Source organism: Pedobacter ginsengiterrae, assembly GCF_039537385.1.
In the GTDB taxonomy this organism is placed as follows: Bacteria; Bacteroidota; Bacteroidia; order Sphingobacteriales; family Sphingobacteriaceae; genus Pedobacter; species Pedobacter ginsengiterrae.
The window spans coordinates 230,687-288,357 of sequence record NZ_BAABAK010000011.1; the positions used below are offsets into that span (position 1 = coordinate 230,687).

General features: G+C 38.8%; 42 protein-coding genes (2 of these 42 running past the window's edge). 14 read left to right on the top strand and 28 right to left on the bottom strand.

Annotated features, from left to right (window positions below; genetic code table 11):
* From ABD692_RS12325 to ABD692_RS12365, 9 genes are all read right to left on the bottom strand, one after another.
* Positions 1–999, bottom strand: partial view of an NAD(P)/FAD-dependent oxidoreductase gene (locus ABD692_RS12325; protein WP_344767370.1) — the 5' portion only. 246 nt of this gene lie to the left of the window's left edge; only the first 999 of its 1,245 coding nucleotides appear in the window; it begins with the start codon at positions 997–999; its stop codon lies beyond the left edge, outside the window.
* A 49-nt stretch (positions 1,000–1,048) separates the two neighbouring features.
* Positions 1,049–2,080 carry an SAM-dependent methyltransferase gene (locus ABD692_RS12330; protein WP_316756571.1) on the bottom strand — a complete coding sequence of 344 codons (1,032 nt, stop codon included), beginning with the start codon at positions 2,078–2,080 and terminating at the stop codon, positions 1,049–1,051.
* 67 nt (positions 2,081–2,147) lie between these two features.
* Positions 2,148–2,948 carry a DUF1295 domain-containing protein gene (locus ABD692_RS12335; RefSeq protein ID WP_344767372.1) on the bottom strand — a complete coding sequence of 267 codons (801 nt, stop codon included), beginning with the start codon at positions 2,946–2,948 and terminating at the stop codon, positions 2,148–2,150.
* 88 nt (positions 2,949–3,036) lie between these two features.
* Positions 3,037–3,366 carry a DUF1475 family protein gene (locus tag ABD692_RS12340; protein WP_316756567.1) on the bottom strand — a complete coding sequence of 110 codons (330 nt, stop codon included), beginning with the start codon at positions 3,364–3,366 and terminating at the stop codon, positions 3,037–3,039.
* Between the two features lie 229 nt (positions 3,367–3,595).
* Complete coding sequence (locus ABD692_RS12345) at positions 3,596–4,324, bottom strand: acyl-CoA desaturase (protein ID WP_344767375.1); 729 nt, start codon at positions 4,322–4,324, stop codon at positions 3,596–3,598.
* A gap of 133 nt (positions 4,325–4,457) precedes the next feature.
* Entirely contained in the window at positions 4,458–4,955 is a 498-nt protein-coding gene (locus tag ABD692_RS12350) for a cupin domain-containing protein (protein WP_316756563.1), read from the bottom strand.
* A gap of 73 nt (positions 4,956–5,028) precedes the next feature.
* Positions 5,029–5,583, bottom strand: a complete 555-nt coding sequence (locus ABD692_RS12355) for a hypothetical protein (RefSeq protein WP_344767378.1) — start codon at positions 5,581–5,583, stop codon at positions 5,029–5,031.
* A gap of 108 nt (positions 5,584–5,691) precedes the next feature.
* A complete protein-coding gene (locus tag ABD692_RS12360) occupies positions 5,692–5,925 on the bottom strand; it encodes a hypothetical protein (protein ID WP_316756560.1) in 234 nt (77 codons plus the stop codon).
* A gap of 134 nt (positions 5,926–6,059) precedes the next feature.
* Positions 6,060–7,043 carry a c-type cytochrome gene (locus ABD692_RS12365; protein ID WP_344767380.1) on the bottom strand — a complete coding sequence of 328 codons (984 nt, stop codon included), beginning with the start codon at positions 7,041–7,043 and terminating at the stop codon, positions 6,060–6,062.
* A gap of 681 nt (positions 7,044–7,724) precedes the next feature.
* Here ABD692_RS12365 and ABD692_RS12370 point away from each other — a divergent pair.
* Positions 7,725–7,958 (top strand): hypothetical protein, encoded by a 234-nt coding sequence (locus ABD692_RS12370; RefSeq protein ID WP_316756556.1) that lies wholly within the window; start codon positions 7,725–7,727, stop codon positions 7,956–7,958.
* A gap of 251 nt (positions 7,959–8,209) precedes the next feature.
* On the opposite strand, the gene ABD692_RS12375 is transcribed toward ABD692_RS12370, so the two are convergent.
* The 6 genes from ABD692_RS12375 to treZ all read right to left on the bottom strand — a co-directional run bounded on the left by ABD692_RS12375 (position 8,210) and on the right by treZ (position 18,716).
* Complete coding sequence (locus ABD692_RS12375) at positions 8,210–10,426, bottom strand: peptidase domain-containing ABC transporter (protein WP_344767383.1); 2,217 nt, start codon at positions 10,424–10,426, stop codon at positions 8,210–8,212.
* Positions 10,423–11,628 carry an HlyD family secretion protein gene (locus tag ABD692_RS12380; RefSeq protein WP_344767385.1) on the bottom strand — a complete coding sequence of 402 codons (1,206 nt, stop codon included), beginning with the start codon at positions 11,626–11,628 and terminating at the stop codon, positions 10,423–10,425. The genes ABD692_RS12375 and ABD692_RS12380 overlap by 4 nt, the downstream gene beginning before the upstream one ends.
* 95 nt (positions 11,629–11,723) lie before the next feature.
* Positions 11,724–11,933, bottom strand: coding sequence for a hypothetical protein (locus ABD692_RS12385; protein ID WP_316756550.1), 210 nt, complete (start codon positions 11,931–11,933; stop codon positions 11,724–11,726).
* A 267-nt stretch (positions 11,934–12,200) separates the two neighbouring features.
* Positions 12,201–12,434, bottom strand: coding sequence for a hypothetical protein (locus tag ABD692_RS12390; RefSeq protein ID WP_316756548.1), 234 nt, complete (start codon positions 12,432–12,434; stop codon positions 12,201–12,203).
* A 404-nt stretch (positions 12,435–12,838) separates the two neighbouring features.
* Complete coding sequence (gene treY / locus ABD692_RS12395) at positions 12,839–16,867, bottom strand: malto-oligosyltrehalose synthase (RefSeq protein WP_344767388.1); 4,029 nt, start codon at positions 16,865–16,867, stop codon at positions 12,839–12,841.
* Positions 16,860–18,716: a malto-oligosyltrehalose trehalohydrolase gene (treZ, locus tag ABD692_RS12400; protein WP_344767390.1), complete on the bottom strand. Its 1,857-nt coding sequence runs from the start codon at positions 18,714–18,716 to the stop codon at positions 16,860–16,862. Before treZ ends, treY begins: the two co-directional genes overlap by 8 nt.
* Before the next feature lie 382 nt (positions 18,717–19,098).
* Here treZ and ABD692_RS12405 point away from each other — a divergent pair, with 382 nt between their 5' ends.
* From ABD692_RS12405 to ABD692_RS12445, 9 genes are all read left to right on the top strand, one after another.
* Complete coding sequence (locus ABD692_RS12405) at positions 19,099–19,341, top strand: hypothetical protein (protein WP_344767392.1); 243 nt, start codon at positions 19,099–19,101, stop codon at positions 19,339–19,341.
* A gap of 45 nt (positions 19,342–19,386) precedes the next feature.
* Positions 19,387–19,554: a hypothetical protein gene (locus ABD692_RS12410; protein WP_344767394.1), complete on the top strand. Its 168-nt coding sequence runs from the start codon at positions 19,387–19,389 to the stop codon at positions 19,552–19,554.
* Between the two features lie 82 nt (positions 19,555–19,636).
* Complete coding sequence (locus ABD692_RS12415) at positions 19,637–20,281, top strand: DUF4142 domain-containing protein (protein WP_344767398.1); 645 nt, start codon at positions 19,637–19,639, stop codon at positions 20,279–20,281.
* Between the two features lie 113 nt (positions 20,282–20,394).
* Positions 20,395–20,619, top strand: a complete 225-nt coding sequence (locus ABD692_RS12420) for a hypothetical protein (protein ID WP_316756536.1) — start codon at positions 20,395–20,397, stop codon at positions 20,617–20,619.
* 130 nt (positions 20,620–20,749) lie between these two features.
* Complete coding sequence (locus tag ABD692_RS12425; protein ID WP_344767405.1) at positions 20,750–20,911, top strand: hypothetical protein; 162 nt, start codon at positions 20,750–20,752, stop codon at positions 20,909–20,911.
* A gap of 104 nt (positions 20,912–21,015) precedes the next feature.
* The gene (locus tag ABD692_RS12430; protein ID WP_316756532.1) at positions 21,016–21,372 is read left to right on the top strand and encodes a response regulator transcription factor; all 357 of its coding nucleotides are present in this window, start codon (positions 21,016–21,018) and stop codon (positions 21,370–21,372) included.
* A 236-nt stretch (positions 21,373–21,608) separates the two neighbouring features.
* Positions 21,609–22,082, top strand: coding sequence for a sterol desaturase family protein (locus tag ABD692_RS12435; RefSeq protein WP_344767408.1), 474 nt, complete (start codon positions 21,609–21,611; stop codon positions 22,080–22,082).
* 1,052 nt (positions 22,083–23,134) lie between these two features.
* Complete coding sequence (locus ABD692_RS12440; protein WP_344767410.1) at positions 23,135–23,791, top strand: hypothetical protein; 657 nt, start codon at positions 23,135–23,137, stop codon at positions 23,789–23,791.
* Positions 23,788–24,390: an OmpA family protein gene (locus ABD692_RS12445; RefSeq protein WP_344767412.1), complete on the top strand. Its 603-nt coding sequence runs from the start codon at positions 23,788–23,790 to the stop codon at positions 24,388–24,390. The genes ABD692_RS12440 and ABD692_RS12445 overlap by 4 nt, the downstream gene beginning before the upstream one ends.
* 436 nt (positions 24,391–24,826) lie before the next feature.
* Here ABD692_RS12445 and ABD692_RS12450 read toward each other — a convergent pair whose 3' ends face one another.
* The 4 genes from ABD692_RS12450 to ABD692_RS12465 form a co-directional block, all read right to left on the bottom strand.
* Entirely contained in the window at positions 24,827–25,633 is an 807-nt protein-coding gene (locus ABD692_RS12450) for a peptidoglycan recognition protein family protein (protein WP_344767414.1), read from the bottom strand.
* Positions 25,630–26,763, bottom strand: coding sequence for a hypothetical protein (locus tag ABD692_RS12455; RefSeq protein WP_344767417.1), 1,134 nt, complete (start codon positions 26,761–26,763; stop codon positions 25,630–25,632). The genes ABD692_RS12450 and ABD692_RS12455 overlap by 4 nt, the downstream gene beginning before the upstream one ends.
* 131 nt (positions 26,764–26,894) lie before the next feature.
* Positions 26,895–30,104, bottom strand: coding sequence for a patatin-like phospholipase family protein (locus ABD692_RS12460; RefSeq protein ID WP_344767419.1), 3,210 nt, complete (start codon positions 30,102–30,104; stop codon positions 26,895–26,897).
* A gap of 22 nt (positions 30,105–30,126) precedes the next feature.
* Positions 30,127–30,507, bottom strand: coding sequence for a hypothetical protein (locus tag ABD692_RS12465; RefSeq protein WP_344767422.1), 381 nt, complete (start codon positions 30,505–30,507; stop codon positions 30,127–30,129).
* 278 nt (positions 30,508–30,785) lie between these two features.
* Between ABD692_RS12465 and ABD692_RS12470 the strand changes: the two genes are divergently transcribed.
* From ABD692_RS12470 to ABD692_RS12485, 4 genes are read left to right on the top strand one after another with little or no spacing between them, the layout of a single operon-like run.
* Entirely contained in the window at positions 30,786–31,733 is a 948-nt protein-coding gene (locus ABD692_RS12470; protein ID WP_344767424.1) for a hypothetical protein, read from the top strand.
* Positions 31,723–32,472: a hypothetical protein gene (locus ABD692_RS12475; protein ID WP_344767426.1), complete on the top strand. Its 750-nt coding sequence runs from the start codon at positions 31,723–31,725 to the stop codon at positions 32,470–32,472. The genes ABD692_RS12470 and ABD692_RS12475 overlap by 11 nt, the downstream gene beginning before the upstream one ends.
* A gap of 10 nt (positions 32,473–32,482) precedes the next feature.
* The gene (locus ABD692_RS12480) at positions 32,483–32,692 is read left to right on the top strand and encodes a hypothetical protein (RefSeq protein WP_344767428.1); all 210 of its coding nucleotides are present in this window, start codon (positions 32,483–32,485) and stop codon (positions 32,690–32,692) included.
* A gap of 51 nt (positions 32,693–32,743) precedes the next feature.
* On the top strand, positions 32,744–34,342 hold the full coding sequence (locus ABD692_RS12485; protein ID WP_344767430.1) for a membrane dipeptidase: 1,599 nt from the start codon (positions 32,744–32,746) through the stop codon (positions 34,340–34,342).
* A 332-nt stretch (positions 34,343–34,674) separates the two neighbouring features.
* Here the strand turns inward: ABD692_RS12485 and ABD692_RS12490 are convergent, their stop codons facing one another.
* From ABD692_RS12490 to ABD692_RS12530, 9 genes are all read right to left on the bottom strand, one after another.
* A complete protein-coding gene (locus ABD692_RS12490; protein ID WP_344767432.1) occupies positions 34,675–35,499 on the bottom strand; it encodes an N-acetylmuramoyl-L-alanine amidase in 825 nt (274 codons plus the stop codon).
* Between the two features lie 237 nt (positions 35,500–35,736).
* Positions 35,737–38,205, bottom strand: coding sequence for a patatin-like phospholipase family protein (locus ABD692_RS12495; RefSeq protein WP_344767434.1), 2,469 nt, complete (start codon positions 38,203–38,205; stop codon positions 35,737–35,739).
* A gap of 95 nt (positions 38,206–38,300) precedes the next feature.
* Positions 38,301–40,775 (bottom strand): hypothetical protein, encoded by a 2,475-nt coding sequence (locus ABD692_RS12500; protein WP_344767436.1) that lies wholly within the window; start codon positions 40,773–40,775, stop codon positions 38,301–38,303.
* 49 nt (positions 40,776–40,824) lie between these two features.
* Positions 40,825–42,279 carry a hypothetical protein gene (locus tag ABD692_RS12505; protein WP_344767438.1) on the bottom strand — a complete coding sequence of 485 codons (1,455 nt, stop codon included), beginning with the start codon at positions 42,277–42,279 and terminating at the stop codon, positions 40,825–40,827.
* Between the two features lie 45 nt (positions 42,280–42,324).
* Positions 42,325–42,498, bottom strand: coding sequence for a hypothetical protein (locus ABD692_RS12510; RefSeq protein ID WP_344767440.1), 174 nt, complete (start codon positions 42,496–42,498; stop codon positions 42,325–42,327).
* 22 nt (positions 42,499–42,520) lie between these two features.
* On the bottom strand, positions 42,521–43,831 hold the full coding sequence (locus ABD692_RS12515) for a hypothetical protein (protein WP_344767442.1): 1,311 nt from the start codon (positions 43,829–43,831) through the stop codon (positions 42,521–42,523).
* Positions 43,831–46,755 (bottom strand): tail fiber domain-containing protein, encoded by a 2,925-nt coding sequence (locus ABD692_RS12520; RefSeq protein ID WP_344767444.1) that lies wholly within the window; start codon positions 46,753–46,755, stop codon positions 43,831–43,833. The genes ABD692_RS12515 and ABD692_RS12520 overlap by 1 nt, the downstream gene beginning before the upstream one ends.
* 23 nt (positions 46,756–46,778) lie before the next feature.
* Positions 46,779–51,743 carry a hypothetical protein gene (locus ABD692_RS12525; protein WP_344767446.1) on the bottom strand — a complete coding sequence of 1,655 codons (4,965 nt, stop codon included), beginning with the start codon at positions 51,741–51,743 and terminating at the stop codon, positions 46,779–46,781.
* 55 nt (positions 51,744–51,798) lie between these two features.
* Positions 51,799–57,671 carry the 3' portion of a hypothetical protein gene (locus ABD692_RS12530; RefSeq protein WP_344767448.1) on the bottom strand. It continues 454 nt past the right edge of the window, so only the last 5,873 of its 6,327 coding nucleotides appear in the window; its start codon lies beyond the right edge, outside the window; the stop codon is at positions 51,799–51,801.

Sequence of the window (57,671 nt, forward strand, 5' to 3'; positions counted from 1 at the left end):
CAGGCTGTTCATCCAATAAATGGTGCTCGGCAAAAACTTATCACCTTGTTTTTCTACACGGTAATTCCAACTGCTCCAGGCCAATTTAGCTTTAGGCATTTGATCTTCATCAGTATGTACAACCGCTCTATTTAACTGATATTTAAACTTCGAAAGCAACTCGGTTTCTAAAGCGGTTTTATCTTTTACAATATCAAAACTCTGGTCGGCATGGCTCGCCATAATTACTTTATCAAACTCAAACTTCTCTCCTTTTAAATTTTCGACTTCAACCTTTCCGTTTTCTAATCTTTTCACGGAAACGATTTTATTATTTATTTTAATCCGCTCTCTGAAAGGTGCAATCAGCTTTTCCCGATAAGCCTGGCTCCCATTTTGCAAGGTGTACCATTGGTGTTGTGTATCTAAACCCAAAAAACCATGATTCTTGAAAAACCTGATTAAAGTTATCGCTGGGAAATCTAAAATCTGTTCCATTGGCGCACTCCAAACCGCAGCACTCATCGGAATAAGGTATTGCCAAAGCATATCATCACTGTAACCAAATTCCTTAAAAAATCTTCCAATCGAATAATCCTGATACTCAGGTTTATCTAAAATTTCTATACTTTGTTTATTAAAACGGTTAATTTGCATCAGCATTTTTAAATAAGAAATATTAAAAATATTCTTTCGCTGTGCGAATAAATGATTTAAACTCGAACCACTATACTCTAATTTTTTTGGCAAAAACTGAACGCTAAAAGACATATCCGTTTTAATAACAGGAGCATCAATCTCGGCAAACATTTCTGTCAAATTTGGATAGGTTTGGTAATTAAAAACCATAAAACCACTATCCAGATAAATCGGTTTTCCGTCTTCTTCAAGCGTAATGGTATTAGTATGTCCGCCAATGTAATCGGCCTCTTCAAAAACAGTAATATCGTATTTATGTTGCAGTTTATGGGCACAACCCATTCCTGCTATTCCAGAGCCAATAATGGCGAGCTTTTGCATGATGTAATTTTGAGATGTATGATTTTGCTTGGTCTTTCAACTTTTTGCTTTAAGCTCTTTTTTCGAATAAATAATGACAAACCATCCATTCGTTACCTTTATTATAATTAAATAATTCGGCACAACTCATGTAAAACAAACGCCAGTATACCCACCATTTTACAGCCTGATCTTTACCGTAGGTGTTTGCTAAAATTGGCATGATTTCGGTTTTATGTTTATCCATATTGCTTAACCAGGCCTCAGAAGTTTTACCGTAGTTTGTACCGTTTACCACCCAATGTTTGTCGATTTTTAAATCATCATTAAAATAGAAAAATAGATGATTTGATGGCATAATTCCGCCAGTAAAAAAATATTTACTCATCCAATCGGTTTCATCAATTACCTCAAACTTGTAAGCTAAAGTTTTGTGTGTAAAAATATGAACAAACAACTTTCCATCGGGCTTTAAAAAACCTGCAACCTTATTCAGCAAAAATTTATAGTTGCGCATGTGCTCAAACATCTCTACAGAAACAATTCTATCAAAAGTATCGGCAATGGTAAACGTATTCATATCGGCCGTTAAAACCGTTAAGTTTTCAATACCGCGTTGTTTAGCTGTTTCATCAATAAAAATTTTCTGCGTTGCAGAGTTAGAAACCACCGTAAATCTACTTTCAGGAAATTTAGCCGACATATAAAGCGATAAAGAACCCCAGCCACAACCCAATTCCAAAACATTCTGACCACTTTGTAAATCAGCTCTTTTACAGGTTAAAGCCAACATATCATCTTCAGAGGTATCAATATCCTTAACTCCAGGTTTCCAGTAACCACTGCTGTATTTAAGATTTTTACCTAAGCAATATTGAAAAAACTGAGTCGGTAATTCGTAATGCTGTTCATTAGCCTCGGCGGTGTTTACAGCAATTGGCGATTGCTTAAGCTCCTCCACCAAATCCATAAATTTTTCCTGCTGCAGTTCTTCATTATCTAAAGTTTCATCATCTAAACGCTGCTTACAAAGTTTTCTAATACCCAATCGCAAGGCAGTATCAGGAAGTTTATCGTTTTCTAAAAGTTTATCGTACCACATAATTTATAAGTTAATAGCTATAGGTTATAAGTTTGGGCAACTGTACACGCACCTCAACGCACAACCTCTAACCTAATTTTTTCCAAGGAAAAAAAGCACTCGTTGTTTCCTGATATTTTTTATAGGCTACTGGCTTGCTTCTCAAATTTTGCTCTTCATTATTCGGAACGCCCGTAACTTTGGTTAATAAGTATAAAATTATAGCGGGACTAATAATGGCTAAAATTCCCCAAGGAGATGCCAAAGCAAAAACAAAATAAGCCATCCATGTTAACCATTCGAAAAAGTAATTTGGGTGACGGCTGTAATGCCACAAACCTGTATCACAAACTTTTCCTTTGTTTTTCGGGTCTTTTTTAAAGTCTGCAAGCTGTTTATCGGCAATCATTTCACCAAAAAAGGCAATAATCCAGATCCCAATTCCCACAAATTCCCAAATGCTTATCTGTTTAGATAAATTCGCGGTAATAATAAAGAAAGGAATCGCCAGTAATACATTAGAAATGGCCTGAAATTGAAAGAAAAAAAAGAAATTTCTATCCGCTTTTTCGCCCCATTCTTTTCGTAGTTGTTGGTATCGCCCTTCTTCTTCGCTTAAATGACCAATAACACGCTGCCAAAGATGTAAGCCTAAGCGCAGTTCTGCCAATAAAAACATACCACAAATTATAAGCTTTCTGGTTTCAAAACCCTCAGATAAAAAGAAAGTAATTAGGGTAATTACTGGAAAATTTAATGCCCAGAAAACATCTACAACACCAGCATTTTTAATTTTTTTTGCCCACAACCAAACCATAAACATAATGGCGCAGCAAGCAATTAACGATACAAGGGCAATGAAAAACAGGTGTCCCGTTTGAAAAGGCATAAAATTTAAGGTAAAAGGTTTAAGGCCAAAAGCCACAGTTTTAACATAACTGAAACCTTAGCAAGACACCCTACACCTTTAAACTCGCCTATCGCTTACTAAGTAATTCTTTAACACCTTCACCCGGTTTTAGTTTAAATAAATAAACCAAAACATAAGCTAAAGTTGCTATGCTACCTAAACATACGAACAAAATTGTAATAGAGATTTTAAGAATAATACTTTTTTCTTTATAAAACATCCACAAAGTAATAATGAAGATGTTAGCATAGAAATCCCACAGCGTAGCACGCATCCAGGGAATGCTCCCTAAAAAATCCCATTGTTCAAACAGATTACTTTCTAAAGAAGTTGTAATAACCTTATAGCACATAAAAACCAACAGTGCAGAGAAAACGATTTTTAGGAAGTTGATCATAAAATGAGATTTGATATTTATTTGAAAAGCAAGGTTCTGTTTATATCGGTTACAAAAGCCCCGCCATTCGCTTTACTTCGTTACACTCCGTGTTCGCTCCTGTCGGGTTTAAATAACAAAAATCATTACAAAGAAAATGAATAGCAAATGGTACATTTTTCTGCATAAAATTAATTGCCATTGGCTTCAACCAACGGATAAAAATTTTAACAAGCAAATAAAATCTCCCTTAAACCTTCCTAATTTTAATAATCCTCATCCAATGTAGCATCTTCATAACTGGGTATGTTGGATCAAACTCCCACCACTTCGATGCAAAATTCGGACTATTAGGTTTTTTATGGTGATTATTTTGGAACAATTCGCCCATCAAAAGAAAATCCCATGGAAGAGAGTTTTTGCTATGATCATCATTATCGTGGTTTGAATAGCCATATTTATGACCGCACCAGTTAACAATTGCACCATGCAATGGACCCATTAAAAAATGAATTGGTAATAAAACAAATAACCACCAATGGTTAGCAAACATGATGTAAAAACCAATATAAAACAAACCACATCCAATTCTCCAAAACCATGAATCTCCAATTCGATCAACCAAAGGCCACTCAGGGTAATTACCTTGAAAAGCAGGTTCAGGCTGTATTTTAAAATGAAGATAATTCATATACATATTCTTTGTCGCAATCATCATCCCAAAAACATCCTTAAAAAAATGCGGCGAATGCGGATCTTTCTCTGTATCACTATAAGCATGGTGCATACGGTGCAAAATAGCGTAAGCCCTCGGATTTAAAAATGATGAACCTTGCGATATCAATAAAACCAAATAGAAAAATCTTTCCCAAAACAATTCCATTTTAAACATTTTGTGTGATGAATAGCGATGCAGGAAAAATGTTTGGCTAAATAAAGATAAAAACCAATGGCAAAGAAAAAATATTAGAATAATCATGTATTGTGTGTGTACTTTATAAACGAAATTTGAGGGCGTTTAGTTTTGTAGGCCATAGAAACCTAAAAAGTGAGATTTTTGGAATAAAGAGAATCCTGTTCCGCATAACGAAACAGGATTTATGATTGTTATATTATCTACCGAAATCGTCTTGAACTCTAACAATATCGCTTTCATCTGATGGGTTTGAAGCATCAGTATGTTGCCAAATTTCTGCAACAACACCCCAATCTTCTAAACCGATTAAACGATGGCGTTCACCTTGTTGCAATTTAATCTGATCTTTTGGAGCGTATTTTTTTACTTCGCCTTCTTCATCAGTTTCGCTGGTTTTAATACCAACAGTACCGGTTACCACTTGCCAAATTTCAGCTCTGCGGTGATGATATTGCCAAGATAAACGAGTATTTGGTGCAACAATTAAAATTTTAGGGCTTAATTTCCCGCCAATTTTAAGGTCTTCAACGTTTAAACCGTCGAAATAAGTATCGGCAAATTGTTGTGCTTGCGCTTCATCAATAACAAAAAAACCTCCCCAAGGACGGGTTTCATCGCGGTTTACTACATTAAAACCTTCAATTTTTAAGCGTTGTGCAACGTTATCAAATATTTCTTTTTTGTCGTTTTCCATAATTGGCGTAAAAATAATGCTTTGAAATTAAAAAAGCCCCTTCGGGCTTTTTATTTTCTTAATATTTCAAAAACTATTTAATTTCTGACATTACAATATCTGTTGCTTGTCCTGTACTTTGAATAATTAAAGGGAAAGCGGCGTTATTCAACACCCATAATTCTTGTTTCCCATCTTCATTTATAACATGAAAAACATCAACATCTTTTCCATTTATTTTTATCGCAGCAGTTTCAGGTGTTTTAATTTTAAACTTTGCACCTCCATAAGTAAATGCTTTTGTATCCGTTAAAGTTTTAAAAGCATCTTTAGAAATAACAGAAAAAGTTTGAGCATCGCCCAACTTGGTTACACCTAAAGCAGGTTGGCTTACCTGAACTAGTTCTGTACCGTTTGCAAATGCTTTTTCACTCATTTCAAACGAACCTTCTCCATAACCATCTACACCCCAACCAATGCTATAAGGCGCTGTTGTACTAATAATTTTTAAAGCCAATGGAAATTCTTGTCCACCAACGATAGCTGTAGCTGTAATTTGTGTTCCCGTTTTAATTTCGGGCACAAATTTTTGTGCATTAGCAACTAAACAAATCGCTAAAAAGCAATAAATAAGAATAATTTTTTTCATGGGAATTAGTTTTTTATTGAAGATAAAGTTTTTTTCGCAACATAATTATCATACACAAAAAAAGCCTTCAATATTTTAATAATGAAGGCTTTGAGCTATTTTATTTCTTTAATTTTCGAGGAGATTTTCTATAACGCTTTCAATAAAGATCGATTTGCCATTATTCCACGTTTGTGGTGACGACATATCTTCTATTATATGTTTTATTTTAGAATCAGGAATGTTTCCAAGATCCTTAAACTCTGTAACTAAGCTATAAGAGTTCATATCACCAAAACCTCTTAGCTGCCTGACCTTTTGCAGGAAGATGCTTAAATCTGATTTTCGTTGTGGATTTTCCATATAGCAAATTTAGAATTTCCCCTAATTAATCATACAGTAAAAATACCCTTTTTGAAAAAAAATTATTGATTATTATCAACAAAACACAAACTATGCTTAATTTATACAACATATAAAAAAAGCTTAATCGAATTTCAAAGCGCATCTACTTGTCTGGAGTGAACTTCTACCCGATTTTGAATAGGTTTAATACTTACCAAATAGCTATAAATTGCCTCTAAATCGGTTTTTTTCATTCCTCCATACATCACCCAGGGCATTGGAGTATTTATGCCATTGGTTTCTACCAAAGGAGATTGATAATTTTTATCTGAAAATGCTTTGAATCGGTTAACAAACATTACTTTGCTCCATTTGCCAATACCAGTGCTAACGTCTCCCGTAATATTTGAAGAACGCAACATTCCTCCTGGTAATTTAAATTCCATGCCTCCCCCAAATTCGGTTCCCTTAACTATATTTCCTTTATCTGTTTTGCTATGACAGTCTACACAGCCTGCAGCGTTTATTAAGTATGCACCATATTTTAAGGTGTCATTTTCTAAAGGTCTTGTTTGAAAATCAGCCTTTTTAGGCATTGTATTTATGATAAAGTTTACGGGAAAATCAGATTCTGATTTTGCTACTGAATGTTTTATTGGTTTCAGTGTTCTAACATAAGCGATAATGTCATAAATGTCCTTTTTATCCATCTTTCCAAACCGATGCGAAGCCATTACTGGAAACAAAGCTTTACCATCTTTATTTACTCCTGCAGTAATCGCTCGAAAAATTTCACCATCGGTCCAACTCCCCAAGCCATAAGGTGTAAGGTTTGGAGCTACATAAGAACCAGGAAAACCCATTTCCTGATTAAAAACCTCACCTCCTTTACCTAAAGTATTAGCTTTTAAAGGCCCTGCAAATTTAGTCCAGTCTCTTGAACTGTGGCAATCTATACACACAGTTACATGATTGGCCAGATATTTTCCATTTTCAATAGTTTGAAGTGTTTTTTCAATCTTAATTGATGGTGCTGGACCTACCTCGGGAAGGGCGATTTTTACATAAGTTCCAGCTGCGACAGCCAAAAAGAAGATAATTCCAAGTAGGATTAGGATAATTTTGAGAGCTTTCATTAGTTTTTTGTTTTGTTTGTTATCTAAATTTCGCTAAAAAATCTGAATTACAGCACTTTACAAAAAAAATATCTAAAGTTTTTTTAATAATTACATTACTTATTACTTCGGTTTTATTATAAAAGATGTTGATTTTTTAGTTCTAGTATGAAAACTAAAAGAAACTCTGGAAGATCTACAATTGATGATTATTCATTTAAAAAATGCTTGGGGAGGTATACTAATTCAAGGCATCTACCTAATTATTAGCAGACAATAAAGATTACCTGGTAATCAAAGAACACTCGCCTGCGTTTAAGAATAATGTAGTGATTTATACAAAAAATGAGGATGATGGAGACAACTCGTGCAGAATACGATGCTAAAAGAGCGATTTGCTTTTTACAAAAAACTTGAAGGGGAATCAATCATAAGGCCTGGCTGTTTGTCATCCTATGCCACACCTATATCAATGAATATTAGCTTTTTAATAAAAACACGTAGGTAACAGAAACTAAAATTAATTGTTTGCATTAAAGTACAACATACTGCTTTAAACTATTCTCTATATGTGTTGCTATATAGCGTTTTTTATAATCCAAAAGGGTGCTTAAAACGTTTATAATACAAAGACGATGGAAATCGGAAACAGAACAAGCTGAAAATCTATAACAGAGTAGGCAACATTTAAAACTTGAAATTATGAAAATGCAAGAATTGAATTTAAACGAAATGAAAGAAATTAACGGTGGCGGAATTTTTGGAAACAATGATTCTGCAAGTTCGGGCGGATTAGGCGGAAGCCTTGGAATTGGTAATTTATTATCCTTCTCCAATTCTACCCAGGATGGTGACGAATCCAGCAACACCTCGTTCTCATTAGGCAACAATATTGGCGGCAGTTTAGCTGGCATTTTTGATAGCCTTAAATCATAAGTGAATGCCTTATGATTTAAAGGGGCAGTAATCTGAAAAGGTTGCTGCCTTTTTTAGTACTTTAAGGTGCGGTATTCAAAAAAACAGAAGTAAGTTTGGGCCATACGACCCTTAATTCTTCATCAAATAGGTATAACAAAAGCCAAAAGTGTGCTCAATTACAAATTCAGCACGCTGTTTCCATACCAAACAATCAATTCCTGATTATTTCTTCCTGAGAATAAGATCAAAAAACCTAATTACAACTTAATTCATGCTTTTCCTATGGTTGGAAATTGCTTGTTCCACATCTCTCTATATGCGCCCTTCTTATTTAATAAAAATTGATGCGTACCTTCTTCTATCGTTTCTCCTTTATTTAAAACCACAATTTTATCGGCATTTACCACAGTACTTAAACGGTGAGCTATTAGAATAATGGTTTTGCCTTTTTCACGTAATATCGAAATTGCATTGTGAATATATTCTTCCGAGGTGGAATCTAATGATGAGGTTGCTTCATCCAAAATTAAAATTTCAGGCTCGCGATATAAAGCTCTTGCAATCGCTAACCTTTGTCGTTGTCCTCCAGAAAGATTAGTGGCATTTTCACCTAGATAGGTTTCAAATCCTTGTGGCAAATTTTCTATGAAATCCAAAATATTTAACTGGCTGCAAACCCTTAAAACACGTTTCATATCAGGTTCCATTTCACCCACTGCAATGTTATCAATTACATTTCCAGCAAATAAATGCACATCCTGTGGTACAACACCAACCAATTTACGCAAGCTTTCGTTGGTTAAATAATTTATATCAAATTCTCCAATTGTGATATTACCCGACTGAAGCGGGTAGATATTTTGCAGCAATGACAGCAAAGTCGTTTTACCCGAACCACTTTCACCAACAATCGCTGTAATCTTCCCTTTTTGCACTTTCAGGTTGAAATCTTCAAATACGGTAACCCTTGTTCCATACCTGAAGTTTACATGTTTAAATTCGATATTGCCAATCATATCCGTGGTCAGTTCGGTACGATTTTCAGTTTTTTCCCTTTCCAAATCCATAATCTCGAAAAGTCGGTCTGCGGCAATTCTTGCATCCTGAAAAACCTTGTTCATACCAATTAAACCAATAACTGGTCCAGTAAAATAACCTATTATGGCATAAAATGATAAAAGTTCTCCTGGGGTAATTAAATTCTGAATTACAAAACTTGCACCTGCCCAGAGCAGAATAACAGCAAATAAACTAGATACAAAACTACTGGCATTACCAATTAGCAGTGAGTTTGTACCCGAAGTATATACGGTTTTCAGCAATTCTATAAACCTAATTTCAGTTTTAAGATTTGAAAAGTTTTCGAGTCCAAATCTTTTTATTGTACTTACAGAATTTACCGATTCGACTAGTTGATTCTCCAAATCAGCACTTTTCTCCATCAGTTTTCTTTGCGTACTTCTATTCAGTTTATTCGAGAAATAATAAATTATGGCATATAGCGGGATAACCGTAAGCATAATTAACGCCAGTTTCCAGTAATAGGTAAACATTAGCGCAAAAGAAAATATCAGGATGAAAACATTAACGGCAAAACCAATTAACACATCATTAATAAAAGCCCTGATTTTTACGGCATCATTCATTCTCGAAATGATTTCACCAACACGCATGGTATCAAAAAATTGTTGAGGAAGTTTTAATAAATGTTTGTAATAGCCTAAAATTAGCCTGGCATCTATCTGCTGACCAGTTTTTATGGTTAAAAGTGTCTTAGCATAATTGATAAAAATCTGAAGCAAAATGATAATTATCATAACGGTTCCCATCAAATTAAGCAAATTTGTATTGCCTTCTGGTAATACGTTATCTACAATTTTTTGCAGGAAAATCGAGGTGGATAAACCTAAAATAGTATAGAAGATTGCACCAATTAAAACCTGAATCAGTATCGATTTATGGGGCATTAAAAGATACAGAAAACGTTTTTCCAATGAAATACGCTCCGTTCCAGCAGTAAAATCATCTCCAGGAAGCAGCATTAATAAAACACCACTCCATTTTTCTCTGAACTCGCTATGGGGGATTTTTTGCATTTCACCATATGCTGGGTCCATTACCTCTATATAATCAGAATGAATTGCATAAATAACCACGTAGTGCGGCAGCTTATTTTGGATTACATGTGCAATAACAGGTAAGGGGATACTGAAGAGATTATCATAATCGGCTTTTACACCTTTAGCAGAAAACCCCAATCGGCTGGAAGCTTCAATTAAACCTAAAACATTTGTTCCTTTTTTATCTGTCGAAGCATATTGCCTGATTCTGGCAATTGGCATGTCGAGGCCATAATGTATCGCTATTGAAGCCAGACAAGCTGCTCCACAGTCGGTTACATCGTGTTGTTTTATAATGGTTCTTTTTGAATTGGAACCAACGGTAAATTTTGCTTTGATCCTGCTAAAGATTGTGTTCAATTTCATAGGCTTGTTAAAGTATTTTCTTTAGCTTGAGGAATTACATTTGGATTCAGCCAATCGTCTGCTTTATCGTAAAGAAGTTGAAAAAGAGTTCTTCGGGTTACAAAAAAACGAGCTTGCAATGTCATCCCCTTTTTAATTTTCCCCACATAGCCGTTTTTTAAATTAAGACTGTTTTTATCTAATAAGCACCGGACTTTAAAAAAAGGTTGTCCACCATTTTGCATAAAAACATCGCTGGAGATGGAAATAATTTTTCCTGTTGCCATCCCCCATTGATTATAGTTATAGGCATCGATCTGAAACCTGGCTTTGGTCCCTATATTTAATAAACCGATATCTTTTGGTTGTACGTAGGTTTCGGCAATAAGGCCCGAATCTGGAGAAATTTCCCCCAGAATTTCATTTGCAGAGATTGAGCTGCCAGGTTGAATACCTTTTAATTCCTGAACTGTACCAGTTAAAGGTGCTTTTATGGTATAGAATTCCTTTTCCTCCTCATACTGCTTGTCTTTTGTGCCAAGCTGTTGATTTTGAATGGTTAGCTGATTCAACTCAGTTTGCCACTTACTACCTTGTTCTTCGCCGATTAGAGAGAGCTCGTTAAATACATTATCTTTTTTGAGTTTAACCTCATCATACTCTAGCGCAGAAACAGCTTTCTTCTTAAACAAAAACGCATATCTATCAAAGTTTTTTAAGGCCAGCTGGTATCTTGCTTTCGCCTCGGTTACCCTTTGCATAAATAAGCTATATTGCTGACCATAAACGCCTGACTTAAGGTCGAGCTTTTTAGACCAGTCGTTACGTCGATAGGCATTGATCAATAAACCCAAATCAAAAAGCTGGTCTCCTACATCTGTTTGCTGAAACTGGTTCAACTCATCCTTACTTTCAATGTTCTCTTTTTTTATGGTAAATAATATCTGACCCGCTTTAACATGCATGTTTTCTTTAATAAAAAGAGAATCTATTCGTCCAGCTACCAAAGGTTTAATCTCGTTGCGCTCAGCGGTTGGCCTAAAAAGACCTGTGCTTTTTACATTTACATCTACACGGATAAGAAACATTGAAATAAATGCAACAAGCAATACAATCAGTAGTACCTGATAAATAATCTTGGTTCGGGAATTATGAGAATGAAAATGATATTCTGCAGTATTTTCAATAATCTCTTTCGGAAATATATATTTTTCGCTATCCATATCTACTGTTTATATACGAAAAGGAGCGCTTTTAGTTTTATAAAGAATAAAAGAACCGAGTGACTGGTTCTTTCATTTACTAGTTTTTCTAAATTTTATTTGTTTACTCCGATGCCGAAAGCAGATAAATTTAGGTTAATCCCGTTTCCGATGGATATCTTGGTAATGCTATGTTTATCGCCACTATTTCGCTCAATGGTTAAGTTCAACAAACTATCCGTGGAGCTACTTGCCGAAATTCCACTGGAATAGCTTTCGCCGCCACCATTAATTTCCCGCATCTCTTTTATTGATAAATTTTTCATGATAATAGATTTACTTAAACTTACTCTTTTAAAGGTTTTCAGCTTCCCCTTGTTTTGAGAATTTTTGTGCTACTTAGATGATAAACGCATTTCTAGCAGCTAAGGATTACGATTAAGCCGTATTTGAAACAACCCTCCCGAATAAGTTACAACTCCTGGTTGTCGGATATTTAAAACAAAAAAATATATTGAATTTTAGTTTTTTATTAAACAAAAAAGGCTTCGATTAAATCGAAGCCTTTTTATAAACTGAGGTTTTAATTCAAATTAGCTGGTTAAACTTTTGAATAAGCCTTCTAAGCTTCCACCAATGTTATTACCTAAAGAGAACGAGGTTTTACTCGATTCATCTCCGTCTTGTGTTTCATTAGAGAATGATAATAAATTACCAATTCCAATCGAACCTAATAATCCACCTGAACTAGCTGAATCATTACCACCTAATAAACCACCACCGTTGATTTCTTTCATTTCGTTTAAATTTAACTCTTGAAGTTTCATAACGTTTCTAATTTTAATAATGCCTACTCTATTTGAGGTTTTCGGCTAACCCTGCATCGCCTTCGCAATGTTATTATAAAAACGATACAGATGCTAAATTGGTTTTCACAAACCCTTGATTAACAACACCCCAGCAGAATACTTTAAAGCATTTAGTTGTTGTCTTTAAAATACTATTATCGTTTTGGATTCGTTTATCGCGTGTGCGTGAATTAGATTATTGTATAAATGAAGATGGTTGACAATTAACAATGGGTAAACAATTCAAGCCTGCATTACCAATTTCCATTCATTTCCAAATTTGAAATATTCGAACAATTATGCACCTGCTCTAGCAAAGCGCTCCTCATCTTCAACAATACGTTTCTAGCTAATAAACAACACTTTACCAAGAAATAAAATTATTAATATGATCTTCCATAGAGCCGGACCATTTGAGCGAGTTTTTGGGCGGTCTTCTTAGTAATTTGATTTGGAGTTAGCCGCCAGGTCCAGTTGCCTTCTGCTGTACCTGGAATATTCATTCTAGCCGAACCATCTAAGTTTAAAACATCCTGAACAGGTAATATTACTAGCTTTCCCTGGCTAGCGTAAGCTAAGCGGGTGATTATTTCATTGATATTTTTAGTATTAATTTTCATACTGGTAAACCTACTTAATCGTTTTTTTTCACCTTGCTGGATATCTTCCATATACCACCCTAGAATGGTATTATTATCATGTGTTCCCGAATAAACGACTGTATTAGAATCGATATTGAAAGGAGCGTGAAGGGAGCCTACCAGATCTTCACCAAATCCGAACTGAAGAACGGCCATTCCTGGCAGCTGGAGCTTTGACCTCAGTTCTTCAGACGCTGCAGATCTTTCGCCTAAATCTTCAGCGATAAAAGGTAAAGCACCCAATGACTCTTTTATAATACGAAAAAATGCTTCTCCAGGCCCTTGTATCCACTCACCCGATCTTGCATCAACAGCTGCCGCATCAACCTGCCAGTATTTAGAAAATGCCAAAAAATGATCCAGTCGAATAACATCAAAACATTTGGCATTCCACTTCAAGCGGTCGATCCACCATTTATAATCATTATCCCTGTGTTTTGCCCAATTGAATATTGGCATTCCCCAGAGTTGACCTTTTTCATTAAAATAATCGGGCGGAACCCCAGCAACTTTATTGAGACTTAAATCATCTTTGAGTTTAAAATATTCAGGCTGACTCCAAACCTCCACCGAATCATAATCGAGATAGAATGGTAAATCGCCTATAATTTTGATGTGGTTTTGGTTGGCAAGGGCTTTAAGCTTAAGCCATTGTTTGTAAAAAATAAACTGCTGCCATTTTATCGCTAAAAGCTCATCTTGATTTTCCTTCTGAAAATCCTCCAGGCTTTTTTTGTTTCGATATTTAAATTCATCAGGCCAGTTGTACCATTCTGCTTGCTGATGATGAGCTTTTATAGCAGTATAAAGTGCAAAAGCATCGAGCCAGTTCTCCTCCAGCTCCATAAAAGCATAAAAATCCTTCCACAGTGCGTGTTCTTTTAAGGAAAGAAATTTTTGGTAGGCTGCGTCTAATCCTTTACGCTTTGCAGAACTGACCAGTTTAAAATTGATCCTTTCACCGTCTGGGATCATAAAATTTTCCAATTCTTTCCTGCTTAGCAGCCCCAGTTCGCTCAGGGATTCTAAACTGATCAGCAAGGGATTTCCTGCATGTGCAGAATTACTAGAATAAGGTGAGTGACCGTTTTCTGCCTTGGTTGGATTTAAGGGTAAAATTTGCCAGTATCGCTGCTTCGATTTTGATAAAAAATCAATGAATTGATAAGCTTCCTTGCCCATATCGCCAATTCCAAATGCAGAAGGAAGCGAAGAGATGTGCATCAATAAACCAGCTGAACGCCCAGAAGGGTTTTCACTAAGCTGAAGTACAGCCACATTCAATTCGTGAAAAATCTGCTTAATCAATATACCATCTTTTAATATATCCTTATAAATGGCTTTACCAGAAATTAAATCGGTGATTCCAGAAGGTGCCTGTTTGGGAAAATGGATCTGCGTATCTTCCCAGTCTATTTTCAAGTCTTTAGTTTTAAAGCCCTCTATCCCTAATGGTAAGGCTACAATAATCCATTGGTCATTCAGATTTCTGGCAAATGCGACAATTCTATCGGCATATTTTCCTTTAACTTTCAAGGGAACGTAGCTGCCCTGTTCAAACAGGATTTGATGGGATTTTCTTATTTTGAGGAGCACTGAAGTTAGATACAACTTGATCTTCCCATCGTAACGCTCCCTCCACAATTTAGCAGTATCTACTTGCTGAGCAATACCAGCTAACATTTGATTTCTCAAAGAATAATCGACTGGTCTTCTGTTATCAGGATCAACCAAACTCAAATCCCAAAGCTCTGTGCCCTGATACACATCAGGAATACCTGGAGCAGTAAATTTTAAAATCAGTTGAGACAGACTGTTCAGTACGGCTGAATCTGCAATTTTGTAAACCCATTCCTGGATCAACGAGCCAATAATATCGCCATTATTAAGGCAAACTTTGATAAAATCTTTAAGCATTTGTTCGTAACTGGTATCGGGCACTGCCCAATCAGAGCGCTTCTTTGCTTCTCTTAACGCTTTTTCAATAAATGCATCTAACCTTAAATTTAAATCCTGATCGGACTGACCAGCAAATGGCAGAATACCAACGATGTGTTGAAGAATAAAATACAAATCATTTGGATGTATGGAGCTGAAGTTAGGGTTAGTTTGTTTTGTTATGGCACGACTAATTTTGTTTATAAACTTTGCCCACTGCTTCGGTACATCGGTTAAAACATTAAGTCTGGCACGCACATCCTCTCCCTTTTTGGTATCATGAGTAGCACTCGCATTCATCGTAAAAGGATTTTTTTCTTGCCGTCCGATCATTTTTTTGTGAAAATCCTTAACCTGTAATCCAAATGCTTCGGGGGCATCTCCTACTTCATTATGCCCCGTAAAACGATTGAAGGTAAACATTAACGTATCTTCAACTCCTTTTGCCATTAAGGGGCCTGAAAACTGCATGCATCGCTGATAAAACTCAGATACTTTTTTATTGTACACCGCATCATCTTCAAGTGTATTTTTCAAAAAGATTTTCTGCAACAGTTGTCCTCCAGCTGCTAAGGTTTTATCTTTTAACAAAGGTTTTAATAAATGCCCAATATTTGCAGCGACTTCTGGCTCAGCAGGGAAATCATATTCGTAATATCTGTAAACAGGCATAGCGATGAGCATCTCACCAATAGAAGCCTTAAGTACCGAAGGATCAAAACTTTCACCTCTCGAGAGGTTCAGACGCAGAAAAAAATCGAAGAGGTTGTTTAACTCTCCCTGCATATATTCCTTTAAAATGCAGCGTTTTTTTTCAATTACCATGTCTCGGGGGCTTAACTGCTTCCCAGTAACACTTCCGTAAACTTCATCGAAGATTTCTTTTGCTTTAGTATTGGTAAAAAGATTATTAGACAGCGCCATGAAATCGTAGCCAGTAGTTCCATCGCATTTCCAATCCTGCCCAAGAGTTTCGTTCTTGGCAAGAATTTTTTCAACCACCAGATAAACATCATCTCCCAAGGTAGATCTTAATTGGCTCAGGTAATTTTGAGGATCGTACAGGCCGTCGATATGGTCAATCCGAAGGCCATTAAATACCCCAATTTTGACTAACTTAAAGATATAGTGGTGGTAGGCTTCAAAAACTTGCTTATCCTGAATGTTTAAACATATTAAAGCATTAACCGTAAAAAATCGTCGATAATTTATTCGCTCGTTTGTTTCCTGCCAGTCGCATAAACGGTAGAATTGTTTACCTATAATCTCTTTGAGCAGGTTTTTATCTTTATTGATTGCTGATAATTTTTTACCTGAAATCTTTGCTGAACCCTGCCTGTTAATTGGCCAGTTCTGGTTTCCATCATTTAAAAAATATTCGTTTTTATATTCAACAACCGTTATTTTATCTTCCTTTAATGAATCTTCCATAGAACCATCCAAAAAAGGGACCATCAGTTTCCCATCAAAACTTAAATCAAAATATGTAGCGTATTTGGATTTTTCGCCCTTCTTTAACACATCCATTAACCAGGTATTATCTGGGTGAAATGCCATGTGGTTGGGTACAATATCCTGCAACCAGCCAATTGAAGCACTATTAAGCAAACCAGAAATTTCAATTAGTTCCGCCTCCGTACCAATTTCAGGGTTAATCATTAACGGATTCACGATATCGTACCCATGGGTACTTCCAGGTACGGCAGCAAAAATGGGAGAAGCATAAATGGTATCGACACCCAGATTCTTCAAATAAGGGATTATACTTTTTAATTTTTTAAAATTAAAGTCTTTATTAAACTGAATACGGTAAGTAGAGGCAGGTTTATACATGGCTTTGCGAAAAAATAAGTAGGGTTTCAGCGGTAGCTGTTATTGTTTTAAAAGTTGTGGAGGATGGTGGTGACTGTATATTTCCATGCCCCTGAGAATTGAAGATCAGTGATGCTGCTTTAGGAATAATTTCGCTGATGATCTGGCTTTCAGCAGAAAAATTGAGGATGCAAAAAATACTTTCCTCCGAGTTCCATCTTTTTAAAATTACAGTTTGCTCGGCTATCAAGGCCTGAGCATCAAGGCAATTCCGATCCAGATTACCCAGCACTTTAGATTGCTTTCGCAAGGCAATCAGTTCTTTATAATACTCAAACATAGATGCATGTTTATCCAAATGGAGCAGATTCCAGTTAAGTTTGGATGATTCGAAAGTTTCGATGCTTTGTGGGTCGGGCGGATGGCCGTTTTGATGAAAGGCAGAAAATTCCTCCAGACGGCCTTTTCTTACGGCCTCAATCAGCTTTTCATCGTGGTGACTTACAAAAAACAAAAAAGGATTTTCTTCTGCGTATTCCTCGCCCATAAAAATCAAAGGGATAAACGGGCTGCAAAAAACTGCGCCAGCCATAAGTTTTAGCATCGCATGGCTGTACAATGCCGAACTTCGTTCACCTAACATTCGGTTACCAACCTGATCATGATTCTGAGAGAACACTACAAACTGTTTACCCGCATTGCCAGCGGCTTTTCTGCCAAAGGTTTTTTTTCGGTGACGAGAATACTGACCATCATAAACATAAGCATCCCGATAAGCTTTGGCTAAATGCTCCACACCATTAAAATCCTCATAGTATCCAGTTTTTGGCTCACCAGAGGCTACTCTCAATGCGTGGTGAAATTCATCTATCCATTGCCCATCCATTCCGTAACCCCCAGATTCTTGCGGATTGATGTAGCGATTATCATTCAAATCCGATTCAACAATAAGATAATAATTCCTGCCTGTTAGCTGTGATAATTGAGCAGTGGCTGATTTTACTTCTTCTAAAAAATGATGGGCACTAAAATCTTTAATGGCATGAACGGCATCCAATCTTAAAGCATCTATATGAAAATCCCTGAACCACATCAGCACGTTTTCGAGGTAAAACTTTCTTACCTCATCACTATATGCATCATCGAAATTAATGGCTTTGCCCCATGGAGTTTGATATTTATCGGTAAAATAACCACCAAAATCATCCAGATGATTACCTTCAGGACCAAGGTGGTTGTAAACGACATCCAATACTACCGCAATTCCTTTCTTGTGGCAAGTATCTACCAAATGTTGCAGTGCCTGGGGCCCGCCATAGGTGTTTTGTACAGCAAATGGAAATACCCCATCGTAGCCCCAGTTTCTGGCTCCAGAAAATTGAGCGACGGGCATAATTTCAATGGCTGTAATCCCTAAGTCAACTAAATAATCAAGCCTGTTTTCGATTGCTGAAAGTTCTCCATTGGAAGTAAAAGTTCCGCAATGAAGTTCATAGATAATGAAATTTTCCAAATCGGGGCTTTTCCAGCCATCATCCGTCCACGGAAAGGCCGTTAAATCGTAGGCGATAGACCCATCATCATTATTTGCTTTCCAAAGCATTGCAGGATCCAGTCGTTGCATCAATTTATGTTCAAAGCCTTTATCCCCATCACTGGCTTCCACAATTAAGTTATATATTTCTCCAGGTTGAATTTCAATACCATCCAGCTGCCAATATCCATTTGGTTTGGCAACAAAATCGATGTGATTGTCTGATGAATGAAGTTGTAAAATGACCTGTTTTAGCCTCGGCGCCCACAACCAAAATACAGCCTTACCCTGATCAAAATTTAAACCGATTGTGCGTTTACTGAGGTTAATTTCCATTTATTTTTGCTTCCAGAATGTTATAAAATGATGAACTAAGCCCTTTTTCCAAACCTCCAGGTATTTTGACAAATAATTCTGGGATTTGTTTTTAAAGGTTCCCCGAATACTAGAAGTTAAACACAAACAGCAGTAGAAATTAGCCCTCTAGCCGATTTGGCCAAAATGCATCAAACGTTTTTATGAACATAAACATCATCGAGAATAAAAAGGTTTAGGATTGCAATTTATTGGCATTTAAAGATCTGGCCGGTCTTACATGCATTCGGAATTGGAGTAAATCAGTTCCATTTTTAAACAGTAGCAAACTATTCAACTAATTTAAATTATAGAAAACCTTTTTCGTTTATAAATGTCGTTAAAATGGTATAACCTTAAAAAAATGGAAAATTCTGAACGAAACAAATCCGACAGGGATATTATAGAGAATATAAAAGAAGCTCACAAGATTGTCGATAAGAAGACTGAAAACCAAGATAACCCTAATAAATCGGATTCTATCTCAGGTGATCTAAATGAACAGATTAAAGGAAGCGACGCTGATCATGATCAACAAATTGCTAGTGGTGATCAGGAAGAAATAAAACAAGAGCAGATTAAGGGTAGCGACGCGGATCAAGATTAAACTAATCTGTGTGATACAACTGTTAAACAATTAATAAATCTTATCATGAACAAAGGAAAGCAACATACTGAGGATAATAAGGAAAATAAAAAAGAGGTGAATAATGAATCTGTGGATTCCGATAATTCATCTGCTAATAAAAGTAAACCAGAGGATAAGAATAGGCCTAATGATGAAGCAGAATTTGAAAATCCTGATGATGATCCTGCTTAACATCATCTTTCATACTCACTTTTTTCCAAACTTTTGCTCCTAACTTACTGTTATTTACTTACATCATCCGTAAATTTTAGTTATGAAAAACTCCATCAAAATTTGCATGTTAGGTATATCATCTTTCCTGCTACTCTATTCAGCTACCAGTAGTAGCAACACGATTTATCCTATTGTTCATCATGATCATATTCAAAACAGCGATGAAGTCTTTTTAAAACAAAGCGCTCTGCTCTGCCTCGAACAGTTAAGGGCTTCTAATCTGGCAGCTAAACAAGGTGGCGAACGTATAAAAAAAACAGCAACCAGATTAACTTTAGAACTGACTAAAGTTAGCGAAGAGTTAAGAATGCTGGCTAAGAGTAAATCCATCGATTTACCAACTAGCTTACCTAGTGGAGGAATGAACCCCGATGGAAGAATTGATTCGGCACCAGAAAATCTTCGTGACACCGCAAGGCTGAGAAATAATAACGGACAAGCGGGGAACACTGGCACAAGCGCTTCGGCGAATGCAGGGCTAAGCAATACTACCACAAATCAATTAATCGAAAATTTAACATCGCTTAAGGGTAATGCTTTCGATCAGGCTTATACTGCCCTGTTAAATAATGGCCATAGCAGAGCTTTACAATTGTTAGAGCAAGGTGCAAAATCTTCAGATTCGGGTATAAGTAATTTCGCTAAAAAGCACCTTAAAACCATACAGAAAATAAGCATCAAATAAATTATACCTTAAAATATTGAGCTTCATCTTTGTCATTAACTCACGCATTCAACTAATGTATGAGTTTCTACAGAAGCATAATTAAACTAATTGTATATCTATAATTTTAAATCATGAAAAAGTATAAATTTCTATTATTGAGCCTTTTTACTTTAAGCTTTGCAGCTTGCAGCGGTGAAAAAGCAGACAAAGAACATGCAGATAGCATGAATAAATATACGGATACCAATTACTCCACTGTCGACACCAATACGGTTGACAGCGCCAGAACAAAGGATTATCCTGATAGCACCACAAATGCACCAAGAATGACAGGCGGAAAAGCAAAAGTCGAATAAATAGCCTTAATGATTCTTAATTTTATTACTGGAAAGCATCATCTATCTAAAGAAAATATCCAGAGCAAAAAAATTAAAGAGTTAAACTCGTGATAAACTATCCTCATTGTTTTAATTAAATAATTGAAAAATGGAAAATCAAAATAAAGAAAAACAACAAAACACTGAAAAGGAAATCGAAAAGGAAGGTTATACTAAAGACGAAATTCCTTTTGCAGATGGGAAAGACACTAAACTTGATAAGGCGATTGATGATACATCAAAAACGAACAACAAAAAAGAAGATAAGTAAGATTGTTTTTGGTGAATGTAGCCAGATTTATAAATTCTAGAGCTAATTTCCTGAGAACATTTATTTATTTCTGTTGTATTAGTTAGACAGAATTTTAAGATTTTATGAGTAAAACAATTTATATTTTGGAAGATAACTTTGAAATTTTAGAAGTTATTAGCCTTATATTATCAGCAGAGGGTATGGAAGTTTGTGGATACAGCATGGTTTCTGAATTTCAAAAAGCCTTGGAAAAATCAATGCCTGATTTGTTTATAATTGACGTTACCCTTCCCGATGGCCATGGTTTGAACATTTGCGATCACCTTAAGTTGGATCAAAAAACAAAAAATATTCCAGTTATCTTAATCACTGCCAACTCCGAGATTGAGAAAATGAAGCTTCGCAGCCGAGCCGACGACTTTATTGCCAAGCCTTTCGATATCGAGGACTTGGTTAAGAGGGTAAAAAGACTATTTTAAACTCAGAATTATTTTTTATCCTGTGCCTTAAGGTGCTTATCTTTTGCCTGTCTGAAGGAAGTGGGACATATTTCAACGAAACTCCTGGAGAAATCATTGAAAGACAATAAAGGGTTTTTCTTGATGTGATTAGTGACATTTCCATTTGCAGAGAATATATTACAATTCCATAAAATCTTTAATATTCCCAGATCAATTGGAGATTATCTCTTAACTAAAACATAGTAAGTTTGTATATGGTACTGAATGTATTGATCAATTTAGGGATCGCGCTCCTGACTTTTTGTGTAATGGAATGTGTATCCTGGCTAACGCACAGATTCCTAATGCATGGCTTATTCTGGAATCTTCATGAAGATCACCACAATAAGGCACATGATTTTTTTGAGAAAAATGACCTGTTCTTTGTCATTTTTGCTTTAATTGCCATAGGCTTCTTTATGATTGGCAACTACATTGAAGGCTGGGGCTTTATGTGCTACATTAGCATTGGAATCACACTTTACGGACTTGCTTATTTTTTTGTGCATGATATTTTTATCCATCAGCGATTTAAGTTGTTTAAACGCACAGACAACTTTTACTTGCGGGCATTGAGGAAAGCACATAAAGTTCACCACAAACATCAGGATAAAACAGAAGGCGAATGTTTTGGTATGTTGTTCGTGCCTTTAAAATATTTTAAAGAAGCAATCAAAAGTCAGGGTTAAAAATCACTGTCAATTCGAATTAAGCCTTTCAATTTAACGCCCTAGTTTACAAATAACTTCAGGGATGTCTTTAAGTAAATGCTTTCTGTTAAAATGCATTTCTATAGTTTAGGCGATGCGCTTCCCACATGAAAAATATTGCTTTTTATTTATTACAACCCTTATTTCTTAACCCAGCATCGTTTTTATGATCCTCGAAAACTATTGCTTTGAAAGTAGACATTTAAAAAAACTTTAGTAAAACATTTACGTTGAAAGGTAAAAAAATACTTGTTCTATTGAAAATAAAAAAGCCGATCCAAACTAATGAATCGGCTTTTGTGGGTGGAGAATATCGGATTGATAAATTCGCCTAATATTTCTCCGTAGATGCCTTTTTGATACTCTGAGAGGGGTTTTACTTTTCTCATTTCGCTATTTTTAGAGGGTATATGGCAGACTTTTGTCAGACTTTTCACCCTTGATTTCTATTTTAAAATTAACGAAAAACATCCTTTTTTGCAAGGTAAAAACAGTTTTATTCATCATCACTTTTAGCGTTAGAAAATTAAACTGTCAGACTTTTAGTTAAAAACGCCAAAAGGGCATTGTTAAAGATTATTAAACTGTTGTAAATAAGCAAATTAAGCAATAGTATCATATTTTTATTCGAAGGTCATTAATCATCAGTGCCGTACCTTGAACAATGTGTCTCGTCCAGTAATCAAATTGGTGGCCAGTTTGGCCCGAAACAGAGGGGTCACTTTCACGGTTCTTCGTCCCTGTTGGTGAAGACCAAAATATTAATATCAAATTACATCAAAATCTAGTTTCTAGACTACTTTTTAGCGAATCAGCGTTGTTATTTTAATCTTAGATATTTAATTCGTCACCAAAAGTGACGAAGAGCCACTTTCACCGAAATACACAAATATTGCCGTTTAAAAAAATACAAATACAATAAACTAAATTACTTAATAATAAGTATATGGCAGTTACCGACAATTGTTTAAATTCGAAATAAGCAAACCCAAGGCCCAGCCATCGCCTAACCGATTCTAAACTAGCAAAACATGTCAGAAAAGCAAGACAACTCCATCGCTCTGTTAAAAAATCTACGAGATATTCTGCTCATTGCATCGATTTTACTTTATTACATGGGCTGGATCTACATTTATTCTTATTATGATGAGTTTGGCGTACCCATTAAAATGGTTGCATTTGATCTGTACACCTTCCTTATCTATTCTTCAAACATCTTTCTGTATTTGATCCGCTCAGCTGACTTTTATTTGCTTCTTGGGACTTTTGTTTTTCTTTCTCTTTCAACTAAATACCTAAAGAACGAATATTTCAAACATGCCAAAATCTTATTGTATATCCTACTTTTCCCATTGCTATTTTACTTGTCAAGAAAAGCAGGTATGGCTGATGCGCTGGCAGCGCAACAAGAACCTGCAAAATACCTCAGTAAAGTTCAGTTCCTATTCAATGAAAAAGCGTTAATTCGGCATGAAAAAACAGATACTCTTTATGCACCAGTCACGGAAGATGATAACCTGATAGACACCTTGTTAGCGTACAACAGTAAAAAAAGATTCCGGATTTTGACTATCACTGACCAAGATTACATCGTTTATGCCTCCATGGGAAAATACAAAAAAGATCGGGAGAAGCAAATTTTCGTCATAAAAAAAGAGCTCGTAGAGCACCTAATATTTTATAAATGAAACAACTGAGACATCTGTTTTTCCTGCTAATACTTCTGAGCTGTCAAAAAATTCAAGCACAGCGTGTAATTATAACGAAAGACGCAGCATCGCAAGCGAGACTTCTAAAAATTAACGGAGAAAACCTAAAGGTGGTTTACTTTCCTTCCTCTGACATGTATTATTTTTGTAGCGAAAGCCCATTGAATAAACGGAGACGTAAACAAAACGAGATTCTTCAAATGGATGAATGCTCCTGTGCTATTAAAGGCGTTCTGGATTATATAGCCCTGACAGGCTTTGAGCCAATCAAATTTGGCGAAGGGTTAAGTGAGCTCCCAGCTGAATCTTATCCAACTTTAGACAAGCTCGCAAGTGTTCTAAAAGAAAATAGTGGCAAAGTTACCATTGCCGGCTATTCCAGCTCAGAAGGGAGTGCAGCCTACAATTTAAAACTTTCAAAAGATCGGGCAAATTCAGTAAAAACCTATTTGGTTAATTCTGGTGTTTATCCAAGCCAGGTCGTTACCAAAGGTTTTGGAGAAGCGAATCCTATTTCTTCCAATGATACCGAAGAGGGGCGGATACAGAACCGTAGGGTAGAAACGAGTAGAAATTAAGAATCAAGAATGCGTTAAAGTAAACAGCTGTAAGGCTTTATGAATAAACTAAACTAATTGATCCGTGATGACCGATGGTGGAAACCATGAAATTTGATATCACAGTGTTTTCAGTGGATAGCCAATATGCTGTGGTTTGTGCATCGCCTGAGTATTAATGATTACAAACCCACAGCGTTGCACAGCACGGACATCGGAATTAGAATTTTGAGAAGTAATACCGAAGACCAACTCTGCCCTTTTGCAATCAAGGATTATCTAAGAATTGTTGTAGATGATGGATTAGCATACTGAGCTGAGGCTAAGTTCGTTAAGGAAGCAGCGTGGAGTTTCACGCTGCTAGGTTATTATTACGATCCTTGCTGACCTCGAAATGAAGTGACTAACGCTCCGTCAGAATTCAACTGAAGCTTTTCGTTTCACTGCGGCCTCAACTTTAAGATGAGGACTGTTCGTCCAGCGCTTTCCAGGTTTTCGGTCCGACAATTCCGTCTGGAACAGTAGCAGCGCTACGTTGGAAACCTCGCACTGCCGATTCGGTATCAGGGCCGAAAAAACCGTCCATTTTAATCTTCAACAATTGTTGCAACTGTTTTACCAGATCAGCATCATTGGCCTGGCCCCGCCTCAAGGTACTTCGCGCTTTTCCCGAAAGTTCAGCGGCTGGTATGAGTTTTTGCGCAGTTGTAGCTCCCCCCATTACAGCCTTCACCCTTAGGCGAAAATCATTCATGTCGAAATTTGGGTCATCCTTATATCCTTTGGGTAGGCGATATTCCTTGTGTCCTGCACAGTAATCAGTGCTCTTTCCAATATGCTTGAGAATAGCGGCTACTCCACGAACGTATGCATCCATCTGGACCTCCGGCCACGGCTCCTTTCCATTCCCCAGGTTTTCAGCTTCGATGCCAATAAAATGGGACCCGCCGGCAGTTACGCCTTTCCAGATTCCCGGTCCTGCATGATTGCACCTTCCGGCGGCTATGATGTAATAGGTTCCATCCCTGCCTAAGCCCAATTGTGATAGCGGACCTGGTAGCGCATCTTTACCCGTCCGACCATGAATTAACGTTTGAAGCGAAGGCATATTTCCGCGCTCATTCACTGTTGCAGTATGGTGGCATAATACGCCTTCAACTGTTCCCATTTCCGCTCGGCCACAATTCTCCCAACCTGGACATTCTGCAACTTTTAGTCCAGCCTCTAAAAGTACCTTTGGTAACCATGTCAATGAGTAACTCATAACGCAACCCCTCCTTTCGATACTGGTAAATCCCTGTCTGGTGTTTCATCAACAAATTCAACGCTGCAACAATCGGTTTGATCTTCAGAAGCGGAAGCCTGTGAATCAGCTGGAGTGTGTGCAGAATTTTGCCCTGCTGCAACTTTTTCGGCTGCATCCAGGGAAGCTTGTTCCCCACTTTTTTCATGTGGCTTCACGGTTGAGCGGATGACCATAACTTTATTTAAGAGGTCAAACCAGTACGAAGCTCCGAGGGTAGCTGCTAGCGCGGTAAAAAGCCAACCCAGCAGCGGGCCAATAAAATTATTCCATGCGCCATCTTGGTTATGATCCAGCTTGAACGCGTTGTCATCATCCCAGCCTATTGGAAGTTTCAAATCCTTTAATTGCGCTTTTGCCTGCTCTCCTGTTAAAGTATTTCCAGCCCCATCCTTATTGAGTACTGCTGCCTGCTCAACCAGAATTTTCCTCGCAGTATCATTTTTGGATAAATAGTCTACAATCCTGAATACATTGACATTCATCCCGATAGCGATTGTTAGCCCGATAAAAAAAATGATATACTGGGTCGAGCGTTTGTACCATCCAGACACGCGGTCCATACCGCTATCAAACCAGTTTTGAAGATTGGTCTCCACAAGCATTAAATTCCCCTGTGCCATGTCGACGGCGCCTAGCAAAAGACGTTCTATTTTTCCATTTTGAAGGTTGGAGATATTGAGGCGGATACTCTCGACGGTAATATTTTCAGTCTTTTCTAAATTGTTTTCTACTTTTCCCCTGACGGCAAGATCCATGAGTGCACGGGCAAAATTCCTGGCCGGAATGTAGGACGGTAAATTTTTACCGCCTGCAAAAATCGCTAATTTACGATTTGTTTCATCCATATTCTTTCCTGGGCTGTACGCTCCATTAAACAGTCCCGAAACCAGTGGATGGCCATAAAGTTCTTTGGCGAGGCCTGTTCCGGTTTGATCATTGAGCATCTCGCGAATCCCTTGTTCGAGGTAGGCGGCCCTGGTCTTTAATCTGGCCTCAATCCCCTCCCGGATTGCTGTGCAGATGGTGCTTACCAGGATAAATACAAGAAGTATCCCAATAATGATTTCGATGGTGTTGGATCCAAACATAGTAATTGATTTTTTAGTTTATAATGGCTTTTTACGTCGCTTGTTAGCTTTGAATGGTACTACAGGAGTAAGGCTTTTCAATTGCTAATAAATTTCGATCCCGATGATATCGATAGCCCAGTTGAAGCGGATTAGTTGAGGTCATTTTTATCCCTTATGGAATGATAGCCCAGATTTCGGTAACTTTCGAACTGTGCCTCATTAAAAAACTGGTCTGAAGTAGATTGCTGAGGAAACTTGCTATTTTTCATCCAGTATTCGCGGATGTCTACGGATTCGTTTCCGGTAAGGCTGGCTTTTATATAAATAATTTTGCCGGATGGATTTCGCTCTCCGGGGTATCGAATAGTGCCTTTTATCCGGTGTACCCCAACAAAGCTGCTGTCCTTTTTTTTCTCCGTCAGCGCATCGAGCTTAAGTTCAATTTCCACACCAAAATCGATCCTGCAACGCCTGATCGCATTTGCCAATCCTTCGCAGGTACCTAAAGTATCCTCTTCAGCATCACAAAGCAGAATGTCTCGACAGCCCCTTCTGATCAGCTCATATATGCCCATGTTATCGAAATGACCACCATCAGAAAGGGCAACAAATTCCTTGTTTATATCGGATTTACCGACCAGATCATAAATTAAATAGGCCAGTCCACTTTCAGGATCCGATTTTCCAAAGGATTTCATTCTCGGATTTCCAATCCATTTGCCCAGGCGTACATTGAAGAGTGTCAGCAAAAAAGCGGTCGGTGCCGAAGAGTGGTAGCCCATATTGGGATTAACAGCAGCACCTGAAATAGACATCGCTGTACCAAGAGTAGGTCCATCTTTTTCCGAATAGATTTCCGTAGGTTGATAGCCATACTGAAATACCCCGTTTTTAGTGCCCGCTGCAGAACGAAGCGTGGAGAAGTCGTAGCCACAGAACTTTGGAGAGAAAATAAAGGACTCCGCTTTACGATCCTGCCTGTCAAGTTCAGAAACCGTACTGGCGTTCATCGAGGTATTTAATATGGGGTAAGGACCGACATAATCATTTTCAGCTAGAAAAGCTGACAGTTTTATATCATCGGCCTTATCAAAGCTGGTGAACCCATTTGCTGAATTCTCCCGGTCCTCGCGGCGTCTCGTCGCCCCTAAATAAGCACGGGTAAGCCTGTTGCGATAAAAATGAAACAGCGAAAATTCGTTGATGCCTATTCGCTTGCTCAACTCCAAGGAAACACCCGCCAGGATCAGAGTCAGCACTAAATAGGGTATCAAATGGGAATCCTGATTATGAAAAGGAATTTCAAAGGAACTGCGTATCAGGTTGAAAACCCATGAACCAATCATCAGAAAACCAATCATAAACAGGTATGGAGCAAACCTCACAAAAATCTCTGATACACTTAATCGGCTCGCTGAAGCATTTGATTCGGTTCTTGCGTTAAATGCTAGACGAACTGCCCAGGCAATAATAGCTCCCCAACCACCCAATAAGGCTGGAATTGCCGGAGCATGCTGCACATAGAGGTCAGCTAGTAGTTCTGGCAAAACCAATGCACCAAAAGTAAGTACCATCCAGACAAGCATGATTCGATGTACAACGGCACCCATCCTGCCCCACCATTCCCGGCGTTCATCCTGGAATAGTATGCCCATAATTGACATCCTCACAATAACCGAGATGACAATACTTTCAATAATTAGGGGTGGTCCTAAAATAAAAGCGAGTTTACGGGAAAGTAAACTAACGCCAGGCCAGTTTTCATCGAAATTCAAAATCAGGTTCCAGCTTACGCGCAATAAATAGCAAGCCAATGCAGCCGAAATGAAGGATGAAACGTGTAGCCAAAAAGCAATCTCTTCCTGTTCTTCCTTTGGTAGCGTCTTATTTATATACTTACCCCTTTCGGCAATTAGAACTTTCGCACCATAGATCAATACAACAAATCCACCGAATAAAGGCCATGCCCAATCAAAAGATTCGGTTTGAAAATAGCTATTTGACCACATCCAGGAACTGAAGAAAAGGGCCACAACTCCACTCCATATGCCCAGGTATAAAGGGATATTCTTCTGCTCAAAATAATATTTAAGTTTACCTATGGTAGTTTTGTTAGCATAAATCCGCATGCCTTCGCTAATCAGTACAACGCCAGCTACAAGCGCTGCGACCGCGCAGGTAATCATCACGATCAAGCTGTCCCAGCAATGTGCCGGTACGTTCTTAATGCTCCAGAGTTCGAAAATAAACGAAATCAGCGATAGTACACTGCATAGCAGCAGTACGAGTAGGAACTGATTAATAAGTGTATTTCGCAACCATGTCAGTCCCATGGTCAGGGAATCTATAGAAAACAGGCCTGTCGTCGGCGCCAGATAATTACTATACATACGCAACCACCTCACTGGTCTCACCTCCTCGGCAAGTGGGTTTGACGATTTAAAAGTATTGAGCAGGTTACTCACCGCTGAAACGCATCCGGCACGCTTTATCCAGGAAATGAGCCAACTTCCGATATACCCGCCCCCTGACACGGTAGAAATATAATCGAATTTTTTCAACACATCCAGCTCACCAAGTTTTTGCAGCACCCCGAGATTAAACGTTGCGGACCGGATTCCGCCTCCTGAAAACGCGATTGCACTTAAGGAAAGTTTTTTGGCGATGAGATAAGGATCTTTGAAGTTAGAATCATCCACCGAAGGATTCCCACGTGCTTTCCTGGAGGCTTTTATTTCTTCCAGTTCAGCACTGAAAAAGCTATCAAATGGAAGCGGCTCTTTATGCTCCAGGAGTTTAAGTTTCAAGTCTTCCAAACGTATCAGAAATGATGCTGCCGTTCCTTTTTTTCCCTCCCACCAAAGGTTGTAGTTTCCGGGCTCGGCCAGGTTTGCTATCCCAGCTCCCCAAACCTGGTAGAGCCTTCTTAAAAGCGGTGTTTTTACATCGGAGTCGAGTGCCAATATGATCTGTATAGGCATGTATTCGATAATTGTACACAGTTCAATTCGGCATTCAGCGCTATCGTAAAGAATTTTCCGGAAATTTTCCCGAACGTCATTAAGTGTTTCAAAATATTCGCGTTTAGAAAATTTCTCATTAAATTTCCAAAGTTCCAAAACAGTTGAAAAAAGAGTCTTAGCGGGGGAATGCGGGAAGTTGCGATTAAAATAGAGTTCGAGAACCCTAGTGTTTAATTCTTCTTTTCCATCAACCCTGTTGAGTTTCTGAATATTTTCATTATTTACACGAATGTTAAATCCGTCAAAATTTCCTGGAAGTCCAAGTTTGAGGCAAAGTTCCTCATATACTGAAAAGAATGAGGCCACCCGGGCACTTAAGTCAGTGATGATATCCATTGAGCGTTGGATTTAGGATTGATTAAGCAAGATAAGTATTCCTTTTTTTTATTATATCCCTATTAAGAGTGATATTTTCGAGAAATCCAATCGCAACATTCGCCCCCCATTGGATTTGTCCCTTCATCCTATCGGTAGGTTGATCGAAAAGTGCATCTTCGATATCCACACCTGCAAAGGTGAGAATCAAGAGGTCCCGATAATTAGCTTCCGAGTACAGCCAATCCCGCATCGAATTTTTGAGAAAAGACAAACGCGAGAAAAACAACGATTTAGTGAGGTCCAAATAAGACATCGTAAATCTTGCTACTGCAGCAAGCAACAATGCATAAGCTAAAATACTACCTGCGAATTTATTTACCAATTCGGGGAGTTGCCTGTAAAAGAGTTTTTGAATATCCATTTGAATTAATTTGAGCGTTTGAGCGAAAAATAACAGAAGCCCCCTAAATCAATAATAATTATGTTTTAGAGAAAGTGAAAAGAAGAGCCTCTCGAAAGAGACATAACACTAAGATATTGAGAAAATTACAGAAAAAAATACCAAGTATTAGGTATTTTTTCAATCGGCATTTTTTGTAAATTGCATAGTAAACCAACAAAAAAGCAGATCCTCTTTTTAACGACGCTCCATCTTAGCCCACCACAAAATCGACAAGAAAGACCTGTGCTGATTAAGGTATGAAAAAAGCTCTCCTATGTTTATTTTTGCTATTTGCAAAAATAAGTTTCAGTCAACAAAATGAGTGGAAATATTCACCTTATATTGCATTTGGGATTAATATCTATCCTACCTTCGGGAGTAAGCAGTTCTTCCCTGGATTCAACCTATATGGAGGCTTTGCTGTTAGTGCGATCTATAAGGAACGATTTATCGCCAATTATGGAGGAAACATCTCCTTTTATAAAAAAACAATCGGAACCAATTTAAATCCGCTTATTGAGAAATTAGAAATTGATTTTACCAATTCATTCTCAGCCGGCATTGGCGGAAACAATTTGAGTTATCCAAAACTTATTCGGACGCTCCAAAACTCAGCCTTTTACAATATTCACCTGAACAATAGTTATTTTGCACTCCTTAGTACTCACGTCATTTTCAATAATCATAAGCGAAATCAGACGGTCGGAGCATTAACCTTATCCGGCCCGGGAATGAGTTTCAATTATTATAATGATGGTGCAATTCCTATAAAATTATTTGCAGGAGGCGATGGGTTTGATAGATGGTGGACGGGAGGTGGCTCATTCTACCTGCATTCAAGGAGATCATTCAATTATGCAGAACTTGGATTTGACCAATTTACAGGATATCAACCTTTCTTATATGAACTCTCCGATATATTGGGGATAAACCTGCCTCCGTATTCCAGGGATGAAACCATAATAGACCGGGCAAACATCCATTCTAATTATAATAGCGCACAATACCATCTCAGAATAGGACTAAACCAAAACTTCAGTGTAGATGCAGGGGTAATGGGTTCACTTAGATACGGGCGAGAGGGCGTTATTTACTCTTTTCAAGACCTTATCCATATCATTGGCAAAATGCCGATGCATCCAAATAATGATCAAAACAAAATATTTATAGGCGGATCATTTAACCAAATGAAATATGTACAATAGAAATATCTCAGTGTTAATTATCGGCCTCAGTCTAATACTAACATCCTGCAAAACAAAATACTATCCATTCGACTTCAATACCCACATTACTCCAAAACTTCTGGCAGAGACATTTCAGACACAAGATGATAACAAAACCGCCAGATCACAAAAGAAGAGCGAGGCGGTTAATGAACAAACAAATACAATAGTTCACGTTTACAAGACCAGATTTATCGAAGGCTGGCTGGAACAAGACAATTTTTTAGACTGGGCGGTTCTAAATGAAAATAGGCAGCATGAATTTGCAAGCTATGATGGGGGTCAGAAACATTTATATAACTGCTATCTATTACTTGCCAAAACGCCAACCGGCTTACTGCCATCGTTTATCTTTTTTACTGTCCAGTCCCAATCAGGAAGAGATGGAACAACTGGTTTTGGAAAAATCTACTATGGAAAACTCTCTAAAAATGGCAATACACACCTCCTGAATGCAACGAGAATATTAAAACTCAAATTTGATGCCTCCACGAATCGATACAGGTTCAAAGGGGACAAAAATACCCATCTACGTTTCATTTTGAAGGACATTCCGTCCTGGACTGATCCAACGGATGAGCTAACCATTACAAAAATAACCTTTGGAGATAAAAATGAACTCAGCGGAAGCAAAGTAATTGAGATTCCTGTGGACAAGGTAATGGGCAGTCCTAATTCTTTAAAATACATTAAAAAAAATCAAATCAATTTACCTTAAAAAAAATCCAATGGGAAAATTTAAAAGAGCGAGAAAGAGAAAAAAAACAAGAGCAAGAAATGGATTAGCTTTACCTGAACGGCAATGTTTCCAGAGACCAGAAGGATTCATCGTTTGTGAACGGCTATATGGCGGAGGATGGACTCAAGTGCCGCATATGAGTTTCGATACCTGCGAAGAATGCACCGCAGCAATTGGGACGAACAAATGTTATGAATAACAGGTAATTAGAAAAGAATAAAAACATAAAACAACCTAAAATTTCCACGCTATGCAATACTTCGATCTACATTGTCATCCAGGACTGAAAACCCTCTTTCAGGTTCAGGATGGGACACAAAAATCTCCATGGGAAAACCTTGAACCCAATGATGGAATTATTGGAAATATCCTGGAATCCCAATCATCTCTAAAGATGCTCACTGAAACCGAAGGTTTTAGCCTCATCTGTATCACCCTTCATCCGCCGGAAGTTGGCATGATAGATCAAGTCGTTATCAGCTTAGCCTCATTGCTCGGTTACCCAAAACTATTGAGCAGAACAAGATTAGATCAAATGATCTCTCAGGAATGCCTCTATCAACAAGTATTTTATGAAGAATTAAACAACCTAACTGGACCTGCAATAGACAAAAATGGAAACCTTATCAAAAAAAATATAAGATTTTTGAAGAGAGGAGAGCAATTCGACAACAATGACCCAAAGACTCTTCAGGTAATCTTCAATATTGAAGGCGGCCATACTTTATACGACCAAAAAAATAAAGTTAAAGACATCAGTACTGTTAAGAAAAACCTGACAGACTTTATTGACAATAAAAGCTACAAAACGCTATATATTACACCTACGCACCTTACGCCTAATCAATTCATAACCCATTGCTACGGGAATAAGATATTAAGCAAGGGACGACTTCTTCCAAAAGGAATCGGTATCACTTCTCACGGAAAAGAACTAATTGACCACGCTTACAGCAAAGGTATACTCATTGACGTCAAACACATGAGCCTGGTATCCAGAAAAATTTTCTATCAATACCGAAAACAATTCCACCCTAAAAAACCTATTATCGCAAGCCATGTTGGAATTACCGGAAAATACTGGAAGTTTTTCCCAGACTACTACCCATACAATAAAAAGAAAAGCTATGGATATAAAGCAACTACAAGTGCAATAAAAGGCTGTCTTGCAGGTACCCAATATTATCCGTTAAGCATCAATCTGTATTTCGAAGATTTAAGAGAGATTCTAAACAGCAAAGGACTAATAGGAATTTCACTGGATGTTAGGATATTGGGGGGCCAAAATCCATTTAACAACGAGATCAAAGAATTTTTCAGCATAGAAGAATTCGAACTGCTAACCAGTAGCAATTCCGCGAATCAAATAGATCAACTTACAGACAAGTTCATCAATAACAAAATTAATAACGGTAATACCACTATCGACACTACGGATGAAGAAGGTCAGGAAAGTGATGATATTGGTGAAGCTACACAAGAACTCCATGACATGGGAAAGCCGAGCGCCCTACCAAGCATCCCGAAAGACCGGCCAAATTACAAAAGCCATCTATATCTGGTACTGAACCATATCCTAGGAATATATAAATTTACTAAAGACGAGGGGATGAAAGCGCCTTGGGATAATATCTGTATTGGCTCAGACTTTGATGGACTGGTTGAAGCGGTTGATTGCTGCAAGAATTCGGCTGAGATGCCGCAATTTGCTCAAAGTTTGATAGCTGAATTAAAAATAATAGAGGCGGCGAAAACCTTTGAGTACCCCCTAAATCTTAGTCCCGAACAAATCATAAAAAAAATCATGTTTGCTAACGCAAGAGATTTTATATCCGTTTATTGTAAATAGTTGCTAATTCTTGAAATGTAAATGATCACGCCTATGAAACCTCCATTCTGCTTTTACAAATATAATAAGTCAATAGGGTCGAAATTTATTCATTATTTCAATCTGGTAAAATAGACTGTGTTCTTATGCCTTCTTCTTTGAAAACTTATTTAATAATTATTGGATATAATGTCAATGAACCAAAAGTTTAAAGACTAGTGGTTTACCAAATATGTACTCCATAGTCTGGATATATGATTTAGCTTAGAAACAGAGTGAAAGCTTTGGTTCTGTAAAAATTTGGCTTGAATTGGTGCGCTCAATCTAGTCTTGAAAGGCAATACCGCAATAGCTTATTGCGCTGCTATCAAGTATTTAGTTGAAACCCAACCTTCAAGATCCATGATACCGTGTACCGACTGCAGTACCTCTACAAAACTCCAAGTGCCCTCTGTACGTAAAACTAACATATGTGTACCTACAGGTAAAGCTTTGGTTAGAGTTGGGAAAGAACTGGCAGCTCCGGTGCGGATATTCAGCTCAACGCTGTTTTTGACTTCGCCCGAACTTTTATCATTGCGGCCCATTGCCTTTGACCTGAAGCTCAACATCGGAAAAGCCGGTCCTGGGTCAGATTTTCTAATTGGAGCAATATCTTCATGACCGACAACATCTTTTAAATTATATTTTTTCACAAGTAGCGCCGCAACATTCATAGCCGCTTCCAATTGCTTTTCAGTATATTCCTGCCAACCAGATTCAGTTGAATCATTTTTATGCCTGGCAATTATCACCTCGTCAATCGGAATTGTACGATGATCCACCGGGCAAATCCATTTGTTACCACTTTTTGTCAGCCTCCCGCCATTTACCAGTTCTATGCCTATGGAATATTTGTTTAAGCCAGAAAGCCCCTGCCACTGGCTTTTACCTGCGTGCCAAGTAATTACGTTAAATGGTGCAAATTGGGTAATGGAACCATCCCTATCGATTAAAAGGTGTGCTGAAGCCTGGGCATTTGGATTCAAAAACCAACTTATTGCTGAACCAGCGGTAGTGGCAGCTGTGTAGTGCATCACCAGATATTGAGGCGTAAGGCTTCCTCCTTTATTTGGAGTGGCTTTAAAAGTTACGGCATTGCCGTCATCTTTTATTAGTAAATGATTTTTGATTTGCATTGGAGCGCGAATTAATAGTTAAACAATTATTTAAGTGATGAATTGAATTTTACAGATAGGCAGACTGATAATTTAGATTTTTAGCCCTGAAAGTAAACCGCCTATATACAGTCGAGGTAAGAAATTATAAAATATGGTCAACCAGTACAATTAAAAATAAGTAGTATGTTTTTGTATAACAATACCTAAAATTGGGTATTTAATATCCGTCTTATTCCGGAAAAGTAATGATTGCGATTAATCCAGCAACGTTTCGTCAATCCTGACAACACCAGGCAAAACCTTCCAGTCTTTACCCGAGAGCAAATTACCCTTATCACCTTCCTCTATCATACGGTATTCAAAAGTAGGGTTAGGCATCATGTTAGCCAGTTTAATCGCAGCTAAATCCGGGAGTTCAATTGAGCAAAAACCACTGTCTGGCATAACGCTAAAACCATCTTTTTCTATTATCAGATGTCCATTCTGTATATGTACTCCAGACCATCTCGCATTAGATGGATGGTAAAAATAATAAAGTTCTGTGATCAGAAACCACTCGCCATTAACTTTGAATCCGGATGCATCGTTATATATTCCAGCCCCATCGATTTCCATCTTTTTATCGTGTACCGGAATCCTAAAAACAAATGAATAGAACGGGTCATCGTATAGGTCCACACCCTCTAATGCCTCTTTTACCGCTTTACTTAAATTAGTAAGTACGAACTGATCAACCAATGGAAAAATATCAATAATGCGAGCATTCCTGAAAAGGCTTTCTATCCTTGCCTCGATATTACGGAGCTTAAGAACATATTCTTTTGCGAACTCAATCTGGTCATTCCAGATTGGTGCCTCTGGCAATGGTTTCTCACCAGATATCAACTTCAACTCTTTCATGAACAGCTGGGTCGAATATTTAGCCAGGGCAGCTTCAAAAATATTAGGCAATTTCGAGGTAAACCCAGCGAATCCAAACAAATAATCACCCGGAAGCGTCTGAATTTGCATTTTACCCTCTACCAGTTTAACTGGTGCAATGGCCATAATTTTACTTTCTTTACTCTTTCCTATAAGATTCAGGAGCCTATCGATAAAAACGGTGAATAGTGCTCTAAGCAATTTTTTGTGAAATTTAACTTTTATAGCGTTAGAACCATGCATTATAAATTCATGAACAAAGTCTTTGATTTCCAAATAATCGATCTTATTGTCATTAATAACACGTAATAATTCACCTTCCAATGTTAACGCGCCAACAGGCAACAGTTCATTCAACCGATCAAGTCGGATCAATTCAGTTAATTCACCTTTTATTTTATCTATAACTTCCGGAGCAACAGTCGAGTGGTCAATTATTTGACCTAGTATTGCGTTGTACTTAATTTTTGTTGCAAATAAATCAGATATATAGCCAAGTTTATCATTTTCATTCACCCTGCTTTCATCAAGAATTACAGAAAGCAAAGTACCTACGTGAGGAACAAGTCTGTCCAGTGTTGATCTTTTTACCACATCGTACCCGTCCAGGCTTCCAAGTAGTTTTCTTGGTTTTTTAACCGCATATTTTTGATGTACCGGAACCCTGAAATCTACAGATTCACTGGCTATACTTGGGTCAACGAAGACAATTAACCTATCAAAATTTCCCGGATCATCTTTCGCATCAAGGAAAGAGGCCATCCTGAAAGCTTCCCTAACCGGCTCATTATTAAAAGTGCCTCCGTCAACATAGCTGAATGGATAGGACAGTTGCTCTTTTCTGCCTGTTGCTTTTTCGCAAACTTCCTGGGTCAGTGCTTCCGGCCACTGCTCAAATTCAAATTTAAATCGCTCCAGTGCTACTGGTTCAAATGCAAAAGGAAATGCACCACAGGCAACCGAAGTGGCAACAATCCGAGACCATGTTTTTTTATCCGCTAAATTACCAAAATATTTCTTTTTGGTTGCCCCATTATGGTACCGGAGCCATTTGGGCGGATACTCCTCTGGATTTTCATTTACAGATCTTTTATTTTTTTCATCGAAAAAGAGATGAAACACCCGAAATTCTTTATGGTTTCTCGAAGAGAATGCATCAGCAGAGGCCGCATAATTGGGATCATTGTTGGCATTTCCTTTACGACTATCGAGTTTTAACCCAGTCAGATTGGTAAGAGAGCTTCCAAAAATCACCTCATCAGAAAGTATCCTTCGGTTGGCAAAGCGGTTATCAAAAGCATCATCCATCTGAAAGTACTTTTTTGCAATATCCTCCAAGGCCTTATTTCTAAGTAAACTTCCCTGATAAATTAATTCAGCTTGTTCTTCGGCTGTAGTTCCAAGTAGTTTATCAATATTGATTTCGTTAATCCAGATATCTTCCTGCAGGTCCTGAACCACCTGGGCAACGATTAAATCATTTTGAGTTTCAATGCTCAAATTTTCAAAATTGATAGAAGGATCCCCAACAAGTGTCGTCCTGGCTTTCTCCTTTTCTTTCTCGCTTTGATGGCAGAGCCCCCTAAGCATAATAGAAAGCGACATTGAGCCAGCGCTTGCCCCTGCAAAAACATCTATTATTACTTTATCATATTTTACGAATATTTCCTGTCCGTTTTTCCATTCGTAATAACCTGCATTTAAAATTGCCTGTTTAATGGTTTCCGATAGCGCAGCACCTGAAAAAGTTCCAAGGGAAACCCCTCCTCCCATTGCGAATCCAAGTTTTAGTGTTTTTGCCATATTGAAAAATAAATTTTATCCTATTTTCCTAGAGGATATGAAAAAGCATAAATTAATTAAACCCATTGTCACATCTACCTAATCCTAAATTTGACTTAAGATATCAAACCACTTTGAATTGTAGGATAGGTAATCAATCTGGGATTACTTAGCTTACAACCTAAAGGAATCACAATCACTAAAAATTTTATATTCAGGTTAACGCCGTCTATAATCTGACTTGTCTTATCCAGCTGTGAACTTACCTTATACCAATCAACCTCATCTGATGAAGCCTGAAGCCACGTATAGCCATCGTAATGAATACGCAAACTAAGGTATCTATCCTCTTCTTTAAAATATCCAGTTTTACTTTCATACCCGTCTTTGACTAATATGACATCATTTAGATTTTGTGCGCCTGAACGTGCACCAGCCCGTATTTGATCAATACTTGTTATTTGATTAGTCTCCGCCCAGCCCACATATGGAAAATTTGAATCGAGTGCTAGAACATTGTCAAATACCAGTCTTAGAGATTCATTATAACTTATACTAATTCCGGTGGAACAAAAGACCGTTTCAATTGCTGCTTCATAAACATTATCATTATTTATCAGCGTTCCGCCAGAAGTTTTCGTGAGTGTTAAAGGCACTGAAGAATAAGTAGCACCAGGCATAACGTGCACGAATCTCTCTGACCAGTCGCTCAATTGATTCTGAAAATCTCTGGCACGAAATTGCCATTGGATCACTTCTCCAACATTAAATCCACTGTCAGAATCAGGATCTGCTTTTCCATCTCTACAGTTTCCGCCAACAGAGATTTCGATAGTACCATTTCTTTTTATGTCATAATTTTTTATCCCAATTTCAGAGCGTGATCTTTTCGCGTTCACCTGAAAATTATTTGCTGAACTACCATCATAAGAATCAAACCACTCACTAATATCGGGCATAGTCGGTATATTTACACTGCCAATGCTTAATGCTTTTCCCTGAATAGCGCCTATATAACCTCTATTTACATTCCCATAATAATCTGAAGTGTACTTCTTTGCTGAAGTGTTGTCAATAGCGCCTCTCAATGCCTCAGCACCATCTTCTATAGCTAAGGAAGCTGGATTAATCTTTGATTCTTCCAAGTTGTAATAAACTCTATTATTAAACTCCTGAATTTCCCCCTTTTGATTTTCACTTCCTCCTTCTGCGATTGAATTATATGAAAAATATATATTGTTACTATCTGGATTTACAGGATTAATAATCAGGTTATTAAAACATCTGACCGTACCTCCTCCCAGATCATAATTATCAAGCAAGGTTCCCGTGAATACGGTGGGAATGTTTAAGTTCAAATTTGCACCCGTATTATTGAATATATCAATGTCTGCAAAACTAGCCAGCCCCTCGATTATATAACGGTCAAAATGCTGGGTTTCGAAAAAACTATATTTTCTGCTTGAAATGGCAGTATTCCCGTAAAAAAGGCATTTTTTTGGCGTAATTCTTCCTTTAATATTTCCATCAATTAAGGTCCATGTCCACAAACGGATTAAATTACCCTGGAAATTCTTTACTGAGCAATTTATAACATCAGCCGTTCCTGAACAGAACAGAACAGAATTGTGGTTATTGTTTATTGTATTTATATGATTACAGTGTATGTTGTTAAAAGTGATATTCTGCCCACAGCCAATGTTAATCATAGTGCCTGCACTAGAATTTTCTATATCCCAGTTTTCAAATAAAAGTCCTTCAACTAAACCTACAATAGGTTGCTCATTATTAGCATCCAAGGATCCACCCGCATTAAAATAACCTGCATTATCCGCTTTAATATTAATAAATTTGTTCCCTTTTTGATAAGATTCTTCGCTGCCATCATAAATAATATCCTTTATATTTTGCCAATTCCATCCAGCATCGTAGATATTTTTCAACTCCAGGTTTTTTATAGTTATATGATTGATATCTTCTAAATAAATCGCCTGATAAATATTATCTCGGACTAAGAAACCATACTTAATTCCCTCAGTTCTACCTCCGTCAATAATCACATTTCTTAAGTTTCGAAAGCTATAGCTATTAAAGTCACCTGAAACTTCAACCAGTCCATTACTTATTATGTTTACTGGAAGAGCCCCATCAGCGATTTTTATGTTGGAAACATTAACAAAATTATAAGTGCCTGGAGCAATAATGACGGTATCTCCGGCAATAAGATTCATACTCTCGTCAATATTAACATCACCTGACCCAGAGCCCACGTTAAAAATTCTTCCTGAATTTAATTCCTCTTTAGATATGTTTACGGTTCTGCTTACCGATCCCGTTCCTTGACTAGCGGTGATGGTGACCGTTCCAGTCCCAACATATTCAACATACCAATAACTCTCCTCTAACTTCACTAAGGCAACTGAGTTATCACTGCTGGTCATTATAATTGGTGTTAGCTTATCCGGAGACGAGGCGTACAAGTATCCTTTCTTTTGATTCAGTGTTGCCGAGTTTGGTGTGTTAAAAGTTAATTCTGAAACTGGCGATTCAGGTAGATATGAAGTATAATTTAGGTTAACTCTGGTTTCCATATAAGTTATTATGATTTTTTAGATTAGACAGGATTTCACTTTGCAAGGTTTATAAATCTGTAGATAAAGTAGAAATCAAATTGACTCCCTGTGGATCATGCAGCACACTGTTCGAGGATTGATTATAAACGGTCACAAACACATAATTATCTCTATTACCGAAATCATATAGCTCGGTAAAGCTTATCCCATCCAATGTTTTATATAACTTAATATTAGATCCATCCTTGATCAAACCATAATATGCTCCTTCCAGTGCTTGCTCCACCTCACCGACTGTGTAATCATCATCAATCACATAGTCCCAGCATATTTTCCCATTTGCAAAATAAAAACCTACCGCTGCAAGATCATTATTTGACTCATCCAAGGCAAGGTAGAGATTCAAATCGTAGCTATCCTGTTCATATTTGATGAATATTGAACCGTTGTCATTGTCCGGCACTCTCCAGCCAAGCTTGGGGTATCCGCCACCCCCGATAATTAAAGGATTATAGTTAAAATCACTCTCGTAAGAAAATGCATCCGGATTGGGTACTATTCTTGAAAACCCATTCAACAGCGTTGTATATGGCGATGCAGCAAAACTGATTGATTTGTCATTATCCATTACCAGCTCTGAAATTGACGAAGGAGAAAAAGTATAGCCTAGTGCACTTGGCCTGAGATTCTGGATGACAGTTCCAGCTGGAAAAGATTTCTGGTTATTAGCCCAAAGCTCATCGTTATAGGCTACTTCATACCCCTCTTCTATACCTGATATATTTACAATCAAGATATAGTTATCCCCTGGAATAGTGATATATGGCAAATCATTAGTTAAAGGGACACTAGCTGGATTGGCCCCAATTGACTTCACCCTTACCTGCAAATCACCAACGTTTATATTTACCGCGGGGAGCGATAATGTTGTCGAAGGGGTATTCACCCAATTGGAGAAAGAACCATTGGCAATCCGGTACCTCCATTCATGCTGCGCTAAGTTAAACTTTGGATTTTTAGTGAAGGTGAAGGTGAAACTTTCTAGATCTTCAATTCCATTGGTTGGTGCGTCAGGCGCGGCAGCTTGCGAACCTCTGCCACCCACTAAAATACTCCACGTTAAATTATCTATCCCAAACTTTGGTCCATTATTAGACCCTGACCGACGACAGGTTATAATCACATCTGCTCCATCAATTTTTGCGCTATTGAGGTAAACGTACAGATTTACCTTGTCAAACGCTGCATCATCACTATTAGCAGTGATCGTTACGCTTTGCGGAACATAATCGAGTCCGTGGGGTACAGTAAAAGTATTCTGCACACCATTGCCTGAGGTTGTAAAGGAAAATAATTTGCCTACACCAGAACCAGCCTCCTGATTATCAATGCGATTGCGAATACGCTTAACCAGCTCTCTTAATTTTATTCCCTGGGTTTTTTCCTCATTCGGATCATAAGGTTCATTTGCTTTAATGACCTGGTCAATATAAGCATCATCTATTGGAAGGTTTTCTGGCATTTTTTATGGTTTATACTTTTAATAAATTAATTCCTCTACCCGCGCTTACTGTTCTGCATTTTGCTCGCTCTGCGGATTTTTTTCCTGAGGAATGATTGATGCAATAGTTCTCAGCGCAGCCTCCAGAAGCTGACTATCCGCTCGGTTTAATTGTAAAGCGCCTGTCGCACGGTATATGATATCAAATGCTGCAGCTGGTGTTAATTGTTTTTCTTCCATTTTTTTTATTTTTTAGTTTTTTTTACACTTCTCCATTATTCCCTGAATACCCATTGACATAAAGGGTATATCCATCACTGAAGGAAGGAGAAAAAATAATATCTGTTATATTAATTGTATCACCAGGGCCTGCTGTGATGTTCGAGGTATTTACAGAACTTGTTCCTGGACTTAAAGTAATTAGTTTATATCCTGGTCCCAGATCATTTCCGTTAAAGTCCGTAACCGTATAATAAACATTCACGCTAAGAGTGGTTCCAATAGTTCCATTATCTGCTGACAGTTCCAGTCTCCTTCCAGATTGATAAAGGCTGAAGTTTCTAACGCTGCCACATGTTCCCTTATTCGAAACATAAGCTGGGCCAGGGTTAGAGGGGCCTCCACTTAATTGCACCAAAATCCAAATCCTTTCAGATGCTTCAATGTAGCTGTAATAGCCAAGCGGGTAAATTTCAGTACCTGATGCGTCGCTGTATACATAATCTCCTATTTGAACTATGCCATTGCTATTTGTTGTATAAAGATCTCCAACCTGAGTCAAAACACTACAGGCACCTATCGATGAATACTGATCGTATGCATAGCTATGGCTTTGGTTTATAATATAATATGATAGACAATCTCCGATTGCAGTTATATTTGCAATATATCCGTATTTATACCATTTTCCATTTCTTGATAAGTGTTCAGCGTCAGTACCGTCAATATTGAATGTTGTACCAATTTTTATCTCAGAATCATAAGAAAAACCCCATATAGTAGTACTTCCGCCTGCACAAGCGTTTATTGAGTTTATTTCCGACCACTTAAAATCATAACTAAACAGTCTGTTAACCTCAGGCTCCTCTACAATATAAATGCCAAAAGCAAAGGATGGCGGTATCTCATATCTATACGATTTATAAAGATTAACTCCATCAGTTACATATGCTCTTAAATTAAACCCTTCACTCAAATTTGCATCCCAATATATCTTAACATCATGTCCAAATGGTTGACTGCTATACATAATATGAGAATTACTACTAATAATACCTGCTTTAGCCTGTCCTACAATATCTTCGCTTGAAAAGTTTGCATATTCCCTTTCTCTGGAACCAATCCAAACACGAGTAGAAAAAATCATAGCTATTAATTCGAACTTCCGTAGCGCTCGATTGTCATTAGGAATAGGGAAGATATCTACAAATGTATTGGCCTGACTACGCGTTAAAATTTTATTAGTATTAGGAATAACTTGCCCACTCTTTAAATTAAAAATCCCACTAGAGACTGCTTCTTGTAATTTTTGTCCGCTAATCAATTGATTAGCCGCTAAATCCCCCCAAGCCATTAATTTATCCTCCTCATTAGCTCAGCAAGCTGTTTTTCAAGTGCATCAATTTTTGCAACAAGTACTTCGTTATAACGTACTGATTTCTCGCCATGCTCGTTTGTTTTCACTGCAAATGGGAGACATGCTTCCACGTCTTGAGCTGAATAACCTACATGTATCTTATCGTCATCAGCATTCCTCCATTTATAAGAAATCGCCTTAATCGAAGAAACATCTATATCCTGTTCGACTATATTTTTCAAGCGAACGTCTGAGGTATCGTAGAAGCCGCCTGCTGCCGACATGCTTCCCTCACTGTTCCAGCTGCCATCATCATTGCAATAACTTCCCCAACTACCTCCTTGGCTTAAAAAACCAATACGGTTGGAATTACAATGAATCTGACGCATCCCTTCATCCGAATCCGACATGTAAATATTAGAAGAGGTCTTTCCTGCTCCAACCGTAAGGTCTCCCCTGGTCCATATCCCATCACCAATAGCGGTGTAGGTCAGCCCAGCCATTGTAAAAATTGCCTGATGAGAAAGTCCAGGTATCGATTGACCGCCAGCATTCGGGTGCGTCCATGCAATGCCATAATGGTTATCCAAAGTCGCTCCGTTCAAACTTGACCGGTAGGCATCACCCATTGCAAAAATCATCTGATAACGAGACGGGTCATACACGCCTACTAAACCAGATCCGTAATTCTCTCCCCTGTAAACACCACCGGCTAACATATTACTGTTACAGTAAAACTGCTTATCTCCATAAGTCCTAACATAATTGCTATCACTCATCCAGATTCCTCCACCGTAGGTATCACTATACCAGCCGGTATCCCCAGAACTTCTGAACCAGGCTGAAGCACTGACCGAACCCGCTACCCCACTATCAAAGCCAGTCCATACCCTTGTTCCTGTTGTAAAAACATTACCATAAACATAATCCCCTGATATGTTATTAACTGCTGCCAGATTTTTCGCTACAAGATTTTCGTATCCCGTACCTGGGTTATCCATGATCGCAATACGACCGCTAGACTCTACGGTAATCTGGGAGGCAACTACCCCGGCCCAATGTAAAGAAATATTTGGCGCAATACCCCCACGATAGAGCTCCAGATTGGCTGTGGAGTAAGAACTGCCTGAACCACCAGCAAGCCGCACACTATCCAGGTTATATCCATTCCATAAAGTATTCCTCCATGTGCTCCAAGTTCCATTATCTCCATTTAGCGTACGAAAAGCCAAACCTCCGCCATTGCTATAAGGGGTATTAAATTGTGTGCCATATCCATTAGCGCCAAAATACATCAGCGTCCCGTTGAAAGGCGCATTGTTTGCATAGGTAAATGATGAAGTATTTTCTGCTACTGCATTGGCATCTGTACCGAAGCCTCCGTAGCGGTGGTACTCTCCACTGGTTTGAAAACCCAAAAATGAACGAACGTTACCGGCTCCTATTGGATGCCATTGACCATCTGATCCATAGCCCATTAGATATGAATTAACAGCAGTGTCAGAACCATTATATCCAAAACCAGCCCAGCTGGTTGAGTTATCTGCTAATCTTGCACTATCTACTCTTAATCCATAGGTATTGGCACCGTTCCAGCCCATTAAGGTGGGATAATTAGGGCTCCAGGCAATTTCTGAATTGGATCTACCCACGGCACTTCCATGTGGTGAAGTCCCTTGAGAGGCATCGAAAATCACATGGCCGCTGCCATAGTTCTTCCACCTCAGCAAGCTCGCCACCCCCCCGTCATAACCGCTGTTTCCAATCTCGGTATACACTTCATTCCCCAAGATGCTGTTACGATAAGCAAACGAACCTAAACCTAAGAATCCCCTAAGACCACCTTGAGAAATCAGGTTAATTTGATTGCTGCCGTTCCTTCCAAAAATATAATCAGCACCATCCAACACCTGTGGATTAAACGCGTAATTAGCTAATGCCGATGCACTTGCCGCTGTTGCTGCCTGACCACTGATATTGATGTTCCAGGTTCCACTTGCGTTACTACCATTTTGCAGTGCGAAGTTCCCGAAATTACCCAGATCATTTGTAAACTGGCTAAGTAAAGTGGGCCTGCCGTTCAGCTCATTGTAGGTATGCGAGTGTCCAAGTAAAGAATAACGGGTATCTGCAAAAGCCTGAGTTCTGGCATTTGTAAAATATAGCGCTGAAGGACTCTCTGTTACTAAACCCGTGTTATAATCTCCTGCCATTGCCACAATATCGCCGGTTCTACCGAAAACAGTCGTTGCAGGGCCAATATCATTAGTAAAATCACTAAGCTTTGTCGGCCTACCAGTAATCTCCAGCCAGCCATGACTATGGTTTAACTGGGAGTACCTGCCATCCGAGAAAGCCTGTACCCTTGCATTGGTAAAATACAATGCGGCCGCGTTTTCAGTAACCTGCGAGGTATTATAATCACCAGCATTGGCCAATACATTTCCATTACGGCCGAAAACCGTGGTTACTGCATCGGAATTATCTACTTTCGACCAAAAACTACCGTCAGAAACAATCCAGTCGCCTACTGCATACTCTATTCCGCCAACATTTCCCGCAATATTTACAATATAGTATGATCCGGCAGCGGCAGAGGCCGCTGGCAAAGTTGGGGTATTGGTCGCAGCATCATAAACGCCACGATAATGCAGATTTCCCATTAACGAGTCCGGAATTAATGTGGCAGGCAGTTTTCCATCATTATCCAAACCTGCATAGCCGTTGGCCTGATTTTTTTCAAGCCGGTTTTGAAGTAAGGTATTTGATGAAGATATTTCCTGCTCAAAGCGGTCTCTGAGAAGCTTAATCAGCTCACGCATTTTTATCCCCTGCGTTCGGTTCAATGCGGGATTATATGGGCCTGCAGTTTTAATGACTTCGTTTACATAAGCATCATCAATAGGTTGAATCTGTGGCATATTAATAATATTAAGGTCTTTGATTATATCGTTAGTTCTTTTTCTTCCAGGCTTGTCAGCCCGGAGCTGTTTTCGGCGCGTACTTTGAATCGGTAGTATACCCGGTTGCCTTCCTGGTCATAGAAGCTCAGGTCTTCAGGCAATGGGTATTCCATTGGTTCATTATTTATCGATTCACTAGAAAAAATACGCTGCCAGTTCCCTTTGCTATTCTGTTGAAATAGATAATAGCTACCTCTATTAGCTGTTGCAGGCCAGCTTAATTTCCTATCAGCTTCATCAAAGCTGATTTGAGGGGCCTCAGGATTTAAAGTGTCGATCAGTCTTACAGGTGTAACTGCCGAGCCAAGAGACAGGACATCTTCATTTTGGTTAAACTCATTGATTATCGTTCTTATCAGATAAAAGCGATAATAAAGTGTCTCTCCGTAGGGTATAAGAAAGAAATCCTCCAATTCATCTGTTAACTGGAAACCCATTAATGAAGAATCAGAAATCAGAACATCAAAATACGGACTAATACCCTGAGGGTGTTCCAGGCTAACCAGCTCGGTCGATCTGTAAATCCTTATTTTAGAGATTTGTTCAATCTCAGCAACAGCATTCAGGTTAAAGTCTATTCGCAAAGCTTCGCCATTAATTGCTGGAACCACCTTAAATCCAGACAACACTGGAATATCAGGACGCATCGTATGCAAAATGCTTACTGGCCCTGAAAAAGGACTCAAATCTCCGTTGACGAGTTCGTTTGTGGTTTCTGCTGCCGCGTAAAAATATTGAGTCCTGGACGCCTGATTTAAAAAGTAATCGGTGAAACGGATAAAAGTACTGCCTGGAAACTCTAGGTTCGTGTATTTTCTAACCATTGGAAAGGGATTGAAAGCAGCATCACTCGCAGAAAGTAAATTACCATTGATATCCCTTATTACCGGACTAAGGTTTTCGGTAATGAGTCCTGTTTTTAAAAAGGAAAAAATAGGTACCTGTTCCGTTAACGGCAATAGCGCTGATACGATTGCTGAATAATATTTCATTTTTCGAACCGCTAAGCTATCCAGCGGATCGGTTAACCCTAGTTTATCAGGATCAGGAAATCCGTATGGTTCAGGCAAGGCGTCAAAAACTTTAAAATGCCCTGTTGATTCATCTATGATCAAATTGATAAATTCATAATATCGGGTATCTGCAAATTCATCAGTACTGAGTCTTTCAATATCCTGATAGATTTGCGCTATCGTATCGGGCTGATATAAAGCGATAAAAGCATCATCCACAGCAATTCTATAAAAACTAAAACCAAATGGTTTTCTTGCATTCCCATTTAAATCTGCAGCGATCTTCAAATCAAAAGTGAGTGCAGCTTTCCCGGTTTCATCCGGACGTACCTTCTGAGCGCTTATAAGTGGTGGTTCGGGTGTAACAGGTTCCTCGACTCTCCTAGCCATAAGTACCCCAGGAAGTGAAACCGAAGAACTAAAACCGGACTCAACGGATGTACCTTGCAATGCCTGAAGGCCAAATAATGTTTTTCTCTGGGTTTCTTCTCCCAAAGGCATAATGTTTTCTGCATTGAAAACAGAAATGCTTTCTGCGTAATAATAAACCCTGTAACCTGGATGAAAATTCACCTCAATTTGATCCTGAGGGCTGTCAGAAATCTGTATAGGATTCTGGGTATAGTCTGCGTCGATTACATAGAGTTCGAGTGCTCCCTGGTTTTCAATCCTTAAAACTTCCAGGGTTTTTCTTTCATCAGGGTTTTCGCTAAGCATTCTGACGGTTCCTTTATACCATTCCACGTAAGGATTCAGGCTACCAGGCGGGTTGGCGCCAGGATTAGCCGGATCAAAAGGAACGATATTCTGAGGATGTTCCGGAAGAATAAAGTTTGCAGAAAAAGAAATTTTGTAAACCCCAGCTAAATTCTGAGGATTGCCAGGTCCAAAAAGCGGTGTAACAATTGCAGGCTGGTTTATTCCCCCTATCCAGAATTTCGATGTATTTCCCTCACTATCATTATAACTTTCAATAACGGGGTCTTGAGCATCTGCGAAAGAAATCAAATCTACCTGTTGAGCTAAAGCATTCCAGTTTTCTGAGCGGGATAAATTCTCGGTCATAGAAAAACGCGAATTAACCCTGGGCGCGTTATATTTCTTTTCAACTCCGTAGAAATCTGCTGCCAATGGATCCGAAACAGTATCGTAGCTACGGTTTTTTCCAATCACAATAGCGGGTCCGTTAACACCAGCAGCTACGCTGAGCACCTTGAACTGCCCTTCTGCAGTTGATAAAATAGCATTCTGGAACTTAAAAAAGTCTGACGGTAAAATTTCCGGGCTGATTAATTCTCCATTAATTTGGATATAGCTTCCAGTTTGAAGTAGAAGCCTGTCTTCCATCCCATCAATAGCCTGTATTCTGCTTATCTGTCCGGTTATTTCCAGTGGAAGCGATGGGATAAAAAGCGCCGCTACCTTAGCCGGTCTAACGATATCATCCTGGGCGGATTCTATATTATCAAAGCCACTTACGTCCGTAATATCCGTCCAATTGAAGGTAACCCTGGTTAACCCAGTATCCTGACCTGGGAATTCATTTTTTCTCGACTCCAGCCAGCCTTGTTCTCTTGAAGTTGTAAATACAGGCGTATCTTCTTTTTGTATGTAATGGACCGCCAGGTTTTCAGGAGGAGTCAGCGTATTCTGGTTGGGAAATTCGGTCAGATCAGTGGCTACTTGCTCACTTATTTCCGAAGCCCTAGAAAACCAGTTCACACCATAAACAGCATACCAGTGAATGCCCGTTTCCCTTTCAAAATGTATATATAAGCTGAGTTCATCATCCGGCACTAAAGTGGTTTCCACCACACCTTGTCCCGTATTTTGCTCATCATAAGCATAAAATACTTTACCCAGGGATTTCTCTTGAGTAATTTCAGGCTTACGAAAAACGGATTCACCATCCTTTTTATATTCTATACCAAATGCAACTGGTTTTGGATGTTCAAAAATATTATCATTAATTTCTTCCTGGAGACTTTCAAAAAAGCTTTCGCCAGCTTTTTCATCATCAAAAAGTTCCCGTCCGATGTTAACCGCCCTTACCCGTCCCAAACTGGAATAACCTTGTTGATCAAAAAGTTTCTGATCAGTTTCTCCCTGAGTGGGCAAACCATAATTTACTGCTCTAATAAGCGGCTTTTCAGGGAGCCTTTTGTCTGATTTAGATACCGGAAGGGAAATATAGTTATGAACCGACACCGTGGAATTGGTAACAGATTTTCTATTGGTATACTCCAGTCTATAGACATAGGCATCGTTTGAATTGATCTTATCGATGTGCCCAAGCCCAAGCATTCTGGCCATATGGTAGTCCATCGCCTGTAGATTTAGTATATCCAGGTAGCTGATGGCAAAACCTTCATCAAGTTCTGTTGCCCCCGCCTTTTTAACTATTGACGTAGCCCTTGAATCTGTCGCACTCAAATCCAGGTAGGTTAATACCGCTTCTTTTAAACTTGGTGCATCAAGATCATTGCCAGACCATTTATCCTGATAATTGGCAATCCGAACCTTTGTTCCCTGATTATATTGCGGCCAAAGATTGTCAATAGGATAATCCTGGTGCTCGAGTCTTTCAAATACAGTGCTATCATTTAATGATAATCCAAATCCCTGACCGATTTGAGTCCAGTCTGAACTCTGACGCATCCTTTGAAAATCATCATAAGTTTCAAAATAAAATGACTTAAGTAAACTTCCAGGAGTTTTCCTGATGCGAAGGGACTGAATGTTATCAGCCAGTATTTCCTGGGCGCTAGCTTCGCTGGACAAAAATGTTTTATGAATCAGCTGTGGTTCATCTTCTGAATCGCTGGTTTTACATACGGCTTCTACTTTTAATACCGCCTGGTCATCAGATTCCGTCATAAAATCAAAACCAATCTTAAAAGCTGATTTCTTTGAAATTTCAACACTGATGATTCCGGAATAGGCATTTAAAAAATCATAAAAATATAGCTGAGGGTCAAGGGTAGCTGCCAGCAAGTTATAAATTTGAGCATCAGTAAAAATAAGATTCACCCGGGTACTCATCGTTTTATCACCGATTGCGTAAACCAGGACATAGGACCAGATTTTTAGCTCGAAATTAATAACCGGGCGCTTCGCCTCAAAGTCTATTGATAAAACTTCAGGGCTATATGCTGTACGGTAAATCCGCACATAGTCATTAGGACGGTTGAAATCTCCTGGTGGCGGCTGACTATTATAATAATCTCCCTTGGGAAGGTGGTTCTGCCCTAATTGTCCAGTCAGGCTCCACCTTAAAAGGAGGCCTTCCGCCACACCATCTGCACCATCAGAACCAGAAGCTTGAAGAAAAACTCCTGAATCATTATTTTTGACCACTTCCGTTGCCGTGCAAAGGTTTAATCCACGGATTTGCAGGTAGACCTTAATTGCTTCCAAACCGTCTAATACAGGAATCAGCGCTGCATCGAGAATCCATTTTTCGCTATTTGCAATTTCCGTGCTTCTGGAGCAAAGCTCAGCAAACATGTTTATAATTGTCTTAAATACTGCTGCATACCCGGCCTGGGTAAAATCCTGAAAACCCACCCAGAAATCCAGGTGCGTAAAATCTTCATCTTCAAAATCCCCTGCCAGGTAAGCAGATAAATCTGTAATAGGACCATTCAGTTGAAGTAAGCCAATGTTAAAATCACGAGCAATAAAATCCTTTGCCGTAAAGTCACCGCCAATATAGCTCTGCACCCCTTCGACCTGGTACAAAATACCTAACACGCGGATGGTACGAAGGTAAAGCTTCTTTAACAGGTCTTTTTCAAAGTGCTCCAGCATTTGCAGAAGCGTTCTTTCGGCCTGAAAATCCCCGTTTTGCTGCGCAGTTTGAATGGCAGACAAACATACAGCAAGACTGCTGTAATCCGCACAAAAAGCATATTTATTATCCACTGAAAGCATCTGGGTATATATTTTAGTTTTATTTATCTTTTAATTATTCCGTTTCAAGCTCCCGTTAAACCATAACCACACTAAGTGCAATTGGTGGGCTTTGGTAATCTTCGTGTATCGTCCCGAAACCTTGCCCGTCAAAAATTTTATGGCGGAAAGTAAGCACCATATTTCCCAGAGGGATATCCATTGCTGCATTTGTTATAAAAACCGAAGATGTGTCTTTGGAATGCAGGTAAATAAATTCTGCTCTTGATAAAACCGATTCATCAGGAAGCGTTAATTCCAAACTGGTGGTATCGCTTCTCAATTCCTCGCTGAGTTTTGGATCATTTAATGGTTCGGGGTTTCGGATAAGTACCCCTAGAAGCTGAAACTGGTTTTCATTAGTGGCATCGAAATTCACGATTACCTCGATCACCGAGTGAGACGCAGGTTCCAGGTTCTTAAGACCAAGTCCTCCATAAATCACTCTGTCATAAAGTGACGGGTAACGTGATATTTCCGGTGAATCTACTGCAGTATCACCGCTAAGCAGAGGCAAAAGGTTTTGCGCAATTTCAGTTCCGCTAAAGCCGGTAATAATGTTGTAATAGAAGAAATTATTTTCATCCTCCGGTTTTATAAAACTGGAAGCCTGCTCTTGAAAGTTTGCAAAAAGTGAGGTTTTAAAATTATAACGGTGTACTTCTTTTTTAAGCTGCTGGGATCCTTCGGGTTTATAAAGCGTAGAATAGCTTGCCGAGTACAGCCTGTTTGACTCTAAATCCGGCAAAAGATAAACGCCTTGCTTAATCCGTTTTTTAAAGGTTAAAGGGCTCACATTACAGTTATCTGCCGCGGCCGCCTTGCTCATTAAAAACAAGACCTGTTCATCGGCGGAGAGCGTGTTATAATTACTATCGTTTATATCCTGTTCCGGTAAAGTTTCCCAAACCAGTGCCGCTGTATATTGCTCCCCAAAAGGAGAAAACACATCCAATACAAGACTGGACTCAACTGAAGGCATTCCCTGATAACTTGCCCAGTTCGAGAACATGGCATTCATGTAAGGCTTATTAAAAACCAGACCAACTTTAGGCTGCTGATAGAAAACCGGCTTACTCAACTCAAACCTACCCATAGCATCCGGAGTTGAACGCTCGTAATCGATATAGGGTTTTAAACTTGCAAGTTTGAATTCAGCTATTTTATCCTGAGCTTTCAAAGCCTGGAAAGCGGCGCTGTATTCTTCGAAATGCCCGACGGGACCCGCTGTTCTGAAACCGAAAACCTGGTGACGAATCGGGGAGTTTCCTGAATTTCCATTCACAAGATCTCTGGATTTTATAACCACCGCATAGGATGCATTGGGCCGCCACACAGGCTGAATGGTCTTATTTAATCCCTCATTCATCAAAACTACCTCTTCAAGGAGTTTTTCCGCTGTAAGTTCGCTATCTTCAAAACGCTTTTGTTCCTCCTGGTAGCTGTAAGTTATCTCATCCAAAAAGGTATAAGTATCCGTTTCTTCAAAAACTTCAAGTTCAAGCGGAATCGGGAAGCTGCCTAATAGGCGGTAACTGACAAAAACATCAATTTTATTCTCATCCCTGTTTACACTAACCATAATATGCTTGAATTGTCTTTGTGATATAAAACCAGATTCACAATCCAATGCGTACACGTCTTCTACAGTGACTGCGGAATGCGTCAGTCCGTCATAAAAACTCAAGGTTAATTTAAATTTAGGTAATTCCAGTTCCGGATAATTCACAAGCGGACTGACAGGGCTATCCTGGATAAGATGCAATGCGTAGCCTTTTTTCTTCCCTGTCTGTACATCGAAATTAACTTTAGAAATTAATGTACTGATGCCAGTCTGGAATGGGTTAAAAACTGCAGTGAGTTCGAAAGCGAAATTATTTGCCTCCACCTGAAGAGCAGGATAGAAAGGCACAACGGCGGCATCCGCATTGGCGCTAAAATTATAAATCCTTTTTTGCACCGACCAGTGCTCTTCGGACTTCTGATAAAAACCTGCAGGTTTATCCGGGTTCCCTGAGACTAGTGCCAGGTGGCCCCCCAGGGTATCCTCTGCAGCTATCGATGGCCAGGCCCCGATAGCATCGCTACCTGCAAGGTAACCTTTTGCTAAAAGCTCTACCGAGGTAAAAGCATGTGAATAAAAAGCAACCCCCATTACCCCTTTTTCCAATTCTGAAAGATGAGTACCCAGCGATAGCGGAGTATATTCCATAGGTAAGGCAAAATACCCACCCATGACCAAATCTCCTGAATAATCAAGCTGTAGGTTCCGTGCAAACCGGATCAGAATCTCCTGGAACTCCCTTCCATGCTCACTACTCACGGTATGGTTTGCTCCATCGGCAGGCAGATGCACCGAAGAAGAGATTTCCCTTTTAATAACCACTTGACCGAATTTCCCAGGAAGCGTAGAGACTTTTATAAAGTCCACATCCACTTCATTGGCCACCAGGCTAAATTGCAGATTATAATCACTTATAGCCTCATCGGTACGCAGTCGTATTATTCCACCCTGGGCTTTTAATTGAAGTGAATGGGTAAAACCATTCCCATTCCCCACCTCTACTCGTGCTGTTACTCCTTCCAGATAGAAGTTGACACCCTGAAAGTAAACTTCCTGTTTTTCTGGAAAGATATCTCCAACTGGTTCATTGATCCAGTTGATCCTGCGTTGCTTGCTGATCATCTCAAAGCAGAATAAATCTTTTCTGCGGAAATTCAGCGCATCCAGGTCCGAGGTCCCTGAAACCGAACGGTTCAGGTAACTGAACATATTCTGGGAAAGCAAACGGATTTTGTTGTATTTACCCTGCTCGCCGAACTGCCAGAAGCCAGACTTTAGCTTAGCCAGGTCTACCTGCTGATCTCCGGTATTATTCTCCACAATCGCAGTAACTGCCTCATAGACATGGTAAGGTATCCAAACACCGGAATTCCCCTGTATCTTCCAGGTATAAATTTCAACCGCGGTAAGCTCAAACTGGTGGGATACCTGAGGTGCTATTCCTTTTTGCGGAGGCAATAGTTCAAGATAACCTGAAGGCAACTGATTGGCTGCCCCACCCAGCTGGGTAGCAAGCGGCTTCACTGGTTTTAATAACTCTATATCAATATAACTATCTAACGGTATCGTGATTTCCAGAACATCCTGCGCATCGTTAAAATTATAGGCCCAGGCTGAAGAGCCAGGCGCTGGAATGGCCACATTCTGCCCAATAAACTCGCTGGTTACATAATTTAAGCCAAATCTTTCCTCAGAATTCATATTAACAGCAGTAGCCGGCAAATAACCCGTTGAACGGTTCGGCAACTGCAATACAGGTATTGGCTCCAGTAGCGGTGCATTGTTGCTGTTGATTCTCCAGGTTAGCGATAAACGCAGCGTTATCTTTTTTACTGGCCATGGCAACTTCACCCCGATTTCCAGTGAGCCTGAAATATTGAATGGGTGTGGCGCTTCGACCGCAAGGGTAACCTGAACAGAAACCCCAAAGCGAATCCAAAGTATTTTCAGGTAAGCATAACCACCTAGCTGGATAAAGGCACCCAATTGTACTGGTTTAAAACTAACAGAACCAGCCATGTCAATGAAAGCACCTACCCCCGCAGCCGCAATTCCGAAATCCAGGTTGATATCAAACCTTGCTCCAGCCCCTGCTTTAAAGCCGCGGGAAGAAATCATCAGATAAGCATAACCCCTGAAGAGTGTTAAAATACTTGCACGAACCCGTTCAGTTTCGGGTTGGTCTTTACCGATATTTAAATACCACCCGGAAGCATTATTAAAGAAAAATGCCATATCCAGGGTACCATTCAAAGAGAACAGCCAGCCCGCAGCACCGCCACTTTCAGGCAACCTGTAATTCACGCCAAGATTGGTGCGGAAGGAATTCTTATCAATCACGACCAATGCACTGAATGGCGGATCAATATCATCATCCAAACCAATCCGGCTTCGAAGAATAGCAGCCTGTCCCTGAATAATAATCAGGTCAGGCAACCCCAGATATAAAAATAGTTTACTGGAGAATATTTTTCCAGAATCAAAAGCTGTGGCTATGGAAACCCCTGCACCGAAAGCGTAGCCAGGCTTACTTTCGAATTTATCAATTTCTATACCCTCACGACCAGTCTTTGTGCTGGGTGTTTTATAATATTCCCACCAGGAAGCATCTTCAGGTAGTGGTGGCGTAGTGGCCGCTTTTGAAGCCTTATAGTGTTGTCCGAAAAGCCCTCTGAATCCGTATATCCCAAGACCTGTGGCTCCAAGTGGGATAGGTGTTGACATTTCCATGCCAATATCAACCAAAAAGGAAGGAATAGAAGGATTCAAACGCATCGCAGCGCTGCCTCCCATTTTTAGTTTTGGCATTGAAAAAGATACTGACCCGGTATATTCTGTTCCTGCAGAAGATCCTGTAATGGCTGGATCAGGGTTTTTCATACTCAAATAACCATTCAGCGTAAACAAAATGTCTTCAGGCTTAGCATTATTGGGAATAGTTAGATCAATACGTATCTCATCGATGCTTAAAAAGCTGTGAAAAGGTTTATCCGTTGCATTATCATCTACTGTATAATAATATTTTATACCATTTCCAGCTGCATCAACCCCAAATTTTCCGGTATTGATCATACCATCAAAACCAAAGAAACGGTAGCGGCGTTCCACATCATTGTGTAGCCTTGAATAAGAACCTATGGTAATATTGTTCACGCTCATGCTCACCGGGCCAATTTTCAAAGGAAAGGCCTTTGGAACTAAAAGAGATCCATCTGGAAAATCAAGTTCTCCATCGTCCCATATTCGGAGGTTACGAACCGAAATCCCTTTTGGTAAAACTTTTCCAAGCACAGGAACATTTGCAATAAAGTCTAAATGACCTGAAACTTCTGCATAATAGCCCCTATCTTCTTTACCGACAGCTAAACTCTGAATTTCAAGTTCCAGGATATTCGGGAGCGTAATTCTAATTGGCTGAGCTAAGGGTGTTGCGGTAATTTTAAAATTACCATCATCAAATATATGCGCCTGAATATCGATAAAAACTGGATTTGAATTCTGTTCAAACTTTCCAAGTCTAAGTGTTCCGACAATATCACAGCTTATAATGGAACCCATTTTGAAGTCCATTGCAAAACGGTTTAATTCTACCGCAAAACTTCCAAAATCACGGTACAATGCGCCATTACTTTCCAGTGCGATTTGTCCGGATACCCCTCCTGTCCCTAAAAATAGATTATCGGCAATAATGGCAGCACTTGTCCTGCCTGTTGTTTCCGTTCCGAATTTATTAAACCCGATGAAGGCATGTTTTACATACAGTCCCATAAAATCTAATGGATAACCTGCAGCATCGGCTTCTGGAATATTTGTCTTACGACTTAAGTCTAATTTAGCGCCTGTAAAACCGATAATCAAACCAGTTTTTCCGATTTCATTAAATTCCGGGATTAAGGACCCAGCCAGTTCAACTTCAGAACCAATCCCAGATTCGGTGTCCACAAAAAATGTGGCTTCCGCAAATTTAAAAAGTGATTTGCTATCTGGAATCGGAGTTCCGTTAGCCGTAACTGGTCTAAGTATTTTATTTGGGAATTCAATACCTGCCGAAAGCGTTAAACTTGCCCTGACTTTTGGAACAATTAACTGGCGGACGAAATCTTCCAAGCCCTGTGGAACCACCCGGTCATAAAACTGTTGTAAACGTTCTCTGGTTACACCAAGATTAGCATCCAATATATATAGACTGAAAGGCAAAAAAGATGCTCCATCAGGTATGTGTTCATTTTCATTGATTAAATTTACAACACTATCAACCGAAGGCTCTTCACCTACCGGTAAAGCCAGATTAGCATCGGGATATAAAACATTGATATCATCTACAAGTTTCTGAAACTTAGTTTCTG

Coding starts and splice junctions, on each gene's coding strand:
- treZ (WP_344767390.1), bottom strand. CDS start 18,716: ATGGAAATTAACCTCAGTAAACGCACAATCGGTTTAAATTTTGATCAG.
- ABD692_RS12515 (WP_344767442.1), bottom strand. CDS start 43,831: ATGGCTTGGGGGGATTTAGCGGCTAATCAATTGATTAGCGGACAAAAA.
- ABD692_RS12490 (WP_344767432.1), bottom strand. CDS start 35,499: ATGCAAATCAAAAATCATTTACTAATAAAAGATGACGGCAATGCCGTA.
- ABD692_RS12355 (WP_344767378.1), bottom strand. CDS start 5,583: ATGAAAAAAATTATTCTTATTTATTGCTTTTTAGCGATTTGTTTAGTT.
- ABD692_RS12385 (WP_316756550.1), bottom strand. CDS start 11,933: ATGAAAAATTTATCAATAAAAGAGATGCGGGAAATTAATGGTGGCGGC.
- ABD692_RS12345 (WP_344767375.1), bottom strand. CDS start 4,324: ATGATTATTCTAATATTTTTTCTTTGCCATTGGTTTTTATCTTTATTT.
- ABD692_RS12405 (WP_344767392.1), top strand. CDS start 19,099: ATGGAAAATTCTGAACGAAACAAATCCGACAGGGATATTATAGAGAAT.
- treY (WP_344767388.1), bottom strand. CDS start 16,867: ATGTATAAACCTGCCTCTACTTACCGTATTCAGTTTAATAAAGACTTT.
- ABD692_RS12340 (WP_316756567.1), bottom strand. CDS start 3,366: ATGATCAACTTCCTAAAAATCGTTTTCTCTGCACTGTTGGTTTTTATG.
- ABD692_RS12425 (WP_344767405.1), top strand. CDS start 20,750: ATGGAAAATCAAAATAAAGAAAAACAACAAAACACTGAAAAGGAAATC.
- ABD692_RS12510 (WP_344767440.1), bottom strand. CDS start 42,498: ATGGAAGAAAAACAATTAACACCAGCTGCAGCATTTGATATCATATAC.
- ABD692_RS12430 (WP_316756532.1), top strand. CDS start 21,016: ATGAGTAAAACAATTTATATTTTGGAAGATAACTTTGAAATTTTAGAA.
- ABD692_RS12465 (WP_344767422.1), bottom strand. CDS start 30,507: ATGGATATTCAAAAACTCTTTTACAGGCAACTCCCCGAATTGGTAAAT.
- ABD692_RS12485 (WP_344767430.1), top strand. CDS start 32,744: ATGCAATACTTCGATCTACATTGTCATCCAGGACTGAAAACCCTCTTT.
- ABD692_RS12505 (WP_344767438.1), bottom strand. CDS start 42,279: ATGCCAGAAAACCTTCCAATAGATGATGCTTATATTGACCAGGTCATT.
- ABD692_RS12420 (WP_316756536.1), top strand. CDS start 20,395: ATGAAAAAGTATAAATTTCTATTATTGAGCCTTTTTACTTTAAGCTTT.
- ABD692_RS12440 (WP_344767410.1), top strand. CDS start 23,135: ATGTCAGAAAAGCAAGACAACTCCATCGCTCTGTTAAAAAATCTACGA.
- ABD692_RS12390 (WP_316756548.1), bottom strand. CDS start 12,434: ATGAAACTTCAAGAGTTAAATTTAAACGAAATGAAAGAAATCAACGGT.
- ABD692_RS12520 (WP_344767444.1), bottom strand. CDS start 46,755: ATGCCACAGATTCAACCTATTGATGATGCTTATGTAAACGAAGTCATT.
- ABD692_RS12330 (WP_316756571.1), bottom strand. CDS start 2,080: ATGTGGTACGATAAACTTTTAGAAAACGATAAACTTCCTGATACTGCC.
- ABD692_RS12480 (WP_344767428.1), top strand. CDS start 32,483: ATGGGAAAATTTAAAAGAGCGAGAAAGAGAAAAAAAACAAGAGCAAGA.
- ABD692_RS12410 (WP_344767394.1), top strand. CDS start 19,387: ATGAACAAAGGAAAGCAACATACTGAGGATAATAAGGAAAATAAAAAA.
- ABD692_RS12370 (WP_316756556.1), top strand. CDS start 7,725: ATGAAAATGCAAGAATTGAATTTAAACGAAATGAAAGAAATTAACGGT.
- ABD692_RS12445 (WP_344767412.1), top strand. CDS start 23,788: ATGAAACAACTGAGACATCTGTTTTTCCTGCTAATACTTCTGAGCTGT.
- ABD692_RS12525 (WP_344767446.1), bottom strand. CDS start 51,743: ATGCTTTCAGTGGATAATAAATATGCTTTTTGTGCGGATTACAGCAGT.
- ABD692_RS12475 (WP_344767426.1), top strand. CDS start 31,723: ATGTACAATAGAAATATCTCAGTGTTAATTATCGGCCTCAGTCTAATA.
- ABD692_RS12470 (WP_344767424.1), top strand. CDS start 30,786: ATGAAAAAAGCTCTCCTATGTTTATTTTTGCTATTTGCAAAAATAAGT.
- ABD692_RS12455 (WP_344767417.1), bottom strand. CDS start 26,763: ATGTTTGGATCCAACACCATCGAAATCATTATTGGGATACTTCTTGTA.
- ABD692_RS12360 (WP_316756560.1), bottom strand. CDS start 5,925: ATGGAAAATCCACAACGAAAATCAGATTTAAGCATCTTCCTGCAAAAG.
- ABD692_RS12365 (WP_344767380.1), bottom strand. CDS start 7,043: ATGAAAGCTCTCAAAATTATCCTAATCCTACTTGGAATTATCTTCTTT.
- ABD692_RS12495 (WP_344767434.1), bottom strand. CDS start 38,205: ATGGCAAAAACACTAAAACTTGGATTCGCAATGGGAGGAGGGGTTTCC.
- ABD692_RS12415 (WP_344767398.1), top strand. CDS start 19,637: ATGAAAAACTCCATCAAAATTTGCATGTTAGGTATATCATCTTTCCTG.
- ABD692_RS12500 (WP_344767436.1), bottom strand. CDS start 40,775: ATGGAAACCAGAGTTAACCTAAATTATACTTCATATCTACCTGAATCG.
- ABD692_RS12460 (WP_344767419.1), bottom strand. CDS start 30,104: ATGGATATCATCACTGACTTAAGTGCCCGGGTGGCCTCATTCTTTTCA.
- ABD692_RS12375 (WP_344767383.1), bottom strand. CDS start 10,426: ATGAAATTGAACACAATCTTTAGCAGGATCAAAGCAAAATTTACCGTT.
- ABD692_RS12350 (WP_316756563.1), bottom strand. CDS start 4,955: ATGGAAAACGACAAAAAAGAAATATTTGATAACGTTGCACAACGCTTA.
- ABD692_RS12435 (WP_344767408.1), top strand. CDS start 21,609: ATGGTACTGAATGTATTGATCAATTTAGGGATCGCGCTCCTGACTTTT.
- ABD692_RS12380 (WP_344767385.1), bottom strand. CDS start 11,628: ATGGATAGCGAAAAATATATATTTCCGAAAGAGATTATTGAAAATACT.
- ABD692_RS12335 (WP_344767372.1), bottom strand. CDS start 2,948: ATGCCTTTTCAAACGGGACACCTGTTTTTCATTGCCCTTGTATCGTTA.
- ABD692_RS12450 (WP_344767414.1), bottom strand. CDS start 25,633: ATGAGTTACTCATTGACATGGTTACCAAAGGTACTTTTAGAGGCTGGA.